Origin of the sequence: Aquabacterium sp. (genome assembly GCF_016195855.1) — a bacterium.
Lineage (GTDB): Bacteria > Pseudomonadota > Gammaproteobacteria > Burkholderiales > Burkholderiaceae_C > Aquabacterium.
Genome location: NZ_JACPYU010000024.1, coordinates 1 through 53,979, shown reverse-complemented (window position 1 = coordinate 53,979; position 53,979 = coordinate 1). Strand labels below are relative to the sequence as shown.

At 64.3% G+C, this 53,979-nt stretch carries 51 protein-coding genes and 4 tRNA genes; 40 read left to right on the top strand and 15 right to left on the bottom strand.

The window, feature by feature from the left end; all coding sequences use genetic code 11:
- The coding region (locus HY019_RS19575; RefSeq protein ID WP_290695411.1) for a TonB-dependent receptor plug domain-containing protein at positions 1–1,090 on the bottom strand (1,090 nt) is incomplete at its 3' end.
- Between the two features lie 40 nt (positions 1,091–1,130).
- A complete protein-coding gene (locus tag HY019_RS19570) occupies positions 1,131–1,772 on the bottom strand; it encodes a response regulator transcription factor (protein WP_290695409.1) in 642 nt (213 codons plus the stop codon).
- 550 nt (positions 1,773–2,322) lie between these two features.
- On the opposite strand from HY019_RS19570, the gene leuC reads away from it, so the two are divergent.
- The 28 genes from leuC to HY019_RS19430 all read left to right on the top strand — a co-directional run bounded on the left by leuC (position 2,323) and on the right by HY019_RS19430 (position 28,733).
- Positions 2,323–3,732 carry a 3-isopropylmalate dehydratase large subunit gene (gene leuC, locus HY019_RS19565; RefSeq protein ID WP_290695408.1) on the top strand — a complete coding sequence of 470 codons (1,410 nt, stop codon included), beginning with the start codon at positions 2,323–2,325 and terminating at the stop codon, positions 3,730–3,732.
- Between the two features lie 32 nt (positions 3,733–3,764).
- Positions 3,765–3,896 carry an entericidin A/B family lipoprotein gene (locus HY019_RS19560; protein WP_290695406.1) on the top strand — a complete coding sequence of 44 codons (132 nt, stop codon included), beginning with the start codon at positions 3,765–3,767 and terminating at the stop codon, positions 3,894–3,896.
- Between the two features lie 6 nt (positions 3,897–3,902).
- On the top strand, positions 3,903–4,550 hold the full coding sequence (gene leuD / locus HY019_RS19555) for a 3-isopropylmalate dehydratase small subunit (RefSeq protein ID WP_290695404.1): 648 nt from the start codon (positions 3,903–3,905) through the stop codon (positions 4,548–4,550).
- Between the two features lie 36 nt (positions 4,551–4,586).
- Positions 4,587–5,666 carry a 3-isopropylmalate dehydrogenase gene (leuB, locus tag HY019_RS19550; RefSeq protein ID WP_290695402.1) on the top strand — a complete coding sequence of 360 codons (1,080 nt, stop codon included), beginning with the start codon at positions 4,587–4,589 and terminating at the stop codon, positions 5,664–5,666.
- A gap of 60 nt (positions 5,667–5,726) precedes the next feature.
- Positions 5,727–6,860 carry an aspartate-semialdehyde dehydrogenase gene (asd, locus tag HY019_RS19545; RefSeq protein WP_290695399.1) on the top strand — a complete coding sequence of 378 codons (1,134 nt, stop codon included), beginning with the start codon at positions 5,727–5,729 and terminating at the stop codon, positions 6,858–6,860.
- Positions 6,861–7,260: 400 nt separating this feature from the next.
- A complete protein-coding gene (locus HY019_RS19540; RefSeq protein WP_290695397.1) occupies positions 7,261–10,035 on the top strand; it encodes a FimV/HubP family polar landmark protein in 2,775 nt (924 codons plus the stop codon).
- Between the two features lie 6 nt (positions 10,036–10,041).
- A complete protein-coding gene (gene truA, locus HY019_RS19535) occupies positions 10,042–10,923 on the top strand; it encodes a tRNA pseudouridine(38-40) synthase TruA (RefSeq protein WP_290695395.1) in 882 nt (293 codons plus the stop codon).
- 136 nt (positions 10,924–11,059) lie between these two features.
- Positions 11,060–11,716, top strand: coding sequence for a phosphoribosylanthranilate isomerase (locus HY019_RS19530; RefSeq protein WP_290695393.1), 657 nt, complete (start codon positions 11,060–11,062; stop codon positions 11,714–11,716).
- 59 nt (positions 11,717–11,775) lie between these two features.
- Positions 11,776–13,023: a tryptophan synthase subunit beta gene (gene trpB / locus HY019_RS19525; RefSeq protein ID WP_290695392.1), complete on the top strand. Its 1,248-nt coding sequence runs from the start codon at positions 11,776–11,778 to the stop codon at positions 13,021–13,023.
- 17 nt (positions 13,024–13,040) lie between these two features.
- Positions 13,041–13,859 carry a tryptophan synthase subunit alpha gene (gene trpA / locus HY019_RS19520; protein WP_290695413.1) on the top strand — a complete coding sequence of 273 codons (819 nt, stop codon included), beginning with the start codon at positions 13,041–13,043 and terminating at the stop codon, positions 13,857–13,859.
- 5 nt (positions 13,860–13,864) lie between these two features.
- Positions 13,865–14,740 carry an acetyl-CoA carboxylase, carboxyltransferase subunit beta gene (gene accD, locus HY019_RS19515; RefSeq protein WP_290695390.1) on the top strand — a complete coding sequence of 292 codons (876 nt, stop codon included), beginning with the start codon at positions 13,865–13,867 and terminating at the stop codon, positions 14,738–14,740.
- A gap of 170 nt (positions 14,741–14,910) precedes the next feature.
- Entirely contained in the window at positions 14,911–16,290 is a 1,380-nt protein-coding gene (folC, locus tag HY019_RS19510) for a bifunctional tetrahydrofolate synthase/dihydrofolate synthase (protein ID WP_290695388.1), read from the top strand.
- 40 nt (positions 16,291–16,330) lie between these two features.
- Entirely contained in the window at positions 16,331–17,206 is an 876-nt protein-coding gene (locus HY019_RS19505; RefSeq protein WP_290695386.1) for an SPOR domain-containing protein, read from the top strand.
- Positions 17,206–17,733, top strand: a complete 528-nt coding sequence (locus tag HY019_RS19500) for a CvpA family protein (RefSeq protein ID WP_290695384.1) — start codon at positions 17,206–17,208, stop codon at positions 17,731–17,733. The genes HY019_RS19505 and HY019_RS19500 overlap by 1 nt, the downstream gene beginning before the upstream one ends.
- Before the next feature lie 30 nt (positions 17,734–17,763).
- Positions 17,764–19,293 (top strand): amidophosphoribosyltransferase, encoded by a 1,530-nt coding sequence (purF, locus tag HY019_RS19495; RefSeq protein WP_290695382.1) that lies wholly within the window; start codon positions 17,764–17,766, stop codon positions 19,291–19,293.
- A gap of 69 nt (positions 19,294–19,362) precedes the next feature.
- Positions 19,363–20,622 carry an O-succinylhomoserine sulfhydrylase gene (locus tag HY019_RS19490; protein ID WP_290695380.1) on the top strand — a complete coding sequence of 420 codons (1,260 nt, stop codon included), beginning with the start codon at positions 19,363–19,365 and terminating at the stop codon, positions 20,620–20,622.
- Positions 20,619–22,040, top strand: a complete 1,422-nt coding sequence (gene gltX, locus HY019_RS19485) for a glutamate--tRNA ligase (RefSeq protein WP_290695377.1) — start codon at positions 20,619–20,621, stop codon at positions 22,038–22,040. Before HY019_RS19490 ends, gltX begins: the two co-directional genes overlap by 4 nt.
- Positions 22,041–22,157: 117 nt before the next feature.
- Positions 22,158–22,233, top strand: a tRNA-Ala gene (locus tag HY019_RS19480).
- A gap of 76 nt (positions 22,234–22,309) precedes the next feature.
- Positions 22,310–22,385 (top strand) — tRNA-Glu (locus HY019_RS19475).
- Positions 22,386–22,435: 50 nt separating this feature from the next.
- Positions 22,436–22,512, top strand: a tRNA-Asp gene (locus tag HY019_RS19470).
- A gap of 256 nt (positions 22,513–22,768) precedes the next feature.
- Entirely contained in the window at positions 22,769–23,257 is a 489-nt protein-coding gene (locus HY019_RS19465; RefSeq protein WP_290695374.1) for a group II truncated hemoglobin, read from the top strand.
- A 16-nt stretch (positions 23,258–23,273) separates the two neighbouring features.
- Positions 23,274–24,098 carry an NAD(+)--dinitrogen-reductase ADP-D-ribosyltransferase gene (locus tag HY019_RS19460; RefSeq protein ID WP_290695371.1) on the top strand — a complete coding sequence of 275 codons (825 nt, stop codon included), beginning with the start codon at positions 23,274–23,276 and terminating at the stop codon, positions 24,096–24,098.
- Complete coding sequence (gene draG, locus HY019_RS19455; RefSeq protein WP_290695368.1) at positions 24,091–25,044, top strand: ADP-ribosyl-[dinitrogen reductase] hydrolase; 954 nt, start codon at positions 24,091–24,093, stop codon at positions 25,042–25,044. Before HY019_RS19460 ends, draG begins: the two co-directional genes overlap by 8 nt.
- Positions 25,041–26,744, top strand: coding sequence for a SagB family peptide dehydrogenase (locus tag HY019_RS19450; protein WP_290695366.1), 1,704 nt, complete (start codon positions 25,041–25,043; stop codon positions 26,742–26,744). Before draG ends, HY019_RS19450 begins: the two co-directional genes overlap by 4 nt.
- The gene (locus HY019_RS19445) at positions 26,741–27,553 is read left to right on the top strand and encodes an ankyrin repeat domain-containing protein (protein ID WP_290695364.1); all 813 of its coding nucleotides are present in this window, start codon (positions 26,741–26,743) and stop codon (positions 27,551–27,553) included. Before HY019_RS19450 ends, HY019_RS19445 begins: the two co-directional genes overlap by 4 nt.
- Positions 27,554–27,567: 14 nt before the next feature.
- A complete protein-coding gene (locus HY019_RS19440) occupies positions 27,568–27,999 on the top strand; it encodes an ArsC/Spx/MgsR family protein (RefSeq protein ID WP_290695362.1) in 432 nt (143 codons plus the stop codon).
- A gap of 21 nt (positions 28,000–28,020) precedes the next feature.
- Positions 28,021–28,458 (top strand): Ohr family peroxiredoxin, encoded by a 438-nt coding sequence (locus HY019_RS19435; protein ID WP_290695359.1) that lies wholly within the window; start codon positions 28,021–28,023, stop codon positions 28,456–28,458.
- Between the two features lie 35 nt (positions 28,459–28,493).
- A complete protein-coding gene (locus HY019_RS19430; protein ID WP_290695356.1) occupies positions 28,494–28,733 on the top strand; it encodes a hypothetical protein in 240 nt (79 codons plus the stop codon).
- Positions 28,734–28,755: 22 nt separating this feature from the next.
- Here HY019_RS19430 and HY019_RS19425 read toward each other — a convergent pair whose 3' ends face one another.
- Positions 28,756–30,282 (bottom strand): DUF2779 domain-containing protein, encoded by a 1,527-nt coding sequence (locus tag HY019_RS19425; RefSeq protein WP_290695353.1) that lies wholly within the window; start codon positions 30,280–30,282, stop codon positions 28,756–28,758.
- Positions 30,283–30,420: 138 nt separating this feature from the next.
- On the opposite strand from HY019_RS19425, the gene HY019_RS19420 reads away from it, so the two are divergent.
- On the top strand, positions 30,421–31,065 hold the full coding sequence (locus HY019_RS19420) for a glutathione S-transferase C-terminal domain-containing protein (protein WP_290695350.1): 645 nt from the start codon (positions 30,421–30,423) through the stop codon (positions 31,063–31,065).
- Positions 31,066–31,084: 19 nt separating this feature from the next.
- On the opposite strand, the gene HY019_RS19415 is transcribed toward HY019_RS19420, so the two are convergent.
- The 4 genes from HY019_RS19415 to HY019_RS19400 form a co-directional block, all read right to left on the bottom strand.
- Positions 31,085–31,441: a hypothetical protein gene (locus HY019_RS19415; protein WP_290695348.1), complete on the bottom strand. Its 357-nt coding sequence runs from the start codon at positions 31,439–31,441 to the stop codon at positions 31,085–31,087.
- Between the two features lie 3 nt (positions 31,442–31,444).
- A complete protein-coding gene (locus tag HY019_RS19410) occupies positions 31,445–33,148 on the bottom strand; it encodes an ATP-binding protein (protein ID WP_290695346.1) in 1,704 nt (567 codons plus the stop codon).
- Positions 33,149–33,328: 180 nt separating this feature from the next.
- Positions 33,329–33,832, bottom strand: a complete 504-nt coding sequence (locus tag HY019_RS19405) for a MaoC family dehydratase (RefSeq protein WP_290695344.1) — start codon at positions 33,830–33,832, stop codon at positions 33,329–33,331.
- 32 nt (positions 33,833–33,864) lie between these two features.
- The gene (locus HY019_RS19400) at positions 33,865–34,818 is read right to left on the bottom strand and encodes a DMT family transporter (RefSeq protein ID WP_290695342.1); all 954 of its coding nucleotides are present in this window, start codon (positions 34,816–34,818) and stop codon (positions 33,865–33,867) included.
- A gap of 170 nt (positions 34,819–34,988) precedes the next feature.
- Between HY019_RS19400 and HY019_RS19395 the strand changes: the two genes are divergently transcribed.
- The 6 genes from HY019_RS19395 to epsI all read left to right on the top strand — a co-directional run bounded on the left by HY019_RS19395 (position 34,989) and on the right by epsI (position 40,914).
- Positions 34,989–36,377 (top strand): phosphomannomutase/phosphoglucomutase, encoded by a 1,389-nt coding sequence (locus HY019_RS19395; RefSeq protein WP_290695340.1) that lies wholly within the window; start codon positions 34,989–34,991, stop codon positions 36,375–36,377.
- 1 nt (position 36,378) lies between these two features.
- Positions 36,379–37,743 carry a 3-deoxy-D-manno-octulosonic acid transferase gene (locus HY019_RS19390; protein ID WP_290695337.1) on the top strand — a complete coding sequence of 455 codons (1,365 nt, stop codon included), beginning with the start codon at positions 36,379–36,381 and terminating at the stop codon, positions 37,741–37,743.
- A 48-nt stretch (positions 37,744–37,791) separates the two neighbouring features.
- On the top strand, positions 37,792–38,316 hold the full coding sequence (locus HY019_RS19385) for an FxDxF family PEP-CTERM protein (protein ID WP_290695335.1): 525 nt from the start codon (positions 37,792–37,794) through the stop codon (positions 38,314–38,316).
- 134 nt (positions 38,317–38,450) lie between these two features.
- Positions 38,451–39,356 carry an EpsD family peptidyl-prolyl cis-trans isomerase gene (locus HY019_RS19380; RefSeq protein ID WP_290695333.1) on the top strand — a complete coding sequence of 302 codons (906 nt, stop codon included), beginning with the start codon at positions 38,451–38,453 and terminating at the stop codon, positions 39,354–39,356.
- The gene (gene xrtB, locus HY019_RS19375) at positions 39,353–40,228 is read left to right on the top strand and encodes an exosortase B (protein WP_290695331.1); all 876 of its coding nucleotides are present in this window, start codon (positions 39,353–39,355) and stop codon (positions 40,226–40,228) included. Before HY019_RS19380 ends, xrtB begins: the two co-directional genes overlap by 4 nt.
- Before the next feature lie 17 nt (positions 40,229–40,245).
- Positions 40,246–40,914: an exosortase-associated protein EpsI, B-type gene (epsI, locus tag HY019_RS19370; protein WP_290695328.1), complete on the top strand. Its 669-nt coding sequence runs from the start codon at positions 40,246–40,248 to the stop codon at positions 40,912–40,914.
- Positions 40,915–40,943: 29 nt separating this feature from the next.
- Here epsI and HY019_RS19365 read toward each other — a convergent pair whose 3' ends face one another.
- The 5 genes from HY019_RS19365 to HY019_RS19345 form a co-directional block, all read right to left on the bottom strand.
- Complete coding sequence (locus tag HY019_RS19365; protein ID WP_290695326.1) at positions 40,944–41,234, bottom strand: GNAT family N-acetyltransferase; 291 nt, start codon at positions 41,232–41,234, stop codon at positions 40,944–40,946.
- Positions 41,235–41,259: 25 nt separating this feature from the next.
- Positions 41,260–41,802, bottom strand: coding sequence for a chromate transporter (locus tag HY019_RS19360; protein WP_290695323.1), 543 nt, complete (start codon positions 41,800–41,802; stop codon positions 41,260–41,262).
- Positions 41,799–42,446 carry a chromate transporter gene (locus HY019_RS19355; RefSeq protein WP_290695320.1) on the bottom strand — a complete coding sequence of 216 codons (648 nt, stop codon included), beginning with the start codon at positions 42,444–42,446 and terminating at the stop codon, positions 41,799–41,801. The genes HY019_RS19360 and HY019_RS19355 overlap by 4 nt, the downstream gene beginning before the upstream one ends.
- Complete coding sequence (locus HY019_RS19350; RefSeq protein WP_290695318.1) at positions 42,439–43,269, bottom strand: thioesterase family protein; 831 nt, start codon at positions 43,267–43,269, stop codon at positions 42,439–42,441. Before HY019_RS19350 ends, HY019_RS19355 begins: the two co-directional genes overlap by 8 nt.
- A 96-nt stretch (positions 43,270–43,365) precedes the next feature.
- Positions 43,366–46,584 carry an EAL domain-containing protein gene (locus HY019_RS19345; protein ID WP_290695315.1) on the bottom strand — a complete coding sequence of 1,073 codons (3,219 nt, stop codon included), beginning with the start codon at positions 46,582–46,584 and terminating at the stop codon, positions 43,366–43,368.
- Positions 46,585–46,745: 161 nt separating this feature from the next.
- Between HY019_RS19345 and HY019_RS19340 the strand changes: the two genes are divergently transcribed.
- From HY019_RS19340 to HY019_RS19320, 5 genes are all read left to right on the top strand, one after another.
- Entirely contained in the window at positions 46,746–47,684 is a 939-nt protein-coding gene (locus HY019_RS19340; RefSeq protein WP_290695313.1) for an alpha/beta hydrolase, read from the top strand.
- Between the two features lie 123 nt (positions 47,685–47,807).
- A protein-coding gene (prfB, locus tag HY019_RS19335) for a peptide chain release factor 2 (protein ID WP_290695311.1) occupies positions 47,808–48,912 on the top strand; the annotation gives its coding sequence in 2 pieces (ribosomal slippage) (positions 47,808–47,888 and positions 47,890–48,912; 1,104 coding nt in all).
- A gap of 75 nt (positions 48,913–48,987) precedes the next feature.
- Positions 48,988–51,660, top strand: a complete 2,673-nt coding sequence (gene pepN, locus HY019_RS19330; RefSeq protein WP_290695310.1) for an aminopeptidase N — start codon at positions 48,988–48,990, stop codon at positions 51,658–51,660.
- Between the two features lie 46 nt (positions 51,661–51,706).
- The gene (locus tag HY019_RS19325) at positions 51,707–52,711 is read left to right on the top strand and encodes a class 1 fructose-bisphosphatase (RefSeq protein WP_290695307.1); all 1,005 of its coding nucleotides are present in this window, start codon (positions 51,707–51,709) and stop codon (positions 52,709–52,711) included.
- A 29-nt stretch (positions 52,712–52,740) separates the two neighbouring features.
- Positions 52,741–52,816 (top strand) — tRNA-Thr (locus tag HY019_RS19320).
- A gap of 83 nt (positions 52,817–52,899) precedes the next feature.
- Here the strand turns inward: HY019_RS19320 and HY019_RS19315 are convergent.
- From HY019_RS19315 to HY019_RS19305, 3 genes are all read right to left on the bottom strand, one after another.
- Positions 52,900–53,112 carry a cysteine-rich CWC family protein gene (locus HY019_RS19315; protein ID WP_290695304.1) on the bottom strand — a complete coding sequence of 71 codons (213 nt, stop codon included), beginning with the start codon at positions 53,110–53,112 and terminating at the stop codon, positions 52,900–52,902.
- Positions 53,109–53,435, bottom strand: coding sequence for a high-potential iron-sulfur protein (locus HY019_RS19310; RefSeq protein ID WP_290695302.1), 327 nt, complete (start codon positions 53,433–53,435; stop codon positions 53,109–53,111). Before HY019_RS19310 ends, HY019_RS19315 begins: the two co-directional genes overlap by 4 nt.
- A gap of 162 nt (positions 53,436–53,597) precedes the next feature.
- A partial coding sequence (locus HY019_RS19305; protein WP_290695300.1) for a hypothetical protein occupies positions 53,598–53,979 on the bottom strand: 382 nt, incomplete at its 5' end.

The following is a 53,979-nucleotide window of genomic DNA, read 5'->3' as shown; positions in this document are numbered from 1 at the left end:
GGGCCAGGATGGTATTGAGCTCATTGGCAATCTGCATATCCCGGGCAGGGTCGCCGGTAGACAGCGTCCCGGTCTCGATGATGCCTGCCAGGATCGTCGGGTTGTCGAGGATGAAAGTGCGCAAGGCCGGCACAAACAGGCCTCTGAAGGGGCAGGTAAGCCAGCTCTGCTTGGTGCTGAGCTTGTCGTGAAAACCTCTGATCTGAAGCTCATGGGTTGACGACAGCGCGCGCGTCCATTTGCCGCTTACCAGGGTTTCCGTGGTTTTCTGATCGGGGTTGGTCGTCTGAAAGACGTCCTGCACATAGCCGATGTCGCGCTTGCCGTCGGTGAGGGATGCTTGAAGCTCCAGCGAGGATCCGGCACCCAGATCGGTCTGGGAGCGAACGTTCAGCCTTTGCACCTGGGTGCTGTCATGGGCCCCGCCGCGCAAGCTGATGTGGTCGTAGCCGCTGTCGCGCTGCTTGTCCGCGGTGGCATACAGATGGGTGTCGCCCAGCTTGGTGGCCAGACGCGCGGTGGCGCCATGCTCGTGGTGCGAACCGACCGAGACCGAAGCCATGCCCTGGTCCACATCCTTGGGGTGCTTGGTCAGGATGTTGATGACCGCCATCATCGAGTTGGGGCCGTACGCCGCAGAGTTGGGCCCGCGTGTGACCTCGATGCGGTCAACGTCTTCCAGTGCCACGGGCAACAAGGGCCATTCCACCCGTGAGAAGCCGGGGCGATAAGCCGAGACGCCATCGATCAGCACATTCAGGCGGCGCGGGGTGCTGGAGTCGGTCCCGTGGTAATTGATCTTGTACTCGTTGCCAGTGGCCCGGGATACGACCATGCCCGGTACCAGGCGCAAGGCCTCTTCGATGCGCGTGATGCCATATCGGCGGAGGGTGTCGGCCGTGATGATGGTGACGCTGGCGGGCACATCGCCCAGGGACTGACGCAGCCGCGTGGGCGTGATCACCACCGGGTAGCTGAGTTCGGTGGAGTCGATGTCTTCGGCTGGCTGCTGCTGCGCCATGGCCCCGGGAGACAGTGAGAGCGATGCCATGGCCAGGGACGCCAGGGCAGGGGCCAACTTGGTTTTCATGTTTTGACTTCTACTGATCGAGCGGCGCGAAGGGCGGGGCTCAAGGCTCGATCAAGCCGCACTTCACCGCGAGCAAGGTGATGTCTGCGGCGCGGTGGATGCCCAGGTGGTCCTTGATGGACTGGCTGGTGGTGCTGATGGTCTTGGGTGACAGGTTCATGCGCTCGGCAATCTCCACATTCGTCAGGCCTTGTGCCATCAGCTTGAACACCTCGATCTCCCGAGGTTGCAGGCGGGCCAGTGGCGACTGGTCACCGTGCACGCTGAGCAGGGCCAGCCGCGCGGCGATGTCGGGCAGGAACACGGTTTCGCCCTCGTGGATCTTGAGAATGGCTTGCGCCAGGTCGGCAGGGTCGGTGCTCTTGGGGACAAAGGCCTTGGCGCCGCGCTTGTAGGCCTCGCGCACAACCGTGTCCTGGTCAAATTGCGTGTAGATGGCGACACGGGCTTCGGGGAAGCGGGCCATCAGCGTCTGCAGCAGGTCCAGCCCGCCAATGCTGGCATCACCAAAACGCAGATCCAGCACCAGGACGTCCGGGCGCAGCTCGGCATAGGTGTCGACCACGGCAGAGGCTTCGCTGGCGGAGCCAACCACATGCAGGCCATGGCGCGAGAGCACGCTGGCCAGACCTTCCACGATCAACGGGTGGTCGTCGGCAATCATCACGTTGATCACGCTCATTGGTTTCTTCTCCGTCACTGATTTGGCTTGCTGTGGGCGTTTCGGCGTGCGTTTGCGTGCAAGGTGTCATCAATTCGCCACCTGGTGGCATTCTTGCCTTGTCTGATTCGCCGGGAACCGCGCATTTTACAGCGCTGGTATGGGCTGGCTGGGCTTTGTGTCACGCCGTGCGCACCATGGTGGTGTCCGAATGTGTGTGAAATTGCACAGATTGGCTACGCTTTGTTGCATTTAATTGCTACTTGGTGGTAATCTGATTGTCTATATGTGGTGCTATAGTTGCGCCAAAGAAGAAGGTTTTAACGCTGTCAAACTGTGCTTAAAAGGGAGTGCGACCGAAGAGTCGCCATATCGCTCTGGGAGGGGCGGCAGAAGGGCATGTCCAGTCAAATGGGCATGCCCTTTGTGCTTTTCCGCTGTGCTTTGCGGATCAAAACCCTGCTCACAAGGGAAACCCGGGCCCTTGTGGCGTCATTCCTGCGGCCCTTGCCTTAAAATCGTCATCTTTTCCCTCTACAGGGCCCTCCAGCCCTTTGCCCGACTGAGCATCATGGGACGCACCCTCTACGACAAGATCTGGGACGAGCACATCGTCCACACCGAAGAAGACGGCACTGCCGTGCTGTACATCGACCGTCATCTGGTGCACGAAGTCACCAGCCCGCAGGCCTTCGAAGGGCTGGACATTGCCGGGCGCAAGGTGTGGCGCCTGTCGGCCAACCTGGCCGTGAGTGACCACAATGTGCCCACGACCGATCGTTCCGAGGGTATCAAGGACCCGATCTCCAAATTGCAGGTCGACACGCTCGACAAGAACTGCGACCGCGTCGGCATCACGCAGTTCAAGATGAGCGACAAGCGTCAGGGCATCGTGCATGTGATCGGCCCGGAGCAGGGTGCCACGCTGCCCGGTATGACCGTGGTTTGCGGTGACAGCCACACTTCCACGCACGGCGCTTTCGGTGCGCTGGCGCACGGCATCGGTACGTCCGAAGTCGAGCACGTGCTGGCCACCCAGACGCTGCTGGCCAAGAAGGCCAAGAACATGCTGGTGCGCGTCGAGGGCACGCTGACCAAGGGCTGCTCCGCCAAGGACATCGTGCTGGCCATCATTGGCAAGATCGGCACGGCCGGCGGTACGGGCTACACCATCGAGTTCGCCGGCAGCGCCATCCGTGCCCTGAGCATGGAAGGCCGCATGACCGTGTGCAACATGGCCATCGAGGCCGGCGCCCGTGCGGGCCTGGTGGCGGTGGACGACACCACGATCAACTATTGCAAGGGTCGCCCCTTCTCGCCCGCGGGTGTGGAATGGGACCAGGCCGTGGCCTACTGGCGCACGCTGCACTCCGACGCGGACGCGGTGTTCGACACCGTGGTCGAGCTCAACGCCAACGACATCAAGCCGCAAGTCACCTGGGGCACCTCGCCCGAGATGGTGTTGTCCATCGACGACCGCGTGCCTGATCCCGACAAGGAAAAGGACCCGGTCAAGCGCTCGGCCACCGAGCGTGCGCTGCAGTACATGGCGCTTGAGCCCAACAAGGCCATCAACGACATCCTGGTCGACAAGGTCTTCATCGGTTCGTGCACCAACAGTCGCATCGAAGACATGCGCGAAGCTGCCGCCGTGGTCAAGAAGATCGGTGGTCGCGTGGCCTCCAACATCAAGCTGGCCCTGGTCGTGCCTGGCTCCGGCTTGGTCAAGGAGCAGGCCGAGCGCGAGGGCCTGGATCAGATCTTCAAGGCCGCGGGCTTCGAGTGGCGTGAGCCGGGTTGCTCCATGTGTCTGGCCATGAACGCCGACCGCCTGGAGCCCGGTGAGCGTTGCGCCTCGACCAGCAACCGCAACTTCGAAGGCCGTCAAGGCGCGGGTGGCCGCACCCATCTGGTGAGCCCGGCCATGGCCGCCGCCGCTGCGATGCAAGGCCACTTCGTGGACATCCGCCGCATCGCCTGATCCCATTTGTCTTGTAGTTGGAGAGCCCTCACATGAAACGTCTGGCTGTTTTTCTGATCGTGACCCTGTCCATGCTGGCGCTGTCGGCCTGCAACACGGTGCACGGCCTGGGGCAGGACATCGAAAAGGCCGGTGAGGCCATCTCTGGCGCAGCGAAAAAGTAATTCACCATGCAAGCATTTCGCATTCACAAGGGCCTGGTGGCCCCGATGGACCGGGACAACGTCGACACCGACGCCATCATTCCCAAGCAGTTCCTCAAGTCGATCAAGCGCACGGGCTTTGGCCCCAACCTGTTCGACGAATGGCGCTACCTGGACGCGGGCGAGCCCGGCCAGGACCCGGCCACGCGCAAGCCCAACCCGGACTTCGTGCTCAACCAGCCGCGCTACAAGGGCGCCTCTGTGCTGCTGGCGCGCAAGAACTTCGGTTGTGGCTCCAGCCGCGAGCACGCGCCCTGGGCGCTGGACCAATACGGTTTTCGCGCCATCATTGCGCCCAGCTTTGCTGACATCTTCTTCAACAACAGCTTCAAGAACGGTCTGCTGCCCATTCAATTGAGCGAGTTGCAGGTCGACAACCTGTTCAATGAAGTGGCGGCCTTCCCAGGCTATGAGCTGAGCATCGATCTGGAGCGCCAGGTCGTGATCAAGCCTGATGGCACCGAGCTGCCCTTTGACGTGCAGCCCTTCCGCAAGTTCTGTCTGCTCAACGGCTTTGACGACATCGGCCTGACCCTGCGTCACGCCGACAAGATCAAGGCCTATGAGGCTGAGCGCCTGGCGCAAAAGCCCTGGCTGAACCACCGCATCGTCTAAACAAAAAACACTCCTCGCTGAGACTCCATCATGGTCATGAAGATTGCTGTTCTGCCGGGTGACGGCATTGGTCCCGAAATCGTCACGGAAGCCGTCAAGGTGCTGAGCACCCTGGATCTGGCCTTCGAGATGAAAGAGGCCAAGGTCGGTGGCGCCGCCTTTGACGCCCACGGCCACCCGCTGCCCGAGCACACCTTGAGCCTGGCCATGGAGTCCGATGCCGTGTTGTTTGGCTCGGTGGGCGACTGGAAGTACGACAAGCTGGACCGCCCATTGCGTCCTGAGCAGGCCATCCTGGGCCTGCGCAAGAACATGGGCTTGTTTGCCAACTTCCGCCCGGCCATCTGCTACCCGCAGCTGACGCATGCTTCCAGCCTCAAGCCTGAGCTGGTGGCCGGTCTGGACATCCTCATCATCCGTGAACTGACGGGCGACATCTACTTCGGCCAACCGCGTGGCCGCCGCCTGTCGCCTGATGGTGAGTTCAAGGGTGCGCAAGAGGCCTTTGACACGATGCGCTACTCTCGCCCCGAGATCGAGCGCATCGCCCATGTGGCCTTCCAGGCCGCCCGCAAGCGCGGCAAGCGCGTGACCAGCGTCGACAAGGCCAATGTGCTGGAGACCTTCCAGTTCTGGAAGGACGTGGTCACCGAGGTGCACGCCCAGTACCCTGACATCGAGCTGGACCACATGTACGTGGACAACGCCGCGATGCAGCTGGTCAAGGCGCCCAAGAAGTTCGACGTGCTGTTCACCGGCAACATGTTCGGCGACATCCTGTCTGACGCTGCGGCCATGCTGACCGGCTCGATCGGCATGCTGCCTTCGGCCTCGTTGAACGCCAAGGGCCAGGGCCTGTACGAGCCCAGCCATGGCTCGGCCCCTGACATCGCCGGCAAGGGTGTGGCCAACCCCCTGGCCACCATCCTGAGCGCCGCCATGATGTTGCGCTTCAGCCTGAACCAGGAAGAAGCCGCCAGCCGCATCGAGCGCGCCGTGCAGGCCGTGCTGGAGCAAGGTCTGCGCACGCCTGATATCTACAGCGAAGGCGCGAAGAAGGTCGGCACCGTCGAGATGGGCGAGGCCGTGGTGGCCGCCCTGAAAGCGCAAGGCTGAGGCGCAAGCTGATGTGTGCCCGGGCGCACACGCACAAGATTCAATTTGAAGGATAGAAAAATGGCTACGACTCTGGTTGGTTTGGTGGGCTGGCGCGGCATGGTCGGCTCCGTGTTGATGGACCGCATGCAGGCCGAGGGTGATTTCGCTCTCATCGAGCCCATGTTCTTCTCGACCTCGAACGCGGGCGGCAAGGCCCCGTCGATGGCCAAGAACGAAACCACGCTCAAGGATGCCTATAGCATCGACGACCTCAAGCGCTGCGACATCATCCTGACCGCCCAAGGCGGCGACTACACGACCGAGGTCTATCCCAAGCTGCGCGCTGCGGGCTGGAATGGCCACTGGATCGACGCCGCGTCGACTCTGCGCATGAAGGACGATGCCGTCATCGTGCTGGACCCGGTCAACATGCCCGTGATCAAGAACAGCCTGGCCAACGGTGGTCGCAACTGGATCGGCGGCAATTGCACCGTCAGTTGCATGCTGATCGGCGTGGGTGCCTTGTACAAGGCCGGTCTGGTCGAGTGGATGTCCACCCAGACCTACCAGGCTGCGTCCGGTGGCGGTGCGCAACACATGCGCGAGCTGCTGACTCAGTTCGGCACGCTGAACGCCGAAGTGCGCTCGCTGCTGGACGACCCCAAGAGCGCCATCCTGGAAATCGACCGCAAGGTCATCGCCAAGCAACGCGCCCTGACGGAAGCCGAAACGGCCAACTTCGGTGTGCCGCTGGGTGGTTCGCTGATCCCCTGGATCGACAAGGATCTGGGCAATGGCCAGTCCAAGGAAGAGTGGAAGGGCATGGCCGAGACCAACAAGATCCTCGGCCAAGGCGAGGGCTTCGGGTCGCCTGCCGTGCCGGTGGATGGCTTCTGCGTGCGCATTGGCGCCATGCGCTGCCACAGCCAGGCCTTGACCTTCAAGCTCAAGAAGGATGTGTCCGTGCAGGAGATCGAAGCCATGATCGCTGCCGACAACCCCTGGGCCAAGGTCGTGCCCAACACCCGCGAGGCCACCATCAAGGACCTGACGCCTGTGGCTGTGACCGGCACCCTGACGATCCCGGTGGGGCGCGTGCGCAAACTGGCCATGGGCCCCGAATACGTGGGTGCCTTCACCATTGGCGACCAATTGCTGTGGGGCGCGGCAGAGCCGCTGCGTCGCATGCTGCGCATTCTGCTGGACGCGTGATTTGAATTAACCGACGTTGCCGGCGCATATTTGACAAGCGCCAGCAACGTCTGGTCACAAAATCGGTGTCGCGCCTTGTTGCCCCAGGGCGACAATCTAACCCCCTAGTTTCATGCTGGGAACTTGTTTCCGGCCTGAATTCGACGCTAGGGCGCTAGATCAGTAATTGCATGAGCTTGTCACCGTATCTGCTTGATGCTATTGTGTTTTCTGCTGCGTACCGTCTGCAGGTGCTGGCACGTCTGTGGGTCGCTTTGCGATCCGGGCGCGCCGCTGGTCGACGAACCGACCTCATGACGACTTGGGAGACGCCTTGAAAGATCATTTGCTGTCCGCCGGGCCAAAAGCCCAGAGTTCATTTGCCCTGAATAAGGTTGCGGTTGCCGCAGCCTTTTCTGCTTTGGCTGTATTGCCTGTTTCGACCTGGGCGCTGGGGCTGGGTAAATTGAATGTGCAATCGGCGCTGGGGGAGCCCCTGCGTGCCGAAATCGATGTCACCAGCCTGACACCTGAAGAGGGCAGCTCCCTCCAGGTGCGCGTTGCCACGCCGGAAACCTACCGTGCTGCGGGTGTCGACTACAACCAGGTGCTGACGGCCACGAACATCGTGCTGCAACGTCGCACGGATGGTCGTCCGTATCTGCGCATCGTCAGCGACCGCACGGTGCAGGAGCCGTTTGTCGACGTCATCCTGGATCTGTCCTGGTCCTCCGGTCGCCTGGTGCGCGAGTACACGCTGTTGTTCGATCCGCCTACCAGCCGCTCGAGCACGCAGACCACATCGCCCGCCATTGATGCGCCGGCACAGGCCCCTGCGCCCGCTCCGGCTGCTGTGGCCGAGCCTGTGGTCAAGCCTGCGCCGTCCAAGCCTGTGGCTGCAACGCCTAGCGAGCCTTTGAAGGTGCGCAAGGGCAAGAAGCCCGCCCCCTCTGCTTCGGAAGCCGCCGCCAGTGCCCCCGCACCGGCTGAAGCTGAAGCGCCCGCACCGACCAAGGTTGCCCCGGCAGAGTCCACCGCGCCGTCTCAGCAAGCCGATACCATCCGCGTCAAGCAAGGCGATTCGCTGTCGCGCATCGCGGGTCGCGCGGCGCAGCCCGGCGTGTCGCTCGATCAGATGCTGGTGGGTCTGTACCGCAACAACCCGCAAGCCTTCCTGGGCAACAACATGAACCGACTGAAGTCGGGCGTGGTGTTGAACGTGCCCACGGCTGAGCAGGCCAAGAGCGTTTCCACCGACGAGGCTCGTCAGATCATCGTGGCGCAAAGCTCCGACTTTGCCGCCTATCGCCAGCATCTGGCTGGTGCCGTGACCGCCACGACACCTGAGCAGCCACAGCGTCAGGCCAAGGGCAAGGTCCAGGCCGAAGTGCAGGACAAGAAGCAGTCTGAAGCACCAGCGCCTGACAAGCTCACCCTGAGCAAGGGCGGCATGTCCTCATCGGCCAAGCCCGCCGCCGAAGATCGCCTGGCCAAGAACCGCGCCAAGCAGGATGAAGCCACCCGTGTGGCCGAGCTGTCCAAGAACCTGGATGACCTGCGCAAGCTGAAGGAAAAGAGCGCGGCCGCTTCGGTGCCCGCCAAGGTCACACCGCCGCCTGCGCCTGTGGTGGCCAGCAAGCCTGCACCGGCTCCGGCCCCTGTTGTCCCTGTTGCCCCGAGCAAGCCTGCCGTGGTGGTGCCTCCACCCGCTCCGGCGCCCGTGCCTGCGCCTGCGCCCGTCCCGTCCAAGCCTGCCGTGATCGAGCCCGCGTCTGCGCCGGCCTCCGCCACGGTGGCAGAGGCTGTGGCCAGTGCCGCGTCCGAGCAGGCCTCCGGTGCCGCAACAGCCGCCGCGATCCAGGCCTCCGCACCTGAGGCTGCGGCCTCTTCTGTGCGCCCCAGCCTGCCCGTGTCGCCTGCACCTGTGCAAGAGCCCGAGTCACCTGGCTTCCTGGAGTCGCTCAACCCGATGCTGCTGGCCGCTGGTGGTGCCGCTGTGGCCCTGCTGGCAGGGGCGGCCATGTACTTCCGCTCGCGTCGCCGTGGCGATACGGGTGAAACGTCTTTCCTGGAAAGCCGTCTGCAGCCCGATTCGTTCTTTGGCGCCAGCGGTGGTCAGCGCGTGGACACCCGTGATGCCACGGGTGGCCCCTCGTCCATGAGCTATTCGCTCAGCCAGCTCGATGCCATTGGTGACGTGGACCCGGTGGCCGAAGCCGACGTGTACCTGGCCTATGGTCGCGATCTGCAAGCCGAGGAAATCCTCAAGGAAGCGCTGCGCAGCACGCCGGAGCGTCTGGCTGTGCGCACCAAGCTGCTGGAGGTCTATGCCAAGCGCCGTGACACCAAGGGCTACGAGCAATTGGCTGTCCAGCTCTTCAACCTGACCAATGGCCAGGGTGACGACTGGTCCAAGGCGCAGGAAATGGGCCTGGGCATCGACCCAGAAAACCCGCTGTACCAGCCTGGTGGCCAGCCTTCTGCCGCGCCGCTGAGCATCGAGACACCCAATGACATGCTGGGTGCCAGCACCATCCCGCATTCTGTGATGCCTGCGCCGAGCATGCTGGAGCCCGTTGCGGCGCCAGTGCCCCCGGCTGCACCGGCCCCTGTTGCAGCACCTGCTGCTGCCATGCCGGCCGAGCTGGTTGACCTGGATCTGGATATTTCCGCGCCGATGCCGCTGGATGAGGTGTCTGACTCGGTTTCGCCGCACACCACGGAAGCCGGTGACCTGCCTCCGCTGCAGTTGCCCGAAATCGAAAACACGGTGGCCGAGCCCAAGTCGGCTGCCCTGGACACCGGCCCGATGGACCTGCCCAAGATCGATGCTGGCGTCTCGGCGACCCCGTCCGCCGATGGTGGCCTGGACTTCGATCTGCATGTGGACCACAAGCCCGCAGCATCTGCTGCACCTGCTTCGTTCGACATGAGCAGCATCAGCCTGGATCTGGATTCGCCCGCACCCGCTCCGACGGCAGCGGTGGAGCCCGAAGATGACTGGCTGACGGCCACGACCAACGCGCCTTCTTCGGTGTCTGCTGACCCGATGACACGCAAGTTCGAACTGGCCGACGAGTTCCGTCAGATCGGCGACATGGACGGCGCCCGTGAACTCCTGCAGGAAGTGCTGGAGAACTCGCAGGACGGCAACTTGAAGTCCAAGGCGCAAGCCATGCTGGACAGTCTGGGCTGATGACGCATGCCGGATGATGATCCGGGGGGGAAGGCATCCGCCTTCTCCTCGGCTGACCACAGCGCCAGTCAGACAGGGGCGGCCCGGCGGGTCGCCCTTGGTGTTTCTTACCTGGGCAACGCGTACAAGGGTTGGCAGAGCCAGCCTGGCGGCGGTACGGTGCAGGACACGCTGGAGGCGGCGCTCAGCGCGTTCATCACCAAGCCCATCAAGGTGCTGTGCGCCGGGCGGACTGACGCTGGTGTACATGGCATCAACCAGGTGGTCCACCTGGATACGGACACCTACCGCACGCCTTTTTCCTGGGTGAGGGGCACCAATACCTTCTTGCCCAAGGACATCGCCGTGCAGTGGGCTGTTGAGGTCCCTGCGCATTTCCATGCACGCAACAGTGCACTTGGCCGCCGCTACACCTACGTGCTGCTGGAGGCCGCGGTGCGTCCGGCACTGGAGTCGGGCAGGGCAGGGTGGGTTTTCAGGCCTCTGGATCTGGATGCCATGCGGCAGGCGGCTGCGCACCTGATCGGCGAGCACGACTTCAGCTCGTTCCGATCCTCCATGTGCCAGTCCCCCACGCCAGTCAAGAACCTGCGAGACATTGCTATCCGCCGCTGCGGCCCGCCCGATGCGCCCACGGCCTATTGGCGTTTCGATTTCGAGGGGCAGGCCTTCCTGCACCACATGATCCGCAACATCATGGGTTGCCTGCTGATGGTGGGCACGGGCGTGCAGCCAGCGTCCTGGGTGCTGGACGTGCTGCAGGCGCGTGATCGCAAGGTGGCCGCCCCCACTTTTTCACCAGATGGTTTGTATTTCCTGGGGCCACGCTACGACCCCTCCTATGGTCTGCCCGAGCAGGTGCCGGGCCTGGACTGGCTTCCCACCTGAATCCAGCAAGTCAAGGGCTTTAAGGGTGTCAGGCCCGGATCAGGGGTGTTCAAACAGGTGGCTGGGCGTTTACCCGCATTTTTGAGACAATCCCGTCATTGACACCGACGGGCTGCCTGCCAGCCCTGCTGCCTGGATGGCCTTGCCCCCTGAACACCGCACGCGGATCAAGATCTGCGGTCTGACCCGTGAAGCCGATGTCGATGCCGCCGTGGAGGCGGGGGCCGATGCCATCGGTTTTGTGGTCTATGAAAAAAGCCCCCGCCATGTCCGGCCCGAGCGCGCCGGTGAACTGGCACGGCGTCTGCCCCCCTACGTCACGCCAGTCGTGCTGCTGGTCAATGCCTCGCATGAGCTGCTTCAGCAGGCCTTGCAGGCTGTCCCCCATGCGGCCTTGCAGTTCCATGGCGACGAGACGCCCGCGCAGTGCGAGGCGGCCCTGCGGCCCTACGTTCGGGCGGCCCGGATGGCCCCCGGTTTCGATTTGTTAGACTTCGCCCTGGCTTACCCCGGCGCCCAAGCCATGTTGGTGGACGCTCACGTAGACGGCTACGGCGGGGGAGGCAAGGTATTTGACTGGTCCCTGTTGCCAAAACAGCTGCCTCGTCCCATGATCCTTTCGGGTGGACTGCACCCGGGAAACGTGAAGGACGGGGTCATCAGCGTGCGGCCATGGGCTGTGGATGTGAGTTCTGGTGTGGAAGCGGGCAAGGGCATCAAGGATGCCGCGCTGATGCGCCAGTTCTGTCAGGCTGTGCGGGCGGCTGATCGGCAATGTGCCGAGGCCGCATGAGCGCGGAGCTGTTCACCTGACAAGGTGTGGCCCCGCATGGTGAGTTCATTGAGAGTGACATGCTGAATTACAACCAGCCCGATGCCAAGGGCCATTTCGGGCCCTACGGCGGGACCTTCGTCTCCGAGACCCTGATCCACGCGCTGAATCAACTCAAGGACGTCTACGAACACTATCGTCACGACGAGGCCTTCAAGGCCGAGTTTCGTCGCGAACTGGCCCACTTTGTGGGCCGTCCCAGCCCGATCTACCACGCGGACCGTCTGAGCCGCGAGACGGGGGGCGCTCAGATCTACCTCAAGCGTGAAGACCTCAACCACACCGGCGCGCACAAGGTCAACAACACCATTGGGCAGGCCCTGCTGGCCAAGCGCATGGGCAAGCCTCGCGTAATCGCTGAAACCGGTGCCGGCCAGCACGGCGTGGCCACGGCCACCATCTGCGCGCGCTATGGCATGGAATGCGTGGTCTACATGGGCGCGGAAGACGTCAAGCGTCAGTCCCCCAATGTGTACCGCATGCACCTGCTGGGCGCCAAGGTGGTGCCGGTCGAGTCCGGTAGCAAGACCCTGAAAGACGCGCTCAATGAAGCCATGCGCGACTGGGTCACCAACGTCGAGAGCACCTTCTACATCATCGGCACTGTGGCTGGCCCTAGCCCCTATCCCGCCATGGTCCGCGACTTCCAGAGCGTGATCGGCGAGGAGTGCCTCAAGCAGATGCCTGAGCTGATAGGCCGCCAGCCTGATGCCGTGATCGCCTGTGTGGGCGGTGGCAGCAATGCCATGGGCATCTTCTACCCCTACATTCCGCACGAAGGCGTGCGCCTGATCGGCGTGGAAGCGGCAGGCGAGGGCGCCGACAGCGGCAAGCACTCCATGTCGCTGCAAAAGGGTGTGCCCGGCGTGCTGCACGGCAACCGCACCTACCTGCTGCAAGATGCCAACGGCCAGATCACCGAGACGCACTCGATCTCGGCTGGCCTGGACTACCCCGGCGTGGGCCCCGAGCACGCTTACCTGAAGGACATCGGCCGTGCCGAGTACGTGGGCATCACCGACAAGGAGGCGCTGGAAGCCTTCCACCGTCTGTGCCGCACCGAGGGCATCATCCCTGCGCTGGAGTCCAGCCATGCCGTGGCCTATGGCATGAAGCTGGCTGCCACGATGCGCCCTGATCAGCATGTGCTGATCAACCTGTCCGGTCGTGGTGACAAGGACATCGGTACCGTGGCCGATCTGACCGGCGCCGAGTTCTACTGCCGCCCGTCCTGCCGTGGTCAATCCGTGAAGGGGGGCCTGGCATGAGCACCCACTCCAAAGTGATCACCCGCCTGGACAAAACCTTTGCCACGCTGAAGGAACAAGGTCGCAAGGCCCTGATCCCCTACATCACCTGTGGTGACCCGTTTCCCGAGAAAACCGTCGAGCTGATGCTGGCGATGGCCGAAGCTGGTGCTGACGTGATCGAGCTGGGTGTGCCTTTCTCTGACCCGATGGCCGACGGCCCCGTGATCCAGAAGGCCGCCGAGCGCGCGCTGGCCAAGGGCATTTCGCTGGCCCGCGTGCTGGAAGACGTCAAGGCCTTCCGCGCCAGGAATGCCGATACGCCCGTGGTGCTGATGGGCTATGCCAACCCCATCGAGTGTTATGACCTGCACCATGGCGCAGGCAGCTTTGTGCGTGAAGCCAAGGCTTGCGGTGTGGACGGCGTGCTGGTGGTGGACTACCCGCCCGAAGAATGCGAAGAGTTTGCCGCCCGCTTGAAGGCCGCCGATCTGGCGCCCATCTTCCTGCTGGCGCCTACTTCGACCGAGCAGCGCATGGCCGATGTCGGCCGTGTGGCGGCGGGTTATGTGTATTACGTGTCGCTCAAGGGCGTGACAGGTGCAGGCCACCTGGACACCGACGCCGTGGCCGACATGGTGCCCCGCATCAAGGCGCATGTGAATGTGCCCGTGGGTGTGGGTTTTGGTATCCGTGACGCAGAGACCGCCAAGGCGGTGGCTGCTGTGTCGGACGCCGTCGTGATCGGTTCGCGCATCGTCCAGTTGCTGGAAACGCAGACGCCGGACACGGTGGTGGCTGCCGGGCGTGGTTTCATCGCTGAAATCCGTGCGGCCCTTGACTCCTTGAAAGGCTGAACATCATGAGCTGGCTTGAAAAACTGCTGCCCCCGAAGATCCAGCCGACCGACCCTTCAGAGCGTCGTTCGGTTCCGGAAGGGCTGTGGGTCAAGTGCCCGTCGTGTGAAACGGTGCTCTACAAGAACGACCTGGAAGCCAATGTGAACGTGTGCCCCAAGTGCGGCCACCATCACCGCATTGGCGCCCGCGCTCGTCTGGACGCCTTCCTGGATGCCGAAGGCCGCTACGAACTGGGCCAGGAAGTGCTGCCCGTTGACGCCCTGAAGTTCCGCGACAACAAGAAGTATCCCGATCGCCTCAAGCAGGGCATGGAAGCCACTGGTGAGACCGATGCCCTGATCGTGATGGGCGGCTCGGTGCACAGCATCCCCGTGGTTGCAGCGTGCTTCGAGTTCGACTTCATGGGGGGCTCCATGGGCTCCGTGGTTGGCGAGCGCTTCGTGCGTGGTGTCGAGGCGGCGGTTGAGCAAAAGACGCCGTTCATTTCCTTCACCGCCACGGGTGGCGCCCGCATGCAGGAGGGCCTGCTGAGCCTGATGCAGATGGCCAAGACCAATGCCGCGCTGACCCGTCTGGCCAAGGCCAGGCTGCCCTACATCAGCGTGCTGACTGACCCGACCATGGGTGGTGTGTCGGCCTCGTTCGCCTTCGTGGGCGATGTGGTGATCGCCGAGCCCAAGGCCCTGATCGGCTTTGCCGGCCCTCGTGTGATCGAGAACACCGTGCGTGAAGTGCTGCCCGAGGGCTTCCAGCGTTCCGAGTTCCTGATGCAAAAGGGTGCGGTCGACATGATCATGGACCGCCGCGAGCTGCGCCTGGCCATCGCGCGCCAGCTGGCCATCCTGACCCGCCAGCCGGCTGATGCCGTGTCGGCCTGAGCATGGTCATGTGATGCCTCTGAACCAGGGCCTGGCTTGACCTTCAAGAAGCATTCAAGTCGTTCTGGTTTCAACATGCGGGCTGCCTTGTGATGCAGCCCGTTTTGTTTTCCTGTTCGAGTCGGCCCCTTTCGTTTTCCACGTTTGCCCCCAGCTGAAGTTCCTGTGCCATGAGTTCCTCACCCAACGCCCCTGCTGCTGTGCCTTCCACGCTGGACGAGTGGCTGTCGCACTGCGAGCGTCTGCACCCCGTGACCATCGACATGGGCCTGGAGCGGGTCGGTGAGGTCTGGCAGCGCGCCGGCATCACATTGGGCACGCCCCTGGGCCGGGAAGAAGAGGGGCTGGACGCGCCGGTGGTGTTCACCGTGGCGGGCACCAATGGCAAGGGTTCGACCTGCGCCATGCTGGAGGGCATCTTGCTGTCGGCCGGCTTCAAGGTGGGCGTGTATGGCTCGCCCCACCTGGTGCATTTTGAAGAGCGCTGCCGTATCGGTGGTGAGCTGGTCAAGGCGGCCGATCTGGTCCCGCATTTCGCGGCCATCGAAGCCGCGCGGGGCGACACGGCCCTGACCTATTTCGAGTTCACCACGCTGGCGATCCTGCGCTTGCTGGCCACCTCAGGGCTGGACGCCGTGATCCTGGAGGTGGGCCTGGGCGGCCGGCTGGATGCGGTCAATGTGATCGACACCGACTGCGCCATCATCACCAGCATCGACCTGGACCACATGGACTACCTGGGCCCGGATCGCGAGTCGATTGGCCGCGAGAAGGCCGGGATCATGCGGGCAGGGCGCCCGGTGGTGGTCTCCGACCCGCAGGCGCCGCAGAGTGTGGTGGCCCGCGCCGAAGCGCTGGGAGCCGATATCTGGCTGTTCGGGCGTGACCACAACTATGCGGGCGACCGCCAGCAGTGGTCCTGGGGTGGGCGCGCCAAGCGTTTCAATGGCATGGCCTACCCGGCGCTGCGTGGCGCCAACCAGTTGCTCAATGCCTCGGGTGTGCTGGCGGCGCTGGAGGCCATGCGCAACCGCCTGCCGGTGTCGGCCCAGGCGGTGCGCACCGGGCTGGCCACGGTCGAGTTGCCAGGGCGCTTCCAGATCATCCCGGGGCAACCCACGTTGATCCTGGACGTGGCACACAACCCCCATGCCGCTGCCACCCTGGCTGTCAACCTGGACCAGATGGGTTTTTATCCGCGCACGCATGCAGTGTGGGGCGCCATGTCCGACAAGGACCTGGGCGGCATGATCAGCAAGATGCGCCCGCTGGTGGACGCCTGGTATTGCTGCGATCTGCCTACGGCACGGGCGGCCAGCGCGGCCGACTTGAAGCAGGCCATCGAGGCGGAAATCACCGCGCACCCCCTGGCGACCGCCCCGAAAGCGACGGTTTCCACCCATGCCGACCCGATGGATGCGCTCAAGGCGGCACTGGCCGCAGCAGACCCCACGGATAGAATCGTGGTCTTTGGGTCTTTCTATACCGTAGGCGGTGTTTTGCACGATGGCTTGCCCAAGCTGAACGCGCCCCATATGCCTGCAGCCTGAGCCCATTTTTCGTCTGACTGCCACCCTTCATCCACCGAGCATGCCGCTGCCTTCGTTTCTCCAGCGCTTTCGCCGAAAGGCCTCACCGGGCCAGGCTGCGGACGCCGTGTCCTTGTCGCCTTCGGACGTCGAGGCCACGCGGGCTCGTGCACGCCGGCGCCTGGTGGGCATGGTCGTGCTGGTCGTGGCCGGTTTGATCGGTTTCCCCTGGTTGTTCGAGACCCAGCCGCGCACCATGTCGTCTGATGTGCAGATCGTGCAGGCCGGTGGGGACAGCGGCAGTGAAGTGCAGATCAGCGGCGCGGTACCGCCGCGCTCGCCTCGCAGCGTGGCGGGGCGTGTGGCTGTCTCCGGCATCGTGGCACCGCCAGCGCCTGCCGAGCAGGATGAGCCACCGGCGACGTCTGCCGGCAAGCCGCCCGTCGCGGCCGTGGTGGACGAGCCCGCACCGCGCGTGGCCTCGCGCTCCGTGGCGGCGAGCAAGCCGGTTGCCAAGCCTGCAGACAAGCCGGCCCAGAAACCGGCTGACAAGCCCGCAGAGAAGTCAACGGACAAGTCGGCCGACAAGCCTGCGGCCAAAACGCCTGCCAAGGAGTCAGCCAAGGAGCCTGCCCGCGATGCCGCCAAGGACAAGCCCAAAGATGCAGCCAAGTCCGGCGACAAGCCAGGCGACAAAGACAAGGCCGCCACCCGCTACGTGGTCCAGTTCGGCGCCTTCGCGGACGTCAACACCGCCCACGAGGCCCGCATGAAGATCGAGCGCCTGGGCCTCAAGACCTACGCCCAGCAGGTGGACACCCCGGCCGGCAAGCGCATCCGTGTGCGCATGGGCCCCTACACCGACAAGGCTGATGCCGAGAAGGCCATGGCCACCTTGCGCAAGGCTGGTCTGAATGGCGCGTTGTTGACTTTGTGATGGATGGCGCAAGCGAAACCGGGGCCTACGCCTGGACCCTGCCGGATCTGCTGCTGTTGGTGGGCCTGGGCCTGTCTGTGGTGGTGGGGATTTGGCGCGGGCTGGTCAAGGAGTTGCTCTCGCTGGCGGGCTGGGCCGTGTCCTACTTCTGTGCGCAGTGGTTTGGTGCTGGCATGGGCGCGAACCTGCCCGTCGGGCAGCCCGGTGAGCGCCTGAACGTGCTGGCCGGCATGGTCGTGGTTTTTGTCCTCGCCTTGCTGGGGTGGGCCCTGATATCGTGGGCGATCACGCAGGTGGTGAGGGCCTCGCCACTGAGTGCGCCTGATCGCTTGCTCGGGGCAGGATTTGGTTTGATGCGCGGCGTGGTCGTGGCGCTGGCGGTGGTGACCCTGGTGGGCATGACGCCGGTGGCCAAGTGGCCAAGCTGGCAGGCATCGCGCGGCGTCGCGTGGATGCAAGGGTTGTTGAAGGGGCTTCGCCCCGTGTTGCCCGAGCAGGTGATCCAATTCCTGCCTGAGCAGCCTTGAAGTTTTCAGTTTTTTTGCAAGAGGTGAACCATGTGCGGCATCGTTGGTGTGATTTCCAAGACGCCCGTCAACCAGTTGATCTATGACGCGCTGTTGCTGCTGCAGCACCGCGGTCAGGACGCCGCCGGCATCGTGACAGCCGGCCCCGATGCGCATGGACGCAAGTTCTTCATGCACAAGGCCCGCGGCATGGTGAAAGACGTTTTCCGTACCCGCAACATGCGCGCCCTGCCGGGCACGGTGGGCCTGGGCCAGGTGCGCTACCCGACAGCCGGTAACGCCTTCAATGAAGAGGAGGCGCAGCCCTTCTACGTGAACGCGCCCTTTGGCCTGGTGCTGGTGCACAACGGCAACCTGACGAACGCCCATGCCTTGCGCAAGGAGCTGTTCGACATCGACCGTCGCCACCTGAATACCGACAGCGACACCGAAGTGCTGCTCAATGTGTTCGCGCATGAACTCGAACTGGCCGGCCGTGAACTGCCCTTGACGCCTGCGGCCGTGTTCACGGCTGTGCGCGCCGTGCACAAGCGCATCAAGGGCTCGTATGCCGTGATCTGCCTGATTGCCGGTTACGGCCTGGTTGCCTTCCGCGATCCCTTCGGCATCCGCCCCCTGTGTTACGGCGAGGCTGACCTGCCTGAAGGCCGCGAGGTGATGTTGTCCAGCGAGTCCGTGGCCCTGGAGGGCACCGGCCACCGCTTCGTGCGCGATGTGGCGCCAGGCGAGGCCCTGTTCGTCGACCTGGACGGTGTCGTGCACGCCGAGCAGTGCGCCGAGAAGACCGTGCTCAACCCCTGCATGTTCGAGTACGTCTACCTGGCGCGCCCGGATTCGGTCATGGATGGCGTGTCGGTCTACCAGGCCCGCCTGGAAATGGGCGAGACCCTGGCCCAGCGCGTGATCTCGACCATGCCCCCATCCGAGATCGACGTGGTGATCCCCATCCCCGAGTCCAGCCGCCCATCCGCGATGCAACTGGCCCAGAAGCTGGGCAAGCCCTATCGCGAAGGCTTCGTGAAGAACCGCTACGTCGGCCGCACCTTCATCATGCCGGGCCAGGGCGTGCGCAAGAAGTCCGTGCGCCAGAAGCTCAACGCCATCGGCCTGGAGTTCAAGGGCCGCAATGTGCTGCTGGTGGACGACTCGATCGTGCGGGGCACCACCTCCAAGGAAATCGTGCAGATGGCCCGTGAGGCCGGTGCCAACAAGGTGTACCTGGCTTCGGCTGCGCCGCCCGTGCGCTTCCCCAACGTGTACGGCATCGACATGCCCACCAAGGCCGAGCTGGTGGCCCATGGCCGCACGCTGGAAGACATCCGCCAGATCATCGGCTGCGACGCCCTGATCTACCAGGACGTGGATGCCATGAAGAAGGTGGTGGGCAAGCTCAACCCGAACATCAAGGGCTTTGAGGCCTCGTGTTTCGATGGCGTGTACATCACCGGTGATGTGAGCGCCGAGGACTTCGCCGCCATCCAGTCGCAGCGCCTGACGCAAAAGGGTGAGGACGAGGCCAGCAACTCGCGCCTGGCCTTGCAGAGCCATCAGGACGAATGACCGTTTGACTGCATCCGGGCTCGCTCAGTCGAGCCCGGTGCGCTTTCAAGAAGAGACAGGAGGCCCGACATGGCCGACTCCGAATCCAAGAAAAAATTGCCGCGCAAGGACCTGCCGCCCGATGCCCGCATCGAGACGCTGGCCGTGCGCGAAGGCCTGCCGCCTACGCAATGGAATGAGAACTCCGAAGCGCTGTTCCTGACCAGCAGCTTCAACCATCCTGATGCGGCCACGGCGGCGGCACGCTTTGCGAACGAAGAAGAAGCCTTCATCTATTCGCGCTTCACCAACCCCACCACGATGATGTTCGAGCGCCGCCTGGCTGCGCTTGAAGGCACCGAGGCGGCGATTGCCACCTCCAGCGGCATGAGTGCCATCCTGCTGCTCATCATGGGCTTGCTCAAGTCGGGTGACCACGTGGTGTGCTCGCGCAGCGTGTTTGGCTCGACCATCACCTTGCTGCAGCGCGAGTTCGGCAAATTCGGTGTCGAGTCGACCTTCGTGTCGCAGACCGACCTGGCCGAATGGCGTGCGGCCCTCAAGCCCAATACCAAGCTGTTCTTTGCCGAAACGCCCAGCAACCCGATGACCGAGGTGTGTGATGTGGCCGCGCTGGCCGAGATCGCGCACGCGGCGGGCGCCCACCTGGCCGTGGACAACTGCTTTTGCACACCGGCCCTGCAGCAGCCTGCCAAGCTGGGTGCGGACTTCATCGTGCACTCGGGCACCAAGTACCTCGATGGACAAGGCCGTGTGATGGCTGGTGCACTGTGTGGCCCCGATGCCTTCATCAACGGGCCCTTCATGGCCACCATGCGTGGTGCGGGCATGTGCCTGTCGCCCTTCAATGCCTGGGTCGTGCTCAAGGGTCTGGAGACGCTGTCTATTCGCATGGCCGCGCAGAGTGCCAACGCGCTCAAGCTCGCGCAGTGGCTGGAGCTGCAGCCTCATGTGGACAAGGTCTACTACCCCGGCTTGCCCAGCCACCCGCAGCACGAGCTGGCCATGAAGCAGCAAAACGGTTGTGGTGGTGCGGTCGTGTCCTTCACGGTCAAGCCCGTGGCAGGGCAGGGCGATGTGGCCGCGCGCCAGCGCCAGAGCGCCTTCCACGTGATCGACAGCACGCGCCTGTGCTCGATCACCTCCAACCTGGGTGATACCAAGACCCTGATCACCCATCCCTCCAGCACCTCGCACGGCCGCCTGAGCGAAGAGCAGCGTCTGGCTGCCGGCATCACGCAGGGCATGATCCGCGTGGCCGTGGGCCTGGAACACATTGACGACCTCACGGCCGACCTGGCTCGGGGTCTTGACAGTTTGACCGTATGACACAAGTCCCTTCACAAGTAAGAACCCGCTTTGCCCCATCCCCCACGGGCTTCATCCACCTGGGCAACATCCGCTCGGCCCTGTATCCATGGGCCTTTGCACGCGCCAACAAGGGTGTGTTCATCCTGCGCATCGAAGACACCGATGTGGAACGCTCCTCGCAAGAAGCCGTGGACGTCATCATCGAAGGCATGAAGTGGCTGGGTCTGGACCACGACGAGGGCCCTTACTACCAGATGCAGCGCATGGACCGCTACAAGGAAGTGCTGCAGCAGATGCTGGACAAGGGCTTGGTCTACCCCTGCTACATGAGCACGGCCGAGCTGGACGCCCTGCGCGAGCGCCAGATGGCCAACAAGGAAAAGCCCCGCTATGACGGCACCTGGCGCCCGGAGGCCGGCAAGACCTTGCCGCCCGTGCCCGAAGGCGCCAAGCCCGTGCTGCGTTTCAAGAACCCACAAGGCGGTTCAGTGGTGTGGGAAGACAAGGTCAAGGGCCGCATCGAGATCAGCAACGATGAGCTGGATGACCTGGTGATCGCGCGGCCTGACGGAACGCCCACCTACAACTTCTGCGTCGTGGTCGATGACATGGACATGGGCATCACGCACGTGATCCGCGGCGACGACCATGTCAACAACACCCCGCGCCAGATCAACATCCTGCGCGCCTTGGGCCAGGAGCCGCCCGTGTACGCCCACTTGCCCACCGTGCTCAACGAGCAGGGCGAGAAGATGAGCAAGCGCCATGGCGCCAAGGCCGTCACGCAGTACCGCGACGAAGGCTATCTGGCCGATGCCATCGTGAACTACCTGGCCCGCCTGGGCTGGAGCCACGGTGACGACGAGATCTTCTCGCGCGCACAACTGGTCGAGTGGTTCAACCTGGACCACCTGGGCAAGAGCGCCGGCCAGTTCGATGAAGCCAAGCTGCGCTGGGTGGCCCAGCAGCACATGAAGACCGCCGACGATGCCTTGCTGGCTTCGCTGGTGGCCGAGCAGTGGGGCAAGAGCGGCATCACGGTGCCCACGGAACTGCAGGGCGGCTCGGACAAGCTCAAGGCCATGTGCGCCTTGTTCAAGGACCGCTGCGCCACCACGGTGGAACTGGCCGACTGGCTGGGCATGTATGTGGCGCCGGTGAGCCCCTCTGTCGACGAGCTGGCCGCACAGGTGACCGATGCGACCAGGCCCGCCCTTGCCGCGCTGGCCCAGCGTCTGGCATCTGTCGCCTGGGACAAGGCGGCCATCAACCAGGCCATCAAGGACACCATCGGCGAATTCGGCCTGAAGATGCCGCAAGTGGCCATTCCCGTGCGCCTGCTGGTGTGTGGCCGCGCGCAGACGCCTTCGGTGGACGCGGTGCTGGCACTGTTCGATCGCGATGTCGTGTTGCAAAGATTGCAGAAAATTGACTGAGGCTTGCCAAGAGCTAAAAAATCGGTATATACTCTCAGTCTCGCTTGAACGACGCTTTGTTCGAAACGACAAGGCAGCCGGGCAACCTGGAAGATGGCTTGAAAGAGCAATCGAAACGGGGGTATAGCTCAGCTGGGAGAGCGCTTGCATGGCATGCAAGAGGTCAGCGGTTCGATCCCGCTTACCTCCACCAAACAACCAAAAGTTGCACGGTGGTCTGGTTGCAGTGTTGCCGAGTTGAGCGTCGATCAGGTTGTATGAAGGATTAAGTCCCCTTCGTCTAGAGGCCTAGGACACCACCCTTTCACGGTGACTACAGGGGTTCGAATCCCCTAGGGGACGCCAAGTTTGACGGCGCTTGGGTTGCATGTGCAGCCGAAGTCGTCTGCCACTGCGGAGTGGTAGTTCAGTTGGTTAGAATACCGGCCTGTCACGCCGGGGGTCGCGGGTTCGAGTCCCGTCCACTCCGCCAAATATGCAAAGCCCTGATGCGCAAGCGTCAGGGCTTTTTGCTTTTGGTTTTTACCTTGTGCATTACTGGCCATCTGGTTTGTGAAGCCGGTACGTGGGGTTTGTTTGGAATCCGACAAATTCATTTCGGCCACCTCCCGCTTGCCTCAGCCCTCAACTGTGGTTTGGCCGCCTATTTCCCTGGGCGGACGGGCGTTGCAGCCTGCTCAGGCTCGCGCCGATGCGGGCTTGGTATGACTGTTGCGATGCAGTCTTGCATGAGCGCCCCGACCATTGCCCCAAGCCAGAACCCGCACTACGTCCGCCTGGGTGGCCACGAGCCCATCGTGCGCCTGGTCGATGCCTTCTACCTCGCCATGGACACCCTGCCTGAAGCGGCCACCATCCGTGCCATGCATGAGCCGGACTTGCGCACCACCAAGGGCGTGCTGGTGAAGTACCTCAGCGAGTGGCTGGGCGGGCCCAAGCTCTATGCGCCCGAGCGGGGCGCGCCGATGCTGCGCAGGCGCCATCAGCCCTTTGCCATCGACTCGGCGGCGCGTGATGCGTGGATGGCGTGCATGAGGCAGGCCTTGAGCGAGGTGTGCACGGATGAGCCCTTGCGCGCCGAGCTGGAAGCGGCCTTCTACAAAGTGGCCGACTTCATTCGCAACACCGATGACGGCGGCAGCACGCGCCCGCACCCGGGCAGGCCACGCGAGGTGCAGCCCGATGCCGTGGCCGCGCCGCACAGCTCGTTGAGTTGAGCTGCATCACAAAGCCGTGAGCCATGTCGAGCACCCGCACACCTGGTACACGACCAATCTGGTTGGCGTGCCTGCGCATGTGCTGGCCAGCATCGAGTTCAACACCCACCCGGTGGCGCTGCACATCGTCGGCACGCGTGAAGCCCATGCCGGTCTCTTTGCCTTGCTGGACACCAGCCATGATCCTCAGGAGGCCGGCGACATGTTCGTGCACTATCTGAGCCTGGCTTTTGGCTTGCAGCCGGCGGCCGAGCCCAGCTCCCCGGCAGAGGCCCGACGCTGGCGCGCCAGCTACATCAAGCTGCTGCAAAGCTGGGGTGTGGACAGCAATGGCCAGGCGGGTGCGGTGCTCAAGGGCTGGGTGGAGAGCCGCTTCGGGCTGGTGCCATGCTTTCACCGCGCCAGGCTGGAGCGCTTCCCGTCTCCCGCGTGGGTGCGGTATCTGGAAGAGAAGGCCTCCAGCCGCTTTCACAACAACTGCATCCATCAGCAGCTGGATCTGCTCTACGAGTTCTGCCAGTGGGCGCTGCAGCGCTTCAAACCCTTTGGCGATCAAGCCCATGTGCCTTTGTGGCGGGGCATCACGCGTTGTGAGGAACAGATCGTGGACGGCACGCTCGGGCCGGGGCGGCGCCAGCTGGCGGTGCAACTCAACAACCTCGTGAGCTTCGCCATGAGCTCAGACCAGGCCGAGTGCTTTGGCGACTGGCTCTTGCGTGCCGAGGTGCCGCTGGTCAAGCTGCTGTTCTACCCTGGGCTGCTCAAGCAGGTGCCCTTGTCGGGCGAGGGCGAGGTGTTGGCCATCGGCGGGCTCTACCAGGTCGAGGCGCGTTATGCATGATGTCCTGGAGCGCCAGCCTGACAGGGTGCCCGTGGCCATGGGCCGCGTGCGCCTGTTCGACCATGCCCTGGGCGCCTACCTGGGGCTGGCCCTGGGCGATGCCTTGGGGGCGACGGTCGAGTTCATGACGCCGCGCGAGATCGCGCATCACCACGGCGTGCACCGGGACATCACCGGCGGGGGCTGGTTGCACCTCAAGGCGGGGCAGGTGACCGATGACACGACCATGAGCCTGGCCTTGGGCGACGCGTTCTTGCTGGGTCAGCGAGAAGGGCGCCCCTTTGATCGTGGCTTGATGGCCGATGCCTTCGTGGCCTGGTGGCGTGGCAAGCCCGTCGATTGCGGCAACACCTGCCGACGCGGCATCGTGCGTTACCTGAGTGATGGCTCCCTGGAGGGGCCGCCCAATGATGGCGATGCGGGCAATGGCGCCTTGATGCGCAACCTGCCCGTGGCGCTGGCCACGCTGGGCCGGCCCGAGGCGCTGCGCAGCGTGTCGATGGCGCAAGCCCGCATCACGCACCACCACCCCTTGTCGGACGCGGCCACGGTGGCCTTCGGGCAGATGCTGCATGTCTTGCTGACCCAAGCTGAGCCTCAGCATGCCTTGCCCGCGTGCAAGGCGATTGCGCAGGAGCTGGTGAAGCAGCACCCCCAGTTCGGCTATGAGCCTTATCCAGGGAGGGCCACAGCCTATGTGGTCGACACCGTGCAGACGGTGCTGCATCATTTCTTTGCGGCCACGGACTTCGAGTCGGCCGTGGTCGGGGCGGTGAACCAGGGTGACGATGCGGACACCACGGGCGCCCTGGTGGGCATGCTGGCTGGCGCGCGATTTGGTGCCCAGGCCTTGCCCAAGCGCTGGCTCAGCAAGCTGGACCGATCGGTTCGCATGGCCGTGACTGAGCAAACGAGCGCCTTGCTGGCGCTGGCATTGGCACCATGAACACCTTCGTTGACCAGGTGAAGGCGTATCACCAGCGCACCAAGCACCAGCCGCAGCGCTATGCGGCCGGGCCCGATACGCTGGACTGGGACGCGCAGCCCAACCCTTTCAGGGACTGGATCGGCGCACCCGTGCTGCGCTTGCCCCTGGTGGCTGATCAGCTTGACACCACCTGGGGCCAGTTGTGCCAGTTGGGCGGGCCCGGCGCATGCCCGCCCAAGCCGCTGAACATCGAGGCCATCGCCTGCCTGCTGGAGCTGAGCTTTGCGCTCACGGCGTGGAAGCAATATGGCCCTGACCGATGGGCCTTGCGCGCCAACCCGTCCAGCGGCAACCTGCATCCCACCGAGGTGTATGTGCTGGTGCAGGGCGTGCCGGGCCTGCGCGATGGGCTTTACCACTATGCCCCGCGCGAGCACGCCCTGGTTTTGCGCGCCGCTTGTGCGGACAGACCGGATGCTGACCGCCGCGCAGCCCCCCAGCTCTGGATCGGCTTGAGCTCGATCCAGTGGCGCGAAGCCTGGAAGTATGGCGAGCGTGCCTTTCGTTATTGCCAGCTGGACGCGGGGCACGCCTTGGGTGCCTTGCGTTATGCCGCCGCGGCTATGGGGTGGCAGGCCCGAACGGCCGATGGGCTGGGGCATGCTGACCTGGCTCATCTGATGGGGCTGGACCGCGATGCCGACTTTGGCTTGGCTGAGCGGGAGGAGCCGGAAATGCTGGTGCGCGTTGGCCCCGGCATCCTGGGTGCGCTTCGTGAGCCCAAGCCAGTTTACGAGGCCTGGTTCGGGCAGGCCAGCCGCTTGGACACGCACCCGATGTACCGCTGGCCCGTGATTGACGACGTGGTGCAAGCAACGCGGCGTGGCGCTTTACCGGATCGGACAAGCGCCACGCCAGACGAGTCAGTGCCCGCGCCAGCGCAAGGCCGTGTGCCTGCACCTGCCTGTCGCGCCGGTGAACTGGCCGCGACCATCATCCGTGGCCGACGCAGCGCGCAGCATTTTGATCGACGCGCCACGATGCCGCTGGATGTGTTTGTGCGCATCATGCAGGCCTTGATGCCGGATGCGGCCACACCCTGGGATGCGTGGGCTGAACCTGTCCGTGTCCATCCCATCGTGTTTGCCCATCGCATTGAGGGGCTGGCACCTGGGGCCTATGTGTTGCCACGCACGCCGGGCGGTGAGGCCATGCTGAGGGCGCAACTCAAGGCCATCTCCGACTGGCAAGCGCTGGACGGCCTGCAGGATGGTTTGCCCGACGGTTTGCTACAAGGTCTGCCGTTGTGGCGCCTGGTCGAGCACCCTGGCCTGGCGGGCACCTTGCGCACACTCAGCTGCCACCAGGCCATCGGCAGCGATGCCTGTTTTGCCGTGAGCCTGGTGGCGGCGTTCGCCGAGCCCATTGCGCAAGACCCGTCCAACTATCGCAGCATGCTGCAAGAGGCCGGCCTCATCGGGCAGGTCTTGTATTTGCAGGCCGAAGCAGAGTGGTTCAGAGGCACCGGCATTGGTTGCTATTTCGATGACGCCGTGCATGACCTGTTGGGTATCGACACACCCGCCATGCAGGTGCTCTACCACTTCACGGTGGGGGTGCCGATGGCCGATCAGCGCATCACCACGGAGCTTCCCTATTCTCATCTCCAGGCCCCTCTCCAGGCGAGCCTGACGGCCACCGAAGGAACCTCATCATGAGCACATCCCGCTTTCAACGTGTGCGTGCAGTCGAGCTGGCCGATTGGCTGCAGGCGCACCCTGACGCCCTGATTCTGGACGCCCGGGAGGAGCGGCATCACGCGCAGGGCCATATGGCGGGCAGCTTGCGGCTGGATGGCCGCAACCATGAACGCCTGCTGATGCGCGAGGCCAGGAGCCGGCCCGTCTTCATCTATTGCTACCACGGCAACGCCAGCCAGACCTACGCCGACATGTTCGTGGATTTTGGCTTTGAGCAGGTGGCCGATCTGGTTGGTGGCTGGGATGCCTGGCAAAAGTCAGGGCCGGCGCCGCATCCCGCCTCCAGCGCGCAGACCGAGGAAGCGCAACTCGTGCCTGGCTTCCTGTTGGACTGGTTGAAGGGGCATGACTTTCAGGATGCCCACACTTCTGGCCAGCATGGCAACACGCCTTTGATGGAGGCCGCATGGCGCGGTGAGACCGCCATCGTGCAGGCCTTGCTGGAGCTGGGTGCGGATCTGCTGGCCGTCAACGGCGATGGCAACAATGCCTTGTGGCTGGCGTGCGTATCGAATGACCCGGCCTTGGTCATCATGCTGGCGCAAGCCGGTGTGCCGATCGACCACGTGAACGCCACGGGCGCCACCAGCCTGATGTACGCCGCCTCCAGCAGCAAGCCCGACATCGTGCGCGTGCTGCTGGCACTTGGCGCCGACCCGCTGATCCAGACGCAGGATGACTTCAGTGCGCTGGACATGGCTGCGGACCTGGCCTGCCTGCAGTTGCTGCGGGCCGCCACGCGCGCGGCCACCAAGGCCGTGGCCTGAAAAGGGCGCACACCATGGCACACCTCGTCTTCTACGAAAAACCCGGTTGCGGTGGCAACGCCAAGCAGCGAGCCTTGCTGGAAGCAGCCGGCCACACGCTGGATCGCCGCAGCCTGCTGGACGAGCCCTGGACGCGCGACAGCCTGCTGCGCTTTCTTCAAGCCTTGCCGGTTGCGCAGTGGTTCAACCGTGCAGCCCCGCGCATCAAAAGCGGTGAGATCGTGCCGGAGCGGCTGGACGCGGATGCTGCCTTGGCGCTCTTGCTGGCCGAGCACCTGCTGATTCGTCGCCCCTTGATGCAACGCGAAGACGGCGCGCGCCTGGTGGGCTTCGATACAGCCGAGGTCGAACGCTTTGTTGGTCTGCATGCCAAGGCAGAGGTGCCCGCCACCATGGAGGGCTGCGCCGCCGTGTCACCCAAGGCCTCGTGCCGAGCCACCCCTTGACCTTTTGAACAGGAGCCCCCCATGGACCTCGTCTACAAAGCCCAGATGCTGACCCAAGGTGGCCGCACCGGCACCATCCAGAGCGACGACGGCAGTTTCAAGCTCAAGCTGGCCGTGCCCGCTGCCATGGGCGGCAAGGGCGATGGGCCCAACCCCGAGCAGTTGTTTGCCGGTGCATTTGCCGCCTGCTTCGAGCAGTCCATCAGGCACATCGCCAAAAAGGGCCACACACCTTTGCGTGGTTGTTATGTGGAGGCCGACTTGTCCATGTTCATCACCTTCGAGGATGCCTACCGCATGGCCTTGACCTTGACGGTGCACATGGCCGGCTCGCTCGACCAGGAGACAGCAGACAACCTGCTGGAGCGCGCCAAGGGCATCTGTCCCTATGTGGACGCCACCAAGAACAACGTGAGCCTCACGCTCAAGGCCGTGCTGGACACGCCCGTGACGGCCTGAGCCTTTCACCAGATCAAGCAAGGAGACAAAGCGCCATGAGCACGCCAGAAGGCTTTTTTGTGGACTGGGATGGCAACGTGAGAAAGACCACCGACCCGGGCGGTGGCTATCTTTGTGATGTGGACACGGCGGCCCGCTATGTGGGTGTCACCACGAAGACCGGCACATTGGTGCATGAAGCCACGTTCTACAAGGACGAGGCCGCCATTGCCAAGGCGGGCATCAAGGCGCAACTGGTGCCCGGCAGCCACCCGTGGGGCAAGCAGGACGCCTGACCAAAGGCGAGATGCAGGGAGATCAGGCGCAGGCACTGCTCTCGAAGAGATGAACGATGAGGCGCAGCGCTTCTGTCTGGCGCTGCCCATAAGCAAGCAGGGCCTGGCGCAGGCTGTCCAGTGCGTCGCGGCTCAAGCTGCCTTGCAACGAGAGGGCAAAGGCTTCTTGCGCTTCGGTGATGCCTCGCCATTCAAAGCGGTCAGCGTTGGACTGCGGTGCAAAGGCCCGCACAAAGGAATGGAATGACCAGGACCCGCACATGTCGGGGTGGTAGGCGTGCGCCCTGGCCAGCTGAAACAGGTCCACGATGCGCGTGTCCAGCGCGTGGAGTGCACCCGCCAGGTCGTCGAAGGCCAAGGCCAGTTCCTTGATGCGGTTGCGCTCAAAACCCGCGTTGTACGCAAAGATGGGCCCGCTGCCGCACAACATATCAATGAGCGATTGGGCAAAGGCTCGGCGCGGGTCGCCCTGTTCGGTGGCCAGGAAGGCATGTTGCTGGAGTTGCGCCGGCGCAGCCTGTGCGTCGCAGGTCCATTGGAAGGGCATGATCTGGTAGGGGCGGGTGCCTGGCCAGATGGGGTGCGCAAAGCCAATGGTGTCCATGCGCAAGGTGTAGCGCGGATAGGGCAGGGCGCGAAGCAGCGTGCTCGCCTCGGGCTCCACAATGCAGCGTCCTTGCTGGACCGCACGCACGGCACGGCGGCGCCGTTGGTCGGGGAGTTCGTCCAGTGCCACGCTCATCACGTTGATGTGGCCGCGCTCGCGCAAGGTTGCGGCCAGCTCTCGCCCGACGATGTTCAGGCTCGTGGCTTGTTCTCTTTCTACGCGCCGGCTCGGTATGCCGCAGTGGCGCAGGAAGGGGCAGGGTGCTTGACAGGCATCGGACTCGGCCACAGGTGGTTCGGGGCCTCGCTCGCTGGCCCGCACGCCCACCAGCCACTGTGCAACGGGGCGTGATCCCAGCACCGGCATCAACTCGACCTCGCGATACAGCCCCGCATAGCAGCCCAGGCCCGGATACACGAAGTCGGTGTCGATCAGCATCAGCCCGGCGCTTTGAACGCGCAGGCCGCAGCGGGCAGCGACATGCGTCCACAAGGCCACGAGGTCGACGTCGGCATCGGTCCCGACCGTGGCATGTCGAACCTTGAACAGCCGCAGGCCGTGCTCACCGGCTGCGAGCACATCGATCTGCACGCGCACACCCTCATTGCTTTCCAGGCAGGCACCCAGGATGGCCCTGCCATCGTCCTGCCGCGCGCCGGCAAGCCAGCCCTGGGCCAGGCAGGCACGCGTATCCGCAATGGCCTTGGCCCAGCTCTCTTCATCAGGAGGCGGGGCAATGCACACCGCTTCAGGAAAGGTGGCGCGCAAGGTCTGATCGGTTGGCGCGCGATCGGTGAAGTGGGGATCGAACCCATTGATGAGGGCACATGGCGCGGGCGGTGCTGACTCTGAAGGGGCAACGTGACGCTGCAGCCAGTGGCGCCGGGGGCAGGCGCGCCAGCGTGTCAGATCATCCTGAGTCAAGGGCGTGGTCGAGGGCATGAGCGGGCTGCAACAAAGCAGACAATGGGCTGGCAATGAAAGGACAAACAGAACACGCACCACAGGCCGTGGCGCTGCCTTTCAACCAGGTAGCAAAGCTCGTGCGGGGCTGTCACGCATCTTGCAAGCAAGCGCCCCATGATGCTCAAGTTCTACATGACGCCCGGTTCGTGCTCCACCGGCATTCACATCCTGCTGGAGGAGCTGGAGCTGCTGTTCGAGGTCACCATCCTCAACCTGCCTGCGGGGGACCACCACCAGCCTTGTTATCTGGTGATCAACCCGAAGGGGACGATACCGGCGCTGATGCTGCCCGATGGCCATGTGCTCACCGAGTTCCAGGCCATCGCGTTCTGGCTGGCGCGCGCCTATCCCAAGGCCGGGCTGCTGCCGGATGATCCCTTGAAGGCGGCCATGGTGATCGAGTTGATGGACTATGTGGTGGGCACCGTGCATGGCCAGGGCTACACACGGATTTTCACCACGGAGGCCTATTTGCCACCGGGCTTGAGTGGGGCAGAACAAGACCGCTGGATGTCCGCCATCAAGGACCGTGGCCAGGAGATCGTCGAGCAGGCCTTCAAGGTGATTGAAGCGCGCTTGCCTGACGAGGGCTATGTGGCGGGGCCAAGGTTGACGCTGGCCGATGCGGCCTTGTTCTACGTGTTCTTCTGGGCCGACCGCATCGGCTTGAGCATGCCCGAGCGTTGCGCGGCGCTGTACCAGCGCATCCGGGCGAGGCCGATCGTGCGCCAGGTCCTGAAGGAAGGGGGCTACCGTTGAGTGCGTGTGCGGCCCTGGCTCAGTACCCGACCTCGAACCAAACCGGGTGCTTGCGGCGCAGCTCCTGCAGCAGCTTCATGGTCTGAGGCACGAGGGCGCTGACGGCATACCAGATCTCGCTGCGACGCGGCTGGATGCCGTGCCGCAGCTTGTCGTGCAACACCGCCCAGCCGTTCCAGTCCACTTCGATGAGGCGCTGGTGCAGGGCCGGCGTGACGTTGCCGATGGTGTGCGCCATGATGAGCAACTGGGCCTCGACCGCGCGCAGGGTCAGGGTACTGGCGAAGAGCTCGTCTTCGTTTTGCATTTCCTGGATCAGCTTGCCGATGGACGCGCCTGTCTCCATCACGATGTCGTAGAGCGATCGGTGGTACATGGCTCAGTCCTCCACGCCGACAGGGTCCAGCGCCCGGAACATCGCACAGCGCGCAAACACATCCAGCGTGGGCTGCAAGGCTTTGTGCTGGCAGAACTTGGCCACCAGCTTGCTCAGGCCCTTGATGTCGCGCCCGCTGGCTTGCGGGTAGCGTGCCGCCAGTTGTGTTGGCATGCCCGCATCCAGGCGCAAGCCGAACTGCTCGGCCATCACGCGCCAGATGCGCTCGCGTGCCATTTGATCTGGCTGGTGGTAGCGGATCAGCGCAATGCAGCGCGACACGATGGCCTCGTCGATGTCATCGATGCGGTTGGTGGTGAGGAACAGCAGGCCGTCGAAATACTCCAGCACACGCAGGAAGACGCCGACCACCGCATTGGCGGTGATGTCGTCGCTGCGTTGGCGGATGTAGACGTCGGCCTCGTCGATCAACATCACCGCACCCCAGCGCTGTGCGCGGGTCAACGCCTCCTTCAAGGCGCTTTCCATGGCGCTCACGCTCAAGCCCAGCTGCCCCGAGTGAACGCGGTAGAGCGGGCGGCCTGTCACCTCGGCATACACCTCGGCGGTCAGCGTCTTGCCCACGCCGGGTGGCCCCGCGCACAGCACGGTGGTGCCGCCACTCTTGCCAGCCACCACGTCCTCCTGCAGCACGTCCATCTCGGCGGTCAGGATGTCGATCAGCTCGGTCTGCTCCGTGGGCAGCACCAGCTTGTGCTTGAGCTCAGGCTGGTAGACATAGGGGGCCATGTCATCAGCATGCACCCACAGATGCTGGTGCAACTCCAGATGGAACAGGAAGAGGTAGGCGTGGACGGGCAGGGCCTTGAACAGATGGGGCGGCAGCGAGGCATCCAGCGCCTTGACCTCTTCTTCGCAGTCGAAGTCGCTGCTCTTGGATGCGCGTCGCAGATAGGGCGCCAGGATGTCGCCTGGCGACTCCAGGCCCACACCACGCGGTGGCAGGATGCCCTCGTCGTTGACCAGGCGGGCGCTGCCGCCGCTGGCGCTCAACACCACCTGGTCCTTGCGTGTCCAGTCCATGTCGCGGTGGGTGGCCGTCGGGTCTTCGGCGATGAAGCCCATGCCCATGCCCGAGAACTGCTGGCCGTAGTGGCCGCGCCAGGCGAAGTAGCGTTCGGCCGAGGCATCGTAGGCGGCCAGCAGGGCGGGCGTTTCTTTCAGGAAGCCTTTGGCCGCCAGGATCTCGGCAATGGTGTGCCCGGGCATGTCGCCCTCGGTGATGCGCAAGGACTGCGAGACCAGGTTGGCACGCGAATGGGCCTTGAGCTCCACCATGACCTTGCCCAGCTCTTCCGATGAGCCCTGCACGTAGTCGATGCGCGTGGGCACCCAGGCCAGAGGCTTGCCGTCCATGTTGGCGGCAAACAGCCAGCCGCGTTCGCTGCCTTCGGCCAGGTAGCGCACCAGGGCGGGCAGCACGCCTTCCAGCGCGTCGCCAGCCTTGAAGCGGGGGGAGGCGCAACGCATGGCCGCCACCAGCCCCCGCAACTGGGCTGCACGGCCGGCGAGCACGGCCCCGGCGTCTTCATACAGCCGCGCCAGAAACTCCAGGGCGTCCAGCGGCAAGGCCCGCGAGCGGATTTCGATGCGGTGCCCAAAGCGCAGCTGTCTCTGCAAGCCATCCAGCTCAGGAAAGCGTTCGGTCAGCGCCAGGACATCGGGGCGGTCGAGTTGCAGTTTCATCGTGGGCCTCGCATGCGACGTCACATCACATTGCGAGACCTGTGCCAACCTGCCCGGGGCAGCAGAATCAACAGCTTGGCGCGGTGCCTGGCCGGCAAGGTGCGCTCAGCGTCTGTCCGGATCAGGACAAAACCGACACAGCGCCGCGGCCCTTGTCACCAGGCGTGTCGGCCCCGAGCCTCACCCTTCCATCGGTGGCGGCGCCGGTTCGCGTCGGCCGAACATGGCCCAGCTCTCGATCACCATCACGATTTCATCGCGCTGGTTGAGGGCTTCCCACACCGTCTGCACCAGGCCCACATGCGGTTTGCTTTTCATGGGGCGGGTGGCCAACACCCGCATGCGGGCGCGGATCTCGTCGCCCACCAGCACCGGCTTGAGCCACTTGAGGCCATCCAGGCCCGGCGAGCCCAGACTGCTGGAGTCCAGGATGAAACCATCGCACATCATGCGCATCACCATGCCGGCCGTGTGCCAGCCGCTGGCCGCCAGGCCCTTGAACAGGGAGGCCTTGCCTGCCTCCTCGCTCAGGTGGAAGGGTTGCGGATCGAACTTGGCGGCAAAGTCGATGACCTCCTCGCGCTCGACCTTCTTGGGGCCGAACTCCATGGTCAGGCCTTCGGTGAAGTCTTCCCAGTACCAGCGGGGTGGGCGCTGTGCCCTGGTGGGCGCGTGTTCGCTCATGCGTGATCCTTGTGGCTTTGAAAGAAGGGGGCTCACTGTTTTTTGTCGATGACCAGGCGGGGCGGGGCTTCGTCCAACGCAGGGGTGGGCAAGGCCGCGCCGTGGTTGGACAACCAGGTGCCCAGCAGGATGACCGTGGTGCTGGCCATCATCATGGCCGTGATGCGCTCACCCAGAAACAGGGCGCCCCACATCATGCCGAAGACGGGGATCAGGAAGGTCACGGTCAGCGCGCGGCTGGCGCCAATGCGGTCGATCAGGCGGTAGAAAATCAGGTAGGCCACGCCCGTGCACAACACCGTCAGCGCCAGCAAGGCCGTCCAGGCGCCGGGGGGGACCTCGGCCCAGCTTGCGTTGCCGGGCATGGCCGCATGCGCGGGCTGTGGCCCCACCCACAAGGCCGGCAGCACCAGCAGGGCGCTGGCCACCGCCAAGGTGCCCGCACTGTTGGTCAGGGGGCTCAAGGTGGACAGGTAGCGCTTGTTGTAGTGCACGGCAAAGGCGTACATCAGGGTGGAGCCCAGTGCCAGCAGCGCACCGCCCGTGGCCCCTTCGGTCGAAAACTGGTGCCCATCGCTGGCCAGCAGCGCCACCCCGGCAAAGCTCATGCCCAGCCCCAGCGCGCGTTGCAGCGAGAGTTTTTCATGGGCCCACAGCCAGCCCACCAGGGCGCCCCACATGGGTGTGGTCGCGTTCAGGATCGACAGCAACCCCGCAGGCAGGCTGCGCGATGCCTGGCTCAAGCCCAGAAAGGGCAGGATGCTGGACAGCACGGCCGCCCCTACCAGTTGCGGCAGGTGGCGACGCAGGGCTGCGCCTTCGCGGTGCAGCACCACCAGCGGCAGCAGCATCATGGCCCCGCCCGTGACCCGGAACGCCGCCACGCCCAAAGGCCCGATGGCCGGCGAGGCCACCCGCAGAAACAGAAAAGAGCCACCCCACACGGCGGCCAGAAACAGCAATTCGATCAAGTCCCTTGGTTTCATGCGTGTCATCCTATCGAGTTCGTCAAACCCCTGATGGGTACCTCGATTCACGGGGTGGAAGCAGGCAGTGTTGCCCGAATTCACCAACCGTCACGCAGGCATCCCTAAAATCACCGGATTTGCCGCAGGCTGGGCCGGGCAGACCACCACACATCAAACGAAGGACCACCATGCAAGTTGCCGCATCCATCTTCAAGGCCTATGACATCCGGGGCGTCGTCGGGCAGACCTTGAACGAGGCCGTGGCCGAGCATCTGGGCCGTGCCTTCGGGACCGAGGCGCTCAAGCTGGGCGAAAAGACCGTGGCCATCGGCCGTGACGGCCGCTTGTCGGGCCCTTCCCTGAGCGGCGCCCTGATCAAGGGCCTGCGCTCGACCGGCGTCAACGTGATCGACCTGGGCGCCGTGACCACGCCCATGCTGTACTACGTGGCCGCCACCCGTGGCGCCGAGGGCTGCCACAGCGGCATCCAGGTGACGGGCAGCCACAACCCCAAGGATTACAACGGCTTCAAGATGGTGCTGGCCGGCCGCGCCATTTATGGTGACGACATCCAGGGCCTGCGCCAGCGCATCGAGAAGGAAGACTACGCCACGGGCGCGGGCAACCTGGTCGAGCTGAACGTGCTGGACGAGTACACCAAGCGCATCGCCGGAGACTGCAAGCTGGCCCGCCCGATGAAGATCGTGGTGGACTCGGGCAACGGCATCCCCGGCGCCTCGGCCCCCGGCATCCTGCGCGCCCTGGGCTGCGAGGTGATCGAGCTGTACTCCGAAGTCGATGGCGACTTCCCCAACCACCACCCCGATCCCTCCAAGCCTGAAAACCTGGTCGACCTGATCAAGGCCGTGAAAGAACACGGCGCCGAACTGGGCCTGGCTTTTGACGGCGACGGCGACCGCCTGGGCGTGGTCACCAAGGACGGCAACAACATCTTTCCGGACCGCCAGATCATGCTGTTCGCCAAGGACGTGCTCTCGCGCGTGCCGGGCGCGCCCATCATCTTCGACGTCAAGTGCAGCCAGCGCCTGGCGATTGCCATCCGCGAGGCCGGTGGCGTGCCCACGATGTACAAGACCGGCCACAGCCTGGTCAAGGCCAAGCTCAAGGAGCTCAACTCGCCCTTCGCCGGCGAGATGAGCGGCCACATCTTCTTTGGTGAGCGCTGGTACGGTTTTGACGACGCCACCTACACGGCCGGCCGCCTGCTCGAAATCCTCAGCAAGGTGGCCAACCCCAGCGCCGTGCTGGACGCGCTGCCCACCAGCTTCAGCACACCCGAGCTGAACGTGCCCTGTGCCGAAGGCGAGCACCACGCCGTGATCGAGAAGCTGCGCCAGACGGCCACGTTTGACGGCGCCGAGCTGACCACCATCGATGGCCTGCGTGCCGACTACCCGGATGGCTTCGGGCTCGTGCGCGCCTCGAACACGACGCCCGTACTGGTGCTGCGTTTCGAGGGCCAGACGCCCGAGGCGCTGGAGCGCATCCAGCAACACTTCATGGCGCAAATCCTGGCGGTCAAGCCTGACGCCCACGTGGGCGCTTCGGCACACTGAGTTGAGGGCGCCCGTTTTCAAACCCTGGTTGGCCAGGCAGGCCTACAGCCTGTTGCTGCGCCTGGGCACGCCCGCCTACCTGTGGCGGATCTGGTCGCGCGGCAAGGTGGAGCCTGGCTACCGCGAAGCCTGGCCACAACGCCTGGGCTTTTATGACGCGGCCTATCGGCGTGCCTGGCGCGATGGCCTGGGTGCGCCTGCGCGCCCGGTTGTCTGGGTGCATGCTGTCTCGCTGGGAGAGGCAAGGGCGGCTGCGCCGCTGATCCAGGCCTTGCGTCAGCAGCGCCCAGACATGCGCCTCTTGCTGACCAACGGTACCGCCACCGGCCGTGAAGCCGGACGTGCCTTGCTGCAGCCCGGGGATGTGCAGACCTGGTTTCCGTTTGACACGCCCGGCGCAGTCAAGCGCTTTCTGGCCATGCACCGGCCCAGCGTGGGCGTGCTCATGGAAACCGAGGTCTGGCCCAACGTCCAGCACGTGGCCAGGCGCATGGGGGTGCCCATGGTGCTGGCCAACGCCCGCTTGAGCGAGAAGAGCCTCCAACAAGGCATGAGGCTGGGCGCCTTGATGCGCCCGGCCGCACAAGCCCTGACCGCGGCGCTGGCCCAGACACCCGATGACGCCCGGCGCCTGCAGGCCATGGGCACGCAAGATGTGCGGGTATGCGGCAACGTCAAGTTCGACATGTCGCCCCCACCCACCTTGCTGGCGCAAGGCCAGGCCTGGTCCAAGGCGTCGGCGCGCCCCATCGTGCTGGCAGCCAGCACGCGCGAAGGAGAGGAGCCGGGCTTGCTGGATGCCTGGACGGCCCTGCGGCGGTCGCCCAATTGGCCGCAACTGGGTGATGCACCCCGTCTGATGATCGTGCCCCGTCACCCCCAGCGTTTTGACGAAGTGGCCAGCCTCATAACCCAAACGGGTGTATCGCTGTCACGCCGCAGCACCTGGCCCGACGGCCAGCCCGACGCCTCCGCCAAAGAGGCCGAGATCTGGTTGGGTGACTCCATGGGGGAGATGCCGGCCTATTACGCCGCGGCACACGTGGCTTTGCTGGGAGGCAGTTTTGCACCCCTGGGTGGACAGAACCTGATCGAGGCGGCGGCCTGTGGCTGCCCGGTGATCATGGGCCCCCACACCTTCAATTTTGCCGAGGCGTCCGAGTTGAGCGAGGCGGCAGGCGCGGCATACCGCGTGCCAGACCTCCGTTCTGCCGTCATGAGGAGTGTGACATTTTGTAATGGCGACATGCGATTTGACATGGCGAAAAAAGCCCGTGATTTCGGTCATCAACACAAGGGCGCAGCCCAGGGAATGGCGACCCTGATATGGGGGTTCTCCACCCCCCACGTTAGGGGTAACGTTTAGAAACAGAAACGTGCACAATACTCACATTCCAAATCGAGTGAGCCAACCATGAACACCTTCACCCGTCTCGCCGCAGTTGCCTTCGCAGTCGCTGCCATGGCTTCGCAAGTGCAAGCCAAGACCGAAGACCTCGGTGCGCTCACCTCGTCGGGCACGACTTTCGGCAACACGTTCTTCACGAACGTCTCCGACTTCACCGATTACTACACGTTCTCGATCGCTGACTCCGGCACCGTGTCGGGCACGACGGTTGACACGTCCTACATCCTGTTCTTCACCAAGGACGTGGTGCTGAACTCGTTGACTTTGACCTCGGGCGGTTCGTCCAGCGTCATCGCCAAGGACACCACGGCCAACTCCTTCACCTTCTCGGGTCTGGCTGCCGGTAGCTACTCGCTGGCAGTGAATGGCGCGGTGTCGGGTTTGTTCGCTGGCTACGGCAGCTACAGCGGCACCATCAAGGCCGTGTCCTCGCCGGTCGCTTCGGCTGCGCCTGAACCTGCTGACCTGGCCTTGACCCTGGTGGGCCTGGCTGGCGTGGGTTACATGGTTCGCCGCCGCGCTGCTCGCTGATCTTCGGTCTTTTTGCACCGATCAACAAAACGGACCTTCGGGTCCGTTTGTTTTTGGGATCGTGCGTTTCATCTTGTGAACATAATGGTGCACGGCTGCGCCTGTCGTGCGGCCCTCCGAGGAGACACCTGAACATGCATCGCTTGAGTCGCGAGTCCGCCCACCTGGCTGGTCGTTTGTTGAGTGGGGCCTTGGGCCTGGGCGTGGCCCTGATGCTGACAGGCTGTCCAGGTAAAGACAAATCGGCGGTCAGCGGCGACACGTCGCAGATCGTTGCCCAGGTCAACGACAGCGAGATCTCCATCCACCAGGTCGAGGCCATGCTGGCGGCACAACCGGCCATCGCGGAGCAGCTGGGGGCCAACGGCCCGCATCGCGCACTCGACAGCCTGATCGATCAGGAGCTGGCGGCGCAGGCCGCCCGTCAGGCGGGGCTGGACAAGACCCCTCGCGTCCTGCAGGCCATGGAGTTGGCCAAGCGCGAGGTGCTGGCCCGTGCCTATCAGGATCAGCTCGCCGAGAAGGTGATCATGCCGGACTCCGAGGCTGTCAGCCGCTATTACGACTCGCACCCCGAGTTGTTCGCCAAACGGCGCCAGTACACCTTGCAGGAAACCCTGGTCAAGGCGCCCACCGACAAGGTACTTGAACTCAAGGACAAGGTTGAAAAGCTGGCCACCGTAGAGGCCGTGAACACCCTCGTCAATGACAGCGGCGTGACCTACAGCCGCCGCAACAGCGTCCAGTGGGCCGAAGGCCTGCCCATGGACTTGCTGTCGCAACTGGTCTACCTGAAGAACGGACAGTCCATGGGCATCCAGCGCAAGGATGGCCTGGTGATCCTGACCTTGCTGAACGCCGAAGAAACGCCGATGAGCAGCGGTCAGGCGAACAACGCCATTCAGGCGGCGCTGCTGTCCAATGCGCGGCGCGAGCTGGTGCAAAAGGGCATGGAAGCCTTGCGGCAAAAGGCCAAGGTTCAGCGCATGGGGGCGTTTGCCCAGCCGGCTTCGGGCGCGTCGGCCGCTTCTGCACCATGAGCGCCACCGCCGCAGCTGCCCATCCACCCCGGCCCATGGCGTTCTGGCTGGTGGTGGGGGCGGGCTGGCTGACCCTGGCTGTGCCCAGCTTGTGGGATTTCATGTTCGGCCAGTGGTCGGCTTACAGCCAGGGGCACGAGTTGCTGCTGCTGTCTGTCGTCGTCTGGCTGATGTGGCGGCAATGGCCGTCCATCCGCGCCTTGCCTGATCGCACGCCGGCATGGTGGGCCTGGTGCAGCCTGGCCTTGGGCCTGCTGGCCTATGCCTTTGGCCGCACACAGGAGTTCATCCGCATCGAGATGCTGTCCTTGTGGTGGATCAGCGTGAGCATTTTGCTGGCCTGCAAGGGCTGGGCTGGGCTGCGGCAGACCTGGTTCATGTGGTTGTTCGCCCTGTTTGTGATCCCCATTCCGTTTTCGGTTGTGCTGATGCTGACAGCGCCGCTCAAGGAGGCCGTGTCCGCGCTGGCCACGGTGATCCTGGGCGCGGTTGGTTACCCGGTGGGGCGATCTGGTGTGGTCATCACGGCCGGGCAATACCAGTTGCTGGTGGCCGAAGCTTGTGCGGGCCTGCACTCGATGTTCATCCTGGAGGCCATGGGCCTGCTGTACAGCTACCTGGTCAACCACCAGTCCTGGCTGCGCAATGGGCTGTTGGCTGCGTTTGCCGTGCCTGTGTCTTTCTTTGCCAATGTCATCCGGGTGATGATCCTGGTGGTGGTGACCTACCACTTTGGTGACGCGGTGGGGCAGGGCTTCATCCACAACTTCGCGGGCATCGTGCTGTTTGCCGTGGCCCTGGCCTTGATCGGCTTGGTGGATGCCCTGCTGGGCCTCTTTCTGCCAGACCGTCAGGCTGAACCCAAGGCCTGACACCCATGCGCATGCACATGAAAACCGCTTGGCTGATGGCCCTCTTCATGGCGCTGACGGCCGTGTTCAGCCATGCCTTCCTGCCCAAACCCCAAGCCGAGGCGCAAGTGCGCGCCAACACGCCGCTGGAGCAGCTGTTTCCCAGCGCGTTCGGGGGCTGGCGTCTGGACCCGGCCGCAGCCGCCCTGATCCGCCCAGCGTTTGAACGTGCCCGGCAGTTCCAGATGTACGACCAGGTGCTGGAGCGCACCTATATGGACGATGCCGGCCGGCGCATCATGCTGTCGGTGGCTTATGGCCGGCAGCAGTCGGTTGGGCTGCAGATGCACCGGCCAGAGGTTTGCTACAAGGCCGGTGGGTTCAAGGTCAGCCAGGTCGAGGCGGGTGATTTGAGCCTGCTGGGTCGATCTGTGCCGGTGACGCGTCTGTTCGCCAGCCTGGAGGGGCGGCCTGAGCCCATCACCTACTGGCGTTTGTTGGGCAATGAACTGATTGCAGATGAAACCCACTTCAAACTCCGGCAGCTGAGGCCGGGGGCGTTGGGGGGGATTCCGGATGGGCTGCTCGTGCGCATTTCCAGCCTGGACGATGATCCGCCGCGTGCCTACAAGCTGCAGGCGGATTTTGCCCAGGCGATGGCGCAGGCCCTCACTCCGGTTCAGCGGCAACGCGTGCTGGGGTGGTGAGTTTGCCCTTCCAATGAGGGCGACCAGCCTCAGGCCAACAGATCCTGCCACTCGGGGTGGCGCTTGATGTAAATGCGCACATAGCTGCAGATCGGTTCGACCTGGTGGCCCTGGGCCCGTGCCCATGTCAGCGCGGCCTTGACCAGCGCGGCCGCAATACCTCTTCCTTCCAGTTGCGCCGGCACCCCTGTGTGGGTCATGCGCACGATGTGGCCGTCAAGCAGGTAGTCGGCCTCGCAGCGCAGGCCATCAACGATGGCTTCGAAGCGGCCGATCTCAGGCTTGTGGACGATGTTCAGGTTCGACGATGCGGTGTTCATGATGGGTTCGGTAAAAGTGCCTTGATCAGACCAGGCCCAGCCCGCCGAGCACGGCGCCTGCAGCCACCAGCCAGATCAGCGAAACCTTGGTGCGCCAGACCAGCAAGGCGATCACCGCGCTGAGCAGCAGCGCCTTGGGTGCGGTCTGGATGGGTGGGGCCAGGTGCCAGCCAGTGGCCAGCAACAGCCCGATGGTCACGGGGACCATCCCCGCCTGGAAAGCCTGCACGCTCAGCCAATGGCGGCGCGTGGACACCCAGCGCGAGACGGCCAGGGCCAGTGTGGTGGAGGGCAGCATGATGCCCACCATGCTGACGAGCGCGCCGCCCAGGCCACCGCTGTACCAGCCCATCAAGGCCACGAACAGCACATTGGGGCCGGGTGCGGCCTGGGCCAGCGCGATGGCCGAGGTGAAGTCCGTGTCGTTGAGCAGGCCGGCATCGGTGACCAGGCGGCGGTGCATGTCCGGCACCAGCGTGATGGCCCCGCCGATCGACATGAGCGACAAGGCCAGAAAGTGGCCAAACAGCGCCCACCAGATATCGGGTGACCACATCAGCGGTGTCATGCGGTACTTCCCTTGCCAACCGCACGGCGGCGCAGCAGCACGTAGGTGCCCACGCAGGTCAGCGAGCCCAGCCCCAGCAACACCCAGACCAGTGGCCAGTGCAGCCAGGCCATCATTGAAAAGGCCAGCGCGGCCAGGGCGACACAAGCGGGCCAGCCCAGCACATGGTCTTTCACCGGGGCGGCCAGCTTCAGCACCGTGCCGATGATCTGCCCGGCCGCGACCGCGGCGATGCCGCCCAGGGCGTGCCGGATCACATCCTGCGCGTGGCCCACATTGGCGGCCTCACCCAGCAACCAGGCCAGGGTCAGCATCAAGGCCATGGGGGCGGCGATCATGCCGGCCAGGGCCACCAAAGCACCACGCCAGCCAAAGAAGCGGTCGCCGATCATCAGCGACAGGTTGCACACATTGGGGCCGGGCAGCACCTGCGCGCCGCTGAGCAGTTCAACAAAATCCTGTGGCGTCAACCAGCGCCGGCGCTCGCACAGTTCGCGCTGGGCCACGGCGATCACGCCGCCAAAGCCCTGCATGGCCAGGGCAGAAAACGCCACGAGCAGGTGCCAGAGTGAGTGTGGGCGATCCAGGCCGGCCTCATCGCCCCCCTTGCCCTGCTCACCCTGCACGGCGCTGGCGTCAGGCATACACCGCAACCACCTGGTAGCCCAGTGCCGCCAGCTGGCCGCAGGGTGTCCACAGGGACGTTTTTTCGTTGACGTAGCCTTCGCCGGTGGCCAGGGCGTCCTTGTCCATGCGCCAAAAGCCTTTCGGGTCGCCCACTTCAACCGGTCGCAACTCCAGGGCCCAGGACACGGATGAGGCCGGCGCAAAACCCTTGAGCTGGCCCAGCGCGGGCGTCGGGCCGGCATCGGCCAGCAGCACAGCCTGCAGTTCGGCGTCCACACCTTCGACCTCATTGAGGCGGATGTGGGTGCGGCTGTGCCACTCCTTGGCCCCGGTGAAGGGGATGACGCCGTCCGCATGGCGGATGTCCAGGTGCTGGGTGAAAGCGGGCGTCACATTGGGCACGAAGGGCCATTTGGGCACCTCGTACGGGCCTTTGGCCACCACCTCTTGCGCCGGGCGCAGATGGGGCAGGGCCGATTCGCGCCCCGTGCCGAACACGCCCAGCAGCACGCCGCCAACCTGTTCCTGGCCCTGGGCATCAGGCTGGGTGACACGGGCCTGGATCTGGCGGATGTTTTTGCCCTGGCGCAGCAGGGTCACCTCCACATCCATGACGCCGGGCGCCACCGGGCCCACGAAATTGGTCTGCAGGGCGCGCAGCGGCCAGTCGGCGCCGCACACATCACGCATGGCCTGCACGACCAGCACCGACAGCAGGCCACCAAAAGTGGTGCGGCCCTGGCCCCAGTCGGGCGTGACCAGGAAGCTCACACGTTGGCCTTCACGGCGGCGGCTGGCCAGCAATTGAGCCAGGGGCGTGACAGAGGCGTTTTCAGTCATGGATGAACCTGCGTAATTTGAACGGAGGCCCATTATCGAACGATCGTGCTTTTTTTGCTTGACCCGTTGTTTGGCTCGCGATCGATCAGCTGTCGACTAGGTGTTTTCAAGCAGGTGTTCGATCTGAACGGCGGGTACCGGCCGGCTGTACAGATAGCCTTGCACCACGTCGCAGCCCCGGCTGGCCAGGAAGGCTTCCTGATCGGGCATCTCGACGCCTTCGGCCACCACCTTCATGCGCAGGCCGTGGGCCATGGAGATCATGGTGCCCACCAGTTGGGCGTCGCTGTCGTTGCCAGGCAGGTCCTGCACAAAGCTGCGGTCGATCTTGAGCTGGTGCACAGGGAAGCGCTTGAGGTAGGCCAGCGAGGAGTAGCCCGTCCCGAAATCGTCGATGGACAGGAACACGCCCAGCGCATGCAGCATCTGCAGGAACTGCTCGGCGCCCATGCCGGACTCCATCAAGCCGCTCTCGGTGATCTCGATCTCGAGCCGGTCAGGTGGCAGGCCGGTGCGGTTGAGGATGCGCGACAGGCGTTCGACCACGCCACCGCGGCGAATCTCGCTGGGCGACAGGTTGACGGCGATGCGGCCGAAGTCCAGCCCGGCGTCCAGCCAGGCCTTGCCCTGGCGACAGGCTTCCTGCAGCACCCATTCGCTGAGTGCCACGATCATGCCGGTTTCTTCCATCACGGGGATGAACTGGGTCGGGCTGACCGAGGGCAGGCAGACATCGCTTTCGGTCGGGGTTCTCAGGCGCACCAGGGCCTCGACCGCCGTCACCTTGCGCGTGACCAGGCTGATCATGGGCTGGTAGTGCAGCACGAACTCGCCGTGCTCGACGGCGCGCCGCAGACGCGTTTCCAGTTGCAGCCGCGAAGTGGCATCGCTGGTGAAGGACTCGGTGTAGAAGCTGAAGCTGTTGCGGCCGCGGCGCTTGGACTCGTACATGGCCGCGTCTGCATTGCGGACCAGCTCAGGCGCATCCTGGCCGTCGGCAGGGAACAGGCTGATGCCGATGCTGGCACGCACATAGACCTGCTGGCCGCCGTCCAGCGTGAAGGGCTGGTTGAGCGTCTCCAGGATGGCGGTGGCCACGTGGGCTGCCTGCTGCGGGTGGCGCAGGTGCTCCAGCACCAGGATGAACTCGTCGCCGCCCAGGCGCCCCAGGGTGTCTTCCTGGCGCACGCGCTGGCGCAGGCGGTGGGCGACCTGCTTGAGCAGGCTGTCGCCGGCGGCGTGGCCCAGGCCGTCGTTGACGGTCTTGAAGTTGTCCAGATCGATGAAGATCACGCCGACCAGGGTGTGGTGGCGCTGTGCCAGGTTCACGGCGTGCGCCAGGCGCTGGTGGATCATCACGCGGTTGGGCAGTTCGGTCAGCGGGTCGAAGTGGGCCATGCGGGCCAGGCGCTCTTCGGTCTGCTTGAGCTGGGTGATGTCGGTGAACACGCCCACGAAGTGGGTGGGGCGGCCCCGGGCGCTCTTGACTGCGCTCACGGACAGCTTGGTCATGAACAGCTCGCCGCTCTTGCGACGGAACCAGACCTCGCCTTGCCAGTAGCCGCTGCCGATCATCTCGCCGCGCATGTCGGCCAGGGTTTCGTCCGGACGGTCGGGCAGCAGGAACTCGGGGGAGCGCCCGACCACCTCGTCTTCGGCGTAACCCGTCAGGGCGGTGAAGGCCGGGTTGATCGACACCAGCACGCGGTTGCGGCTGAGCACCAGCATGCCGTCCTGGGTGCTCTCCAGGGCGGCGGCGTGCAGGCGGATGCGCTCTTCGGCCTCGTCCCGCAGGGCCTCACGGTGCAGGTTGTGCAGCGCGAACGACAGGTCGCCGGACAGGTCCTCGAACAGGGACAACTCGTCCGAGTCCTGGTCGTCCACGCGCTTGCCCAGCAGGATCAGGTGGCCGACCAGCAGGTTGTCGCGGTGCAGGGGCACCACCACGCAGCCGGGGATGCCTGCGGCCATGGCCTCGTCCGTCCAGGCCGGGCGCGGGCCGCATTGGCCCAGGTCCTTCGTGCGGAAGGTGCGGCCGTGGCGCAAGGCCATGTCCAGCGTGGCGTCTTCGGTGTCCTGCGCCAGCAAATCGAAACTCAGGCTGGCAGCGCGCGGGGCATCGTCGCCAGCCACCGCCACGCAGCTGAGGTGATGGCGGTCGTCCTCGTCGAACAGGGCCACCCAGGCCTTGCGGAACTGGCCGTGGTCCACGGCGACCTCGCAGACCTTGTCCAGCAAGGTCTGGTCGTCTTCCGAGCGCACGATGGCCTGGTTCACGTGGCTGAGGAAGTCGTACATGCGCGTCTTGCGGCGCAGGCGGTGCTCGATCTGGCGGCGGGAGGTGATGTCCCAGATCATCCAGACGACTTCGTTGGTGTCGCCGATCGGGGCGCAGCGGCTGTCGAAGTGGCGACGCTCGCGGTTGACGGGAACCGTGAAGGTCTGCAATTGCGTGGTGCGCGTCTGCAGGGTCAGTTGCAAGACGCCCATGAAGCGGGTCGCCATGTCATCTGGGAAGAGGTCTTTGAGCCCCAGGCCAATCAGGGCTTCACGCGGGCGGCCCAGCAAGGGCAAGTTGCTGCCGTAGATGTCCAGGAAGTGCCCCTGGGCGTCCACGTGAAAGGCCAGGTCGGGCAGCACCTCGGCAAAGGCGCGCAACTGCGCTTCGCGGGCCTTGAGGGCGCCAGCGGCCTGCTCGCGCTGCTTGTGGGCGCGGCCCATCAGGGTCAGCAGCAGCAGGGTCATGCCGCCCACCAGCCCCATGTTGATTTTGTCCAGCCGATGCTGGGCTTCGGTTTCTTCGTTCAGCTCGGCGGCCCAGGTGCGGGCGGCAACCTTGGCGGCGTCGTCCACCTCGGCCAGCGCGTGTTGCAGCCGGTTCGCGTCGGTGATGGCGGGGGTGTGCAGGCGCTGCAATAGAGTCTGGCGTGCTTGGTCAATCTTGGCCAGCAACTGGGCCAGGGACGGGTCCAGGGACGGCGGGGCCTGCACGCGCAACTGGTGTACGGTGGCTTGCGCCTTGGCGGCTGGGGCGTCCACCATGCTGTCGCTGATGTCGGACTGGCCCAGCACGCGTTGTTCGGCCAGGGCCTGGCTCTGGCGCACCTGGAACTGCGTTTCAGACAGCAGCGTGTCGAACACATGGGCGCGCTGCTGCAACTTGTGCCAGCCAATGTGTGACCAGGCGATCAGGCCCATGCTGACGGCCGCCACCGCCGCCACGGACACGGCGATGGGACCAAAGCGACCCATTGCCGGCACGGGGAGGGAGGCGGGGGCCTGCTGCTGCATGTTGGATGGGATGACGGCGCTCACGGACCTTGGATTCGTTCGAAGTGTGTCTCTTTTCGCTGAGCGAGCCAGCTTAGGTGAAAAACAGTGTCTTCGGCGATGATGGGCGTTGGCAATCGGGTCCTCCCCCTTAAAGGGGGTTCGCGCTGTCGGTACTTGTTCACGTTTTGGAGGCCGCTTCCCCTATGTCCAGCTCTCAGGCTTATGTGCCCGTTCACACCGCTGAGTCGCGCTTCGTCACCGTGCGGGGCTTGAAACACCATGTGTTTGTCTGGGGCGACACCGCCCGTGTGACACCCGCGCAACCCTTGCTGGTGATGGTGCATGGCTGGATGGACACCTCGGCGTCCTTCCAGTTCATGGTTGACGCGCTGAGGCAACAGCCGGGCTGGGCGGACCGCCCCATCGTGGCCATCGACTGGCGAGGGTTTGGCCTGACCGACACCCCCCAGACGGACAGCTATTTCTTTGCCGATTACCTGGGTGACCTGGACTTGCTGCTCGACGAGCTGGCGCCCGGGCAGCAGATCGACCTGCTGGGGCACAGCATGGGCGGCAACGTCGTCATGCTGTATGCCGGTGTGCGCTCCGAGCGCATCCGCCGTCTGGTCAACCTGGAGGGCTTCGGCATGCCGGCCACCGAGGCCCAGGAGGCGCCAGATCGTTACGTCAAGTGGCTCGACGAGCTGAAAAAGCCCGTCCAGCTCAAGGACTACGCCACCCTGGAAGAGGTCGCCAAACGCCTGCAGGCCAACAACCCACGCCTGCGCAGCTCGTTCGCGCTGTGGCTGGCCGGGCATTGGGCGCGCAAGCAGGGCGAGCGCTGGGTGATCAACGCCGACCCGGCGCACAAACGCCCGCAGCCGATCCTCTACCGCGTCGAAGAGGTCTGTGCTTTTCTCAAGCGCATCCAGTGCCCGGTCCTGTTCGTGGAAGGCGCCCAGACGCTGTATTTCATGCTGTTCAACGGCCGCTTCTCGCGCGAGGAATTTCTGGAGCGCGTGAAGCTTGTGCCGGATTTCCGCCTGGAAAGCATCGACGACGCCGGCCACATGCTGCACCATGACCAGCCCGAAGAACTGGCGGTGCACATCGCCAACTTCTTGGAAACGCCAATTACCTGAACGTGGCGCTTTCGGATAATGCGCCCGCCACGTGAGAAAATAGCCAGATTGAAAAAGGCTCCAGTCGCTGACTGCCGGGCCTTTTTGACTTGAACAACGACCCGAACCATCCGCAGGATCCACATGGACATCGAACACATCAACGCCCTGGGCGCTCAAATTGCCGACCTGACCCAGCGGACCGCCGAACTACGGAGGTATCTTTGACTGGGATGAAAAGTCCCGCCGCCTGAGCGAAGTCAACGCCGAACTCGAAGACCCGTCGGTCTGGAACGACCCCAAGCGCGCCCAGGAGCTGGGCAAAGAAAAGAAGTCGCTTGAAAACGTGGTCGTGACCATTGCCGAGCTGGAAACCGGGCTGGCCGACAACGCCGAGCTGTTCGAGATGTCCAAGGCCGATGGCGACATGGACGGCCTGCAAGCGATTCTGGACGATGTGGCCGCCCAGGCTGCCCGCGTGGGTGATCTGGAGTTCCGCCGCATGTTCAACAACCCGGCCGACCCCTTGCCCGCGTTTGTGGACATCCAGGCCGGTGCCGGTGGGACCGAGGCTTGCGACTGGGCCAGCATGCTGCTGCGCCAGTACATCCGCTACGCCGAGCGCAAGGGCTTCACCGCCACGGTGGAAGACATGACAGAGGGCGACACCGCCGGCATCAAGAGCGCCACCATCAAGGTGGAGGGCGAATATGCCTTTGGCCTGCTGCGCACCGAAACCGGCGTGCACCGCCTGGTCCGCAAGTCGCCGTTCGACTCTTCCGGCGGCCGCCACACCAGCTTTGCCAGCGTGTTCGTCTACCCCGAGATCGACGACACCATCGAGATCGAGATCAACCCGGCTGACGTGCGCACCGACACCTTCCGCGCCAGCGGTGCGGGTGGCCAGCACATCAACAAGACCGACTCGGCCGTGCGCCTGACGCACATCCCGACCGGCATCGTCGTACAGTGCCAGGATGGCCGAAGCCAGCACAGCAACCGCGATGTCGCCTGGAAGCGCCTGCGTTCGCGCCTGTACGACCATGAGATGCGCAAGCGCCAGGAAGAGCAGCAAAAGCTCGAAGACACCAAGACCGATGTGGGCTGGGGACACCAGATCCGCTCTTATGTGCTGGACAACAGCCGCATCAAGGACTTGCGCACCAACGTCGAAATCTCCAACACCCAGAAGGTGCTGGATGGTGATCTTGACCAGTTCATCGAAGCCAGCCTGAAGCAAGGCGTCTGAGTTTGACGCCACTGCAGGCCGCCTGCATACACCCCAGGGCTTCCTTGAAGTTCTTCATCCAAAGGACTCACAGACATGCGTGAAGGTACCGCTACCCTCATTCGCCGCGAAGACTACGCGGCGCCCGCCTTCTGGATCAAGACGGTCGATCTGACCTTTGATCTGGACCCGGCCAAGACCCTGGTCATCAACAAGATGACCGTGGAGCCCAATGCCAGCCAGGCCGGTGCCCCCCTGCGCCTGGACGGCGAGGACATCACCCTGACCCGCGTGCTGGTTGATGGCGAGCCCGTGACCTTCCGGGTCGAGAACCAGCAGCTCGTACTGGAGAACCTGCCCCAGCAGCCCTTCCTGCTCGAAATCCGCAACACCTGCGCCCCCGAGAAGAACACGCAGCTGTCGGGTCTGTACACCAGCAGCGGCAACTTCTTCACGCAATGCGAGGCCCTGGGTTTCCGCCGCATCACCTATTTCCTGGATCGCCCCGACGTGATGGCGACCTTCAAGGTGACGCTCAAGGCCGACAAGCTCAAGTACCCGGTGCTGCTGTCCAACGGCAACCTGATCGAAGAGGGCGCCATCGACGGAGCCCGCCACTACGCTGTCTGGGAAGACCCGCATCCCAAGCCCTGCTACCTGTTTGCCCTGGTGGCCGCTGACCTGGTGCGCCGCGAACAGCGCATCCGCACCCGTGCCGGCAAGGACCACCTGCTGCAGATCTTCGTGCGCGCAGGTGACCTGGACAAGACCGAACACGCGATGAACTCGCTGATCGCCTCCATCGCCTGGGATGAAGCCCGCTTCAACCTGAGCCTGGATCTGGAGCGCTTCATGATCGTCGCCGTGAGCGACTTCAACATGGGCGCCATGGAGAACAAGGGCCTGAACATCTTCAACACGAAGTTCGTTCTGGCCAACCCCGCCACCGCCACCGATGTGGACTTTGGCAACGTCGAAAGCGTGGTCGCCCACGAGTACTTCCACAACTGGACCGGCAACCGCGTCACCTGCCGTGACTGGTTCCAGCTGTCCTTGAAGGAAGGCCTGACCGTCTTCCGCGACCAGCAGTTCAGCCAGGACATGGCCGGCAGCCAGAGCGCCCGGGCTGTGAAGCGCATTGAAGACGTGCGCACCCTGCGCCAGTTGCAGTTCCCGGAAGATGCGGGCCCCATGGCCCATCCGGTGCGCCCTGACAGCTACATGGCCATCGACAACTTCTACACGGCCACCGTGTACGAAAAGGGCGCCGAGGTCGTGCGCATGATGCACACCCTGGTGGGCGCAGAAGGATTTGCCAAGGGCATGGCGCTGTACTTCAGCCGCCATGACGGCCAGGCCGTGACCTGCGACGATTTCGCCCAGGCCATTGCAGACGCCAACCCCGGCAGCGAACTGGCCAAACGGCTGGACCAGTTCAAGCGCTGGTACAGCCAGGCGGGCACGCCCCGTGTGCAGGCCCATGGCGTGTACGACGCAGCCAACCAAATCTACACCCTGACGCTCAGCCAGACCGCGGCCGCCACACCGGGCCAGCCCGTCAAGCAGCCCGCCGTGATCCCGGTGGCCATGGGCCTGGTGGGGGTTGATGGCCGCCACATCAACCTGCATTTCGAAGGCAGCCTGGAGCCCGTCGGCCATGACACGGTGCTGGTGCTGTCCGAAGCCTCGCAGACCTTCACCTTCGCGCACGTGCCGGTCGAGCCGGTGCCCTCGCTGCTGCGCGGTTTCTCTGCCCCTGTGGTGTTGGAAACCGAACTGGGCGATGACGCGCTGTTCACCCTGCTCAGCCACGATCTGGACCCCTTCAACCGTTGGGAAGCCGCGCAGAAGCTGGCCCTGCGCCGCATCCTGCACGCGGTGCATGGCAACGGCCACATGGAGCTGGATCAGCGCTTCATCGACGCCATGCGTGGCGTGCTGCGCCACCCCGAGCTGGACGCGGCCTTCAAGGACCTGGTGCTGACCCTGCCGAGCGAAGCCTATGTGGCCGAACAGCTCGACGTGGTGGACTCGCAGCGCATCCACACCGCGCGCGAAACCATGAAGTTGCAGCTGGCGCAAGCCCTGCATGAGGACTGGGCCTGGGCTTACGAGCACCATCAGGACAGCGGTGGCTACTCTCCCGACGCGGTCAGTGCAGGCCGTCGCGCCCTGAGCAACCTGGCCTTGAGCATGCTGACGCTCGATGGTGTCACGCGCCACAACCCGATCTGGCCGGGCCGGGCCTTCCAGCGCTTCAAGGACGCCACCAACATGACCGACCGGCTGGGTGCCTTGTCGGCCTTGGTGCACAGCCATGCCGAGCTGGCCGTGCCGGCGCTGGAGCGTTTCCACGAGCAGTACAAGGACGAGGCCCTGGTCATCGACAAGTGGTTCACCCTGCAAGCCACGGCACCAGAGAAGGACGGCAAGGTCTTTGCCCGTGCCAAGGCCCTGATGCAGCACCCCGACTTCACGCTGCGCACGCCCAACCGCGCGCGCAGCCTGTTGATGGCGCTGTGCCAGATGAACCCGGCCGCCTTCCACCGCACGGATGCCGCTGGCTATGTGTTCTGGGCAGACCGCGTCATCGAGATCGACAGCATCAACCCGCAACTGGCGGCCCGCCTGGCCCGCGCCATGGACCACTGGCGTCGCCTGGCCGAGCCCTACCGCACGGCGGCGCGCGAGGCCATCAGCCGCGTGGCGGCCAAGGTCGAGCTCTCCGATGACGTGCGCGAGATCGTCACGCGAGCGCTGCAGGATTGAGCGTCAGCAAGCAGCACTTTTTAATCTTCCAGACAGAGTCAAGACCATGACCAAACACATCAGCCTCACGCAGTACCTGATCGAGCAGCAGCGTGGCGAAGCCCAGATCCCGGCGCAACTGCGCCTGCTCATCGAAGTCGTGGCCCGCGCCTGCAAGCGCATTGCCATCAGCGTCAACAAGGGCGCCCTGGGTGAAGTCCTGGGCACCGCCGGCAGCGAGAACGTGCAAGGCGAAGTCCAGAAGAAGCTGGACATCATCGCCAACGAGGTGCTGATCGAGGCCAACGAATGGGGCGGCCACCTGGCCGGCATGGCGTCCGAAGAAATGGACGACATGCATGCTGTGCCCAATCGCTACCCCCAAGGCGAATACCTGCTGCTGTTCGATCCCCTCGACGGCTCCAGCAACATCGACGTGAACGTCAGCATCGGCACCATCTTCTCGGTGCTCAAGCACAAGGGTGGCGATGTCACCAACGAGAGCTTCCTGCAGCCCGGTACTGACCAGGTCTGTGCGGGCTACTGCGTGTACGGCCCGCAAACCACCCTGGTGCTGACCGTCGGCAAGGGCGTGGTCATGTTCACGCTGGACCGCGAGCAAGGCTCGTGGGTGATGACCGACAGCGACGTCAAGATCCCCGAAGACACCAAGGAGTTCGCCATCAACATGTCGAACATGCGCCACTGGGCTTCCCCCGTCAAGCGCTACATCGACGAATGCCTGGCAGGCAAGGAAGGCGTGCGCGGCAAGGACTTCAACATGCGCTGGGTGGCCTCGATGGTGGCCGACGTGCACCGCATCCTGACCCGCGGCGGCATCTTCATGTACCCCTGGGACAAGCGCGAGCCCAACAAGCCCGGCAAGCTTCGCTTGATGTACGAAGCCAACCCCATGAGCTTCCTGGTGGAGCAGGCGGGCGGTGCCTCGACCAACGGCCTGCAGCGGATCATGGAAATCAACCCCTCGCAACTGCACGAGCGCGTGAGCGTGGTGTTGGGCTCCAAGAACGAAGTGGAACGCGTGACCGCCTACCACCGTGAAGTACAGTAATTTGGCGTGCTAGAATTTTGGTCTTGGACGCCGGTGTAGCTCAGTCGGTAGAGCAGCTCATTCGTAATGAGAAGGTCGAGGGTTCGATTCCTTTCTCCGGCACCATCTGAACAATGCAAAAAGCCCAGTCTTGCGACTGGGCTTTTTTGTTGCCGACGCATGCCTGGCAGCTGCCAGCACAGTGTGGATCACGCTGGCGATTTGCCCGCACAGGCAGCGCAGATGCAGGCCTTGTTCTTGAGCTGATCCGGGACCTTGGCCAGCAGGTCCGCACTGAATGTCACGCTGCGGCACCAGCAAGGCGTGTCCAGCTTGCCGGATTCGGCGGGCGCGCAGGCGTTCGGGCCACCACACAGTGGGCAGGCATGGTTGGGCAAGGCTTGGTCAGCTGCGGTTGTCACGCCTTTTTCTCCCAGGCATTGCACCAGCCGATGGCGGTCACGTCCTTGAACATGAACAGGCCGCAGGGGCCGGACGCCGCGCCTTTGTCGCCCGCATACAGCGAGCAGTTCGCGCAGGTCTGGCCGGGTTTGAATTTCGGGAATTTGGCCGCGTCAACCATGCCAGCATCCGCGCGGTAGTCCATCGCGATGGCTTCCTGGTCGGTTTCTTTCAGCAGCGTGTCGGCCTGCGCGCGAGCGCACCAACCCAGCGCGCCCACGGCAGGCACCAGAGCGACGAAAGTTCGGCGTGACAGGCTGTGCATGATGGGTGGGTAGGGCATGTTCGAGCGTGTTCGGGGGATGCGGCGTACCCAAAGTTTGACACGCTTGAGCCATGACTTCCTGGCCATGGCGCCATCAAGGTAAAAAGGCTGGACCCCTTTCGGAGTTCCAGCCTTTCTTGTTGAGCTGAGCAAGTGGCGCTGTTCGCGCCGGGAACCTGATCAGAACTCGATGGCGCCCATGTCTGCTGCCGTGCCGTTGACGGGGCGGGCGATCGGGCCGAAGGTCGGCGTCGAGAAGCTCGTGGGCGGTTGGTACAGCACCGGGTAGGCCGTCACGGCAGCCAGGTTGGCCTGAGCGGTGTTGACGATCGACGTGCCGCTCACTGGTGCGAACGTGGTCGAGCTGATCGGGCTGACGGTGCTGGTGACCACGTTGGCCTGGCCAGTCAGGATGCCGGGTACGGGGTGGTAAGGATCATCCAGGCCCCAGGTCGAACGGATGAAGTTCTTGCCCAGGTTGATGGTGCCACCCGTTGTCCAGCCAGGAGCCACGTCGCTGGGCATACGCAGCCAGATGTCCACGCCGGCGGCGCTGGTGATC

What these genes read in the sequence shown, in the direction of transcription:
- HY019_RS19570 (WP_290695409.1), bottom strand. Translation starts at nt 1,772, where the DNA reads ATGAGCGTGATCAACGTGATGATTGCCGACGACCACCCGTTGATCGTG.
- leuC (WP_290695408.1), top strand. Translation starts at nt 2,323, where the DNA reads ATGGGACGCACCCTCTACGACAAGATCTGGGACGAGCACATCGTCCAC.
- HY019_RS19560 (WP_290695406.1), top strand. Translation starts at nt 3,765, where the DNA reads ATGAAACGTCTGGCTGTTTTTCTGATCGTGACCCTGTCCATGCTGGCG.
- leuD (WP_290695404.1), top strand. Translation starts at nt 3,903, where the DNA reads ATGCAAGCATTTCGCATTCACAAGGGCCTGGTGGCCCCGATGGACCGG.
- leuB (WP_290695402.1), top strand. Translation starts at nt 4,587, where the DNA reads ATGAAGATTGCTGTTCTGCCGGGTGACGGCATTGGTCCCGAAATCGTC.
- asd (WP_290695399.1), top strand. Translation starts at nt 5,727, where the DNA reads ATGGCTACGACTCTGGTTGGTTTGGTGGGCTGGCGCGGCATGGTCGGC.
- truA (WP_290695395.1), top strand. Translation starts at nt 10,042, where the DNA reads ATGCCGGATGATGATCCGGGGGGGAAGGCATCCGCCTTCTCCTCGGCT.
- HY019_RS19530 (WP_290695393.1), top strand. Translation starts at nt 11,060, where the DNA reads ATGGCCTTGCCCCCTGAACACCGCACGCGGATCAAGATCTGCGGTCTG.
- trpB (WP_290695392.1), top strand. Translation starts at nt 11,776, where the DNA reads ATGCTGAATTACAACCAGCCCGATGCCAAGGGCCATTTCGGGCCCTAC.
- accD (WP_290695390.1), top strand. Translation starts at nt 13,865, where the DNA reads ATGAGCTGGCTTGAAAAACTGCTGCCCCCGAAGATCCAGCCGACCGAC.
- folC (WP_290695388.1), top strand. Translation starts at nt 14,911, where the DNA reads ATGAGTTCCTCACCCAACGCCCCTGCTGCTGTGCCTTCCACGCTGGAC.
- HY019_RS19505 (WP_290695386.1), top strand. Translation starts at nt 16,331, where the DNA reads ATGCCGCTGCCTTCGTTTCTCCAGCGCTTTCGCCGAAAGGCCTCACCG.
- HY019_RS19500 (WP_290695384.1), top strand. Translation starts at nt 17,206, where the DNA reads ATGGATGGCGCAAGCGAAACCGGGGCCTACGCCTGGACCCTGCCGGAT.
- purF (WP_290695382.1), top strand. Translation starts at nt 17,764, where the DNA reads ATGTGCGGCATCGTTGGTGTGATTTCCAAGACGCCCGTCAACCAGTTG.
- HY019_RS19490 (WP_290695380.1), top strand. Translation starts at nt 19,363, where the DNA reads ATGGCCGACTCCGAATCCAAGAAAAAATTGCCGCGCAAGGACCTGCCG.
- gltX (WP_290695377.1), top strand. Translation starts at nt 20,619, where the DNA reads ATGACACAAGTCCCTTCACAAGTAAGAACCCGCTTTGCCCCATCCCCC.
- HY019_RS19465 (WP_290695374.1), top strand. Translation starts at nt 22,769, where the DNA reads ATGAGCGCCCCGACCATTGCCCCAAGCCAGAACCCGCACTACGTCCGC.
- draG (WP_290695368.1), top strand. Translation starts at nt 24,091, where the DNA reads ATGCATGATGTCCTGGAGCGCCAGCCTGACAGGGTGCCCGTGGCCATG.
- HY019_RS19450 (WP_290695366.1), top strand. Translation starts at nt 25,041, where the DNA reads ATGAACACCTTCGTTGACCAGGTGAAGGCGTATCACCAGCGCACCAAG.
- HY019_RS19445 (WP_290695364.1), top strand. Translation starts at nt 26,741, where the DNA reads ATGAGCACATCCCGCTTTCAACGTGTGCGTGCAGTCGAGCTGGCCGAT.
- HY019_RS19440 (WP_290695362.1), top strand. Translation starts at nt 27,568, where the DNA reads ATGGCACACCTCGTCTTCTACGAAAAACCCGGTTGCGGTGGCAACGCC.
- HY019_RS19435 (WP_290695359.1), top strand. Translation starts at nt 28,021, where the DNA reads ATGGACCTCGTCTACAAAGCCCAGATGCTGACCCAAGGTGGCCGCACC.
- HY019_RS19430 (WP_290695356.1), top strand. Translation starts at nt 28,494, where the DNA reads ATGAGCACGCCAGAAGGCTTTTTTGTGGACTGGGATGGCAACGTGAGA.
- HY019_RS19425 (WP_290695353.1), bottom strand. Translation starts at nt 30,282, where the DNA reads ATGCCCTCGACCACGCCCTTGACTCAGGATGATCTGACACGCTGGCGC.
- HY019_RS19420 (WP_290695350.1), top strand. Translation starts at nt 30,421, where the DNA reads ATGATGCTCAAGTTCTACATGACGCCCGGTTCGTGCTCCACCGGCATT.
- HY019_RS19415 (WP_290695348.1), bottom strand. Translation starts at nt 31,441, where the DNA reads ATGTACCACCGATCGCTCTACGACATCGTGATGGAGACAGGCGCGTCC.
- HY019_RS19410 (WP_290695346.1), bottom strand. Translation starts at nt 33,148, where the DNA reads ATGAAACTGCAACTCGACCGCCCCGATGTCCTGGCGCTGACCGAACGC.
- HY019_RS19405 (WP_290695344.1), bottom strand. Translation starts at nt 33,832, where the DNA reads ATGAGCGAACACGCGCCCACCAGGGCACAGCGCCCACCCCGCTGGTAC.
- HY019_RS19400 (WP_290695342.1), bottom strand. Translation starts at nt 34,818, where the DNA reads ATGAAACCAAGGGACTTGATCGAATTGCTGTTTCTGGCCGCCGTGTGG.
- HY019_RS19395 (WP_290695340.1), top strand. Translation starts at nt 34,989, where the DNA reads ATGCAAGTTGCCGCATCCATCTTCAAGGCCTATGACATCCGGGGCGTC.
- HY019_RS19385 (WP_290695335.1), top strand. Translation starts at nt 37,792, where the DNA reads ATGAACACCTTCACCCGTCTCGCCGCAGTTGCCTTCGCAGTCGCTGCC.
- HY019_RS19380 (WP_290695333.1), top strand. Translation starts at nt 38,451, where the DNA reads ATGCATCGCTTGAGTCGCGAGTCCGCCCACCTGGCTGGTCGTTTGTTG.
- xrtB (WP_290695331.1), top strand. Translation starts at nt 39,353, where the DNA reads ATGAGCGCCACCGCCGCAGCTGCCCATCCACCCCGGCCCATGGCGTTC.
- epsI (WP_290695328.1), top strand. Translation starts at nt 40,246, where the DNA reads ATGAAAACCGCTTGGCTGATGGCCCTCTTCATGGCGCTGACGGCCGTG.
- HY019_RS19365 (WP_290695326.1), bottom strand. Translation starts at nt 41,234, where the DNA reads ATGAACACCGCATCGTCGAACCTGAACATCGTCCACAAGCCTGAGATC.
- HY019_RS19360 (WP_290695323.1), bottom strand. Translation starts at nt 41,802, where the DNA reads ATGACACCGCTGATGTGGTCACCCGATATCTGGTGGGCGCTGTTTGGC.
- HY019_RS19355 (WP_290695320.1), bottom strand. Translation starts at nt 42,446, where the DNA reads ATGCCTGACGCCAGCGCCGTGCAGGGTGAGCAGGGCAAGGGGGGCGAT.
- HY019_RS19350 (WP_290695318.1), bottom strand. Translation starts at nt 43,269, where the DNA reads ATGACTGAAAACGCCTCTGTCACGCCCCTGGCTCAATTGCTGGCCAGC.
- HY019_RS19340 (WP_290695313.1), top strand. Translation starts at nt 46,746, where the DNA reads ATGTCCAGCTCTCAGGCTTATGTGCCCGTTCACACCGCTGAGTCGCGC.
- pepN (WP_290695310.1), top strand. Translation starts at nt 48,988, where the DNA reads ATGCGTGAAGGTACCGCTACCCTCATTCGCCGCGAAGACTACGCGGCG.
- HY019_RS19325 (WP_290695307.1), top strand. Translation starts at nt 51,707, where the DNA reads ATGACCAAACACATCAGCCTCACGCAGTACCTGATCGAGCAGCAGCGT.
- HY019_RS19310 (WP_290695302.1), bottom strand. Translation starts at nt 53,435, where the DNA reads ATGCCCTACCCACCCATCATGCACAGCCTGTCACGCCGAACTTTCGTC.